General features: G+C 64.7%; 62 protein-coding genes and 1 tRNA gene (2 of these 63 running past the window's edge). 41 read left to right on the top strand and 22 right to left on the bottom strand.

Features of this window, described 5'->3' with window-relative positions; genetic code table 11:
- Together EH240_RS08555 and EH240_RS08550 are read right to left on the bottom strand one after the other, a co-directional pair.
- A protein-coding gene (locus tag EH240_RS08555; RefSeq protein ID WP_124997188.1) for a sugar ABC transporter ATP-binding protein crosses the window boundary here: on the bottom strand, positions 1-119 show its beginning. 1453 nt of this gene lie to the left of the window's left edge; 119 of the gene's 1572 nt are visible here — the first part of the coding sequence; the start codon lies at positions 117-119; its stop codon lies off the left edge, out of view.
- A 195-nt stretch (positions 120-314) separates the two neighbouring features.
- A complete protein-coding gene (locus EH240_RS08550) occupies positions 315-1277 on the bottom strand; it encodes a sugar-binding protein (RefSeq protein WP_124997138.1) in 963 nt (320 codons plus the stop codon).
- 600 nt (positions 1278-1877) lie between these two features.
- Between EH240_RS08550 and EH240_RS08545 the strand changes: the two genes are divergently transcribed.
- From EH240_RS08545 to EH240_RS38785, 5 genes are all read left to right on the top strand, one after another.
- Positions 1878-2993 (top strand): LacI family DNA-binding transcriptional regulator, encoded by a 1116-nt coding sequence (locus tag EH240_RS08545; RefSeq protein ID WP_167483965.1) that lies wholly within the window; start codon positions 1878-1880, stop codon positions 2991-2993.
- Positions 2994-3045: 52 nt separating this feature from the next.
- A complete protein-coding gene (locus EH240_RS08540) occupies positions 3046-4143 on the top strand; it encodes an NAD(P)H-dependent flavin oxidoreductase (protein ID WP_124997136.1) in 1098 nt (365 codons plus the stop codon).
- A 66-nt stretch (positions 4144-4209) separates the two neighbouring features.
- A complete protein-coding gene (locus tag EH240_RS08535; RefSeq protein ID WP_124997134.1) occupies positions 4210-4515 on the top strand; it encodes a type II toxin-antitoxin system TacA family antitoxin in 306 nt (101 codons plus the stop codon).
- On the top strand, positions 4515-4865 hold the full coding sequence (locus tag EH240_RS38790; RefSeq protein WP_245435863.1) for a hypothetical protein: 351 nt from the start codon (positions 4515-4517) through the stop codon (positions 4863-4865). Before EH240_RS08535 ends, EH240_RS38790 begins: the two co-directional genes overlap by 1 nt.
- The gene (locus EH240_RS38785; RefSeq protein ID WP_245435862.1) at positions 4849-5058 is read left to right on the top strand and encodes a hypothetical protein; all 210 of its coding nucleotides are present in this window, start codon (positions 4849-4851) and stop codon (positions 5056-5058) included. Before EH240_RS38790 ends, EH240_RS38785 begins: the two co-directional genes overlap by 17 nt.
- 29 nt (positions 5059-5087) lie before the next feature.
- Here EH240_RS38785 and EH240_RS08525 read toward each other — a convergent pair whose 3' ends face one another.
- The 4 genes from EH240_RS08525 to EH240_RS08510 all read right to left on the bottom strand — a co-directional run bounded on the left by EH240_RS08525 (position 5088) and on the right by EH240_RS08510 (position 9301).
- Positions 5088-5843, bottom strand: a complete 756-nt coding sequence (locus EH240_RS08525) for an ATP-binding cassette domain-containing protein (RefSeq protein ID WP_124997132.1) — start codon at positions 5841-5843, stop codon at positions 5088-5090.
- Complete coding sequence (locus EH240_RS08520) at positions 5836-6897, bottom strand: ABC transporter permease subunit (RefSeq protein WP_124997130.1); 1062 nt, start codon at positions 6895-6897, stop codon at positions 5836-5838. The genes EH240_RS08525 and EH240_RS08520 overlap by 8 nt, the downstream gene beginning before the upstream one ends.
- A 100-nt stretch (positions 6898-6997) precedes the next feature.
- Positions 6998-7975, bottom strand: coding sequence for an ABC transporter substrate-binding protein (locus EH240_RS08515; RefSeq protein ID WP_124997129.1), 978 nt, complete (start codon positions 7973-7975; stop codon positions 6998-7000).
- A gap of 420 nt (positions 7976-8395) precedes the next feature.
- Positions 8396-9301 carry a sugar-binding transcriptional regulator gene (locus EH240_RS08510; RefSeq protein ID WP_124997128.1) on the bottom strand — a complete coding sequence of 302 codons (906 nt, stop codon included), beginning with the start codon at positions 9299-9301 and terminating at the stop codon, positions 8396-8398.
- A gap of 276 nt (positions 9302-9577) precedes the next feature.
- Here EH240_RS08510 and EH240_RS08505 point away from each other — a divergent pair, with 276 nt between their 5' ends.
- From EH240_RS08505 to EH240_RS08495, 3 genes are all read left to right on the top strand, one after another.
- Entirely contained in the window at positions 9578-10510 is a 933-nt protein-coding gene (locus EH240_RS08505) for a tagatose-bisphosphate aldolase (RefSeq protein WP_124997126.1), read from the top strand.
- A gap of 555 nt (positions 10511-11065) precedes the next feature.
- Positions 11066-12484, top strand: coding sequence for an ROK family protein (locus tag EH240_RS08500; protein WP_124997124.1), 1419 nt, complete (start codon positions 11066-11068; stop codon positions 12482-12484).
- Between the two features lie 83 nt (positions 12485-12567).
- Positions 12568-13368: a class I SAM-dependent methyltransferase gene (locus tag EH240_RS08495; protein ID WP_124997122.1), complete on the top strand. Its 801-nt coding sequence runs from the start codon at positions 12568-12570 to the stop codon at positions 13366-13368.
- Between the two features lie 207 nt (positions 13369-13575).
- Here the strand turns inward: EH240_RS08495 and EH240_RS08490 are convergent, their stop codons facing one another.
- From EH240_RS08490 to EH240_RS08475, 4 genes are all read right to left on the bottom strand, one after another.
- Positions 13576-14061, bottom strand: coding sequence for an SRPBCC family protein (locus EH240_RS08490; protein ID WP_124997120.1), 486 nt, complete (start codon positions 14059-14061; stop codon positions 13576-13578).
- A gap of 2 nt (positions 14062-14063) precedes the next feature.
- Entirely contained in the window at positions 14064-14375 is a 312-nt protein-coding gene (locus tag EH240_RS08485) for an ArsR/SmtB family transcription factor (protein ID WP_124997118.1), read from the bottom strand.
- Positions 14376-14472: 97 nt separating this feature from the next.
- Positions 14473-14549, bottom strand: a tRNA-Arg gene (locus EH240_RS08480).
- 245 nt (positions 14550-14794) lie between these two features.
- Positions 14795-15715 carry a DUF1003 domain-containing protein gene (locus EH240_RS08475; protein ID WP_124997116.1) on the bottom strand — a complete coding sequence of 307 codons (921 nt, stop codon included), beginning with the start codon at positions 15713-15715 and terminating at the stop codon, positions 14795-14797.
- A 161-nt stretch (positions 15716-15876) separates the two neighbouring features.
- Here EH240_RS08475 and EH240_RS37855 point away from each other — a divergent pair, with 161 nt between their 5' ends.
- Positions 15877-16248, top strand: a complete 372-nt coding sequence (locus tag EH240_RS37855; RefSeq protein ID WP_167483964.1) for a hypothetical protein — start codon at positions 15877-15879, stop codon at positions 16246-16248.
- A 48-nt stretch (positions 16249-16296) separates the two neighbouring features.
- On the top strand, positions 16297-16692 hold the full coding sequence (locus tag EH240_RS08465; protein ID WP_342634075.1) for a universal stress protein: 396 nt from the start codon (positions 16297-16299) through the stop codon (positions 16690-16692).
- Positions 16693-16836: 144 nt separating this feature from the next.
- On the opposite strand, the gene EH240_RS08455 is transcribed toward EH240_RS08465, so the two are convergent.
- Positions 16837-17784, bottom strand: coding sequence for a D-alanyl-D-alanine carboxypeptidase family protein (locus tag EH240_RS08455; RefSeq protein WP_124997108.1), 948 nt, complete (start codon positions 17782-17784; stop codon positions 16837-16839).
- A gap of 434 nt (positions 17785-18218) precedes the next feature.
- On the opposite strand from EH240_RS08455, the gene EH240_RS08445 reads away from it, so the two are divergent.
- From EH240_RS08445 to EH240_RS08435, 3 genes are all read left to right on the top strand, one after another.
- On the top strand, positions 18219-19325 hold the full coding sequence (locus EH240_RS08445) for a hypothetical protein (protein WP_124997106.1): 1107 nt from the start codon (positions 18219-18221) through the stop codon (positions 19323-19325).
- Positions 19326-19671: 346 nt separating this feature from the next.
- A complete protein-coding gene (locus EH240_RS08440; protein ID WP_124997104.1) occupies positions 19672-20283 on the top strand; it encodes a nucleoside triphosphate hydrolase in 612 nt (203 codons plus the stop codon).
- 155 nt (positions 20284-20438) lie between these two features.
- Positions 20439-20744, top strand: coding sequence for a hypothetical protein (locus EH240_RS08435; RefSeq protein ID WP_124997102.1), 306 nt, complete (start codon positions 20439-20441; stop codon positions 20742-20744).
- A 5-nt stretch (positions 20745-20749) separates the two neighbouring features.
- Here the strand turns inward: EH240_RS08435 and EH240_RS08430 are convergent, their stop codons facing one another.
- From EH240_RS08430 to EH240_RS08420, 3 genes are all read right to left on the bottom strand, one after another.
- Positions 20750-21454 (bottom strand): glutathione S-transferase family protein, encoded by a 705-nt coding sequence (locus EH240_RS08430; protein ID WP_124997100.1) that lies wholly within the window; start codon positions 21452-21454, stop codon positions 20750-20752.
- A gap of 158 nt (positions 21455-21612) precedes the next feature.
- Positions 21613-22821 carry a beta-ketoacyl-[acyl-carrier-protein] synthase family protein gene (locus EH240_RS08425; protein ID WP_124997098.1) on the bottom strand — a complete coding sequence of 403 codons (1209 nt, stop codon included), beginning with the start codon at positions 22819-22821 and terminating at the stop codon, positions 21613-21615.
- Between the two features lie 4 nt (positions 22822-22825).
- Entirely contained in the window at positions 22826-23080 is a 255-nt protein-coding gene (locus EH240_RS08420) for an acyl carrier protein (protein WP_124997096.1), read from the bottom strand.
- A 195-nt stretch (positions 23081-23275) separates the two neighbouring features.
- Between EH240_RS08420 and EH240_RS08415 the strand changes: the two genes are divergently transcribed.
- The 5 genes from EH240_RS08415 to EH240_RS08395 all read left to right on the top strand — a co-directional run bounded on the left by EH240_RS08415 (position 23276) and on the right by EH240_RS08395 (position 25714).
- The gene (locus tag EH240_RS08415) at positions 23276-24118 is read left to right on the top strand and encodes an urease accessory protein UreD (protein WP_124997184.1); all 843 of its coding nucleotides are present in this window, start codon (positions 23276-23278) and stop codon (positions 24116-24118) included.
- Between the two features lie 36 nt (positions 24119-24154).
- Positions 24155-24457 carry an urease subunit gamma gene (locus EH240_RS08410; protein ID WP_124997094.1) on the top strand — a complete coding sequence of 101 codons (303 nt, stop codon included), beginning with the start codon at positions 24155-24157 and terminating at the stop codon, positions 24455-24457.
- Between the two features lie 10 nt (positions 24458-24467).
- Positions 24468-24722, top strand: coding sequence for a DUF1272 domain-containing protein (locus tag EH240_RS08405; protein ID WP_124997092.1), 255 nt, complete (start codon positions 24468-24470; stop codon positions 24720-24722).
- 85 nt (positions 24723-24807) lie between these two features.
- Positions 24808-25401, top strand: coding sequence for a HupE/UreJ family protein (locus tag EH240_RS08400; protein ID WP_124997090.1), 594 nt, complete (start codon positions 24808-24810; stop codon positions 25399-25401).
- Between the two features lie 7 nt (positions 25402-25408).
- Positions 25409-25714 carry an urease subunit beta gene (locus tag EH240_RS08395; protein WP_124997088.1) on the top strand — a complete coding sequence of 102 codons (306 nt, stop codon included), beginning with the start codon at positions 25409-25411 and terminating at the stop codon, positions 25712-25714.
- Between the two features lie 34 nt (positions 25715-25748).
- Here the strand turns inward: EH240_RS08395 and EH240_RS08390 are convergent, their stop codons facing one another.
- Together EH240_RS08390 and EH240_RS08385 are read right to left on the bottom strand one after the other, a co-directional pair.
- Entirely contained in the window at positions 25749-26234 is a 486-nt protein-coding gene (locus EH240_RS08390) for a hypothetical protein (RefSeq protein WP_425374776.1), read from the bottom strand.
- Between the two features lie 117 nt (positions 26235-26351).
- The gene (locus EH240_RS08385; protein ID WP_124997086.1) at positions 26352-26729 is read right to left on the bottom strand and encodes a hypothetical protein; all 378 of its coding nucleotides are present in this window, start codon (positions 26727-26729) and stop codon (positions 26352-26354) included.
- A gap of 182 nt (positions 26730-26911) precedes the next feature.
- Here EH240_RS08385 and ureC point away from each other — a divergent pair, with 182 nt between their 5' ends.
- The 9 genes from ureC (at position 26912) to EH240_RS08340 (ending at position 33555) form a co-directional block, all read left to right on the top strand.
- Positions 26912-28624 (top strand): urease subunit alpha, encoded by a 1713-nt coding sequence (gene ureC / locus EH240_RS08380; protein WP_124997084.1) that lies wholly within the window; start codon positions 26912-26914, stop codon positions 28622-28624.
- Positions 28625-28655: 31 nt separating this feature from the next.
- Positions 28656-29090: a hypothetical protein gene (locus tag EH240_RS08375; RefSeq protein ID WP_124997082.1), complete on the top strand. Its 435-nt coding sequence runs from the start codon at positions 28656-28658 to the stop codon at positions 29088-29090.
- A 14-nt stretch (positions 29091-29104) separates the two neighbouring features.
- Entirely contained in the window at positions 29105-29698 is a 594-nt protein-coding gene (locus EH240_RS08370; RefSeq protein WP_124997080.1) for a hypothetical protein, read from the top strand.
- Positions 29699-29854: 156 nt separating this feature from the next.
- Positions 29855-30460, top strand: a complete 606-nt coding sequence (locus tag EH240_RS08365) for a glutathione S-transferase family protein (RefSeq protein ID WP_124997078.1) — start codon at positions 29855-29857, stop codon at positions 30458-30460.
- Positions 30457-30972: an urease accessory protein UreE gene (gene ureE, locus EH240_RS08360; RefSeq protein ID WP_124997076.1), complete on the top strand. Its 516-nt coding sequence runs from the start codon at positions 30457-30459 to the stop codon at positions 30970-30972. Before EH240_RS08365 ends, ureE begins: the two co-directional genes overlap by 4 nt.
- Positions 30923-31636 carry an urease accessory protein UreF gene (locus tag EH240_RS08355; protein WP_483466604.1) on the top strand — a complete coding sequence of 238 codons (714 nt, stop codon included), beginning with the start codon at positions 30923-30925 and terminating at the stop codon, positions 31634-31636. The genes ureE and EH240_RS08355 overlap by 50 nt, the downstream gene beginning before the upstream one ends.
- Positions 31633-32073 (top strand): DUF3995 domain-containing protein, encoded by a 441-nt coding sequence (locus tag EH240_RS08350; protein ID WP_124997074.1) that lies wholly within the window; start codon positions 31633-31635, stop codon positions 32071-32073. The genes EH240_RS08355 and EH240_RS08350 overlap by 4 nt, the downstream gene beginning before the upstream one ends.
- On the top strand, positions 32070-32702 hold the full coding sequence (gene ureG / locus EH240_RS08345) for an urease accessory protein UreG (RefSeq protein ID WP_124997072.1): 633 nt from the start codon (positions 32070-32072) through the stop codon (positions 32700-32702). The genes EH240_RS08350 and ureG overlap by 4 nt, the downstream gene beginning before the upstream one ends.
- 85 nt (positions 32703-32787) lie before the next feature.
- Entirely contained in the window at positions 32788-33555 is a 768-nt protein-coding gene (locus EH240_RS08340) for a class II aldolase and adducin N-terminal domain-containing protein (RefSeq protein WP_124997070.1), read from the top strand.
- Positions 33556-33585: 30 nt separating this feature from the next.
- On the opposite strand, the gene EH240_RS08335 is transcribed toward EH240_RS08340, so the two are convergent.
- Complete coding sequence (locus EH240_RS08335; RefSeq protein ID WP_124997068.1) at positions 33586-34218, bottom strand: HAD family hydrolase; 633 nt, start codon at positions 34216-34218, stop codon at positions 33586-33588.
- 203 nt (positions 34219-34421) lie between these two features.
- On the opposite strand from EH240_RS08335, the gene EH240_RS08330 reads away from it, so the two are divergent.
- Positions 34422-35381: a sugar-binding transcriptional regulator gene (locus EH240_RS08330; RefSeq protein ID WP_124997066.1), complete on the top strand. Its 960-nt coding sequence runs from the start codon at positions 34422-34424 to the stop codon at positions 35379-35381.
- A gap of 69 nt (positions 35382-35450) precedes the next feature.
- On the opposite strand, the gene EH240_RS08325 is transcribed toward EH240_RS08330, so the two are convergent.
- Positions 35451-35636, bottom strand: a complete 186-nt coding sequence (locus EH240_RS08325) for a hypothetical protein (protein ID WP_124997064.1) — start codon at positions 35634-35636, stop codon at positions 35451-35453.
- A 110-nt stretch (positions 35637-35746) separates the two neighbouring features.
- Here EH240_RS08325 and gcvA (EH240_RS08320) point away from each other — a divergent pair, with 110 nt between their 5' ends.
- The 10 genes from gcvA (EH240_RS08320) to EH240_RS08275 all read left to right on the top strand — a co-directional run bounded on the left by gcvA (EH240_RS08320) (position 35747) and on the right by EH240_RS08275 (position 47316).
- Positions 35747-36655: a transcriptional regulator GcvA gene (gcvA, locus tag EH240_RS08320; protein WP_124997062.1), complete on the top strand. Its 909-nt coding sequence runs from the start codon at positions 35747-35749 to the stop codon at positions 36653-36655.
- A gap of 173 nt (positions 36656-36828) precedes the next feature.
- Positions 36829-38139, top strand: a complete 1311-nt coding sequence (locus EH240_RS08315) for an ABC transporter substrate-binding protein (RefSeq protein WP_124997060.1) — start codon at positions 36829-36831, stop codon at positions 38137-38139.
- 140 nt (positions 38140-38279) lie between these two features.
- A complete protein-coding gene (locus EH240_RS08310) occupies positions 38280-39152 on the top strand; it encodes a carbohydrate ABC transporter permease (protein WP_124997058.1) in 873 nt (290 codons plus the stop codon).
- 11 nt (positions 39153-39163) lie between these two features.
- Complete coding sequence (locus tag EH240_RS08305) at positions 39164-39988, top strand: carbohydrate ABC transporter permease (protein ID WP_124997056.1); 825 nt, start codon at positions 39164-39166, stop codon at positions 39986-39988.
- Between the two features lie 68 nt (positions 39989-40056).
- Positions 40057-41061 (top strand): ABC transporter ATP-binding protein, encoded by a 1005-nt coding sequence (locus EH240_RS08300; RefSeq protein WP_124997054.1) that lies wholly within the window; start codon positions 40057-40059, stop codon positions 41059-41061.
- Complete coding sequence (locus EH240_RS08295) at positions 41058-41828, top strand: L-iditol 2-dehydrogenase (RefSeq protein WP_124997052.1); 771 nt, start codon at positions 41058-41060, stop codon at positions 41826-41828. The genes EH240_RS08300 and EH240_RS08295 overlap by 4 nt, the downstream gene beginning before the upstream one ends.
- Before the next feature lie 152 nt (positions 41829-41980).
- Positions 41981-43459: a mannitol dehydrogenase family protein gene (locus EH240_RS08290; protein ID WP_124997050.1), complete on the top strand. Its 1479-nt coding sequence runs from the start codon at positions 41981-41983 to the stop codon at positions 43457-43459.
- Between the two features lie 20 nt (positions 43460-43479).
- The gene (locus EH240_RS08285; RefSeq protein ID WP_124997048.1) at positions 43480-44163 is read left to right on the top strand and encodes an HAD family hydrolase; all 684 of its coding nucleotides are present in this window, start codon (positions 43480-43482) and stop codon (positions 44161-44163) included.
- A complete protein-coding gene (locus EH240_RS08280) occupies positions 44160-45746 on the top strand; it encodes an FGGY-family carbohydrate kinase (protein ID WP_124997046.1) in 1587 nt (528 codons plus the stop codon). The genes EH240_RS08285 and EH240_RS08280 overlap by 4 nt, the downstream gene beginning before the upstream one ends.
- A gap of 166 nt (positions 45747-45912) precedes the next feature.
- Entirely contained in the window at positions 45913-47316 is a 1404-nt protein-coding gene (locus EH240_RS08275) for an MATE family efflux transporter (protein ID WP_124997044.1), read from the top strand.
- Between the two features lie 38 nt (positions 47317-47354).
- Here the strand turns inward: EH240_RS08275 and EH240_RS08270 are convergent, their stop codons facing one another.
- The 4 genes from EH240_RS08270 to speB form a co-directional block, all read right to left on the bottom strand.
- A complete protein-coding gene (locus EH240_RS08270; protein WP_124997042.1) occupies positions 47355-47999 on the bottom strand; it encodes an amino acid ABC transporter permease in 645 nt (214 codons plus the stop codon).
- The gene (locus tag EH240_RS08265) at positions 47996-48664 is read right to left on the bottom strand and encodes an amino acid ABC transporter permease (protein ID WP_124997040.1); all 669 of its coding nucleotides are present in this window, start codon (positions 48662-48664) and stop codon (positions 47996-47998) included. The genes EH240_RS08270 and EH240_RS08265 overlap by 4 nt, the downstream gene beginning before the upstream one ends.
- A gap of 84 nt (positions 48665-48748) precedes the next feature.
- Positions 48749-49558, bottom strand: a complete 810-nt coding sequence (locus EH240_RS08260; RefSeq protein ID WP_124997038.1) for a transporter substrate-binding domain-containing protein — start codon at positions 49556-49558, stop codon at positions 48749-48751.
- 77 nt (positions 49559-49635) lie between these two features.
- Positions 49636-50691 carry an agmatinase gene (gene speB, locus EH240_RS08255; protein ID WP_124997036.1) on the bottom strand — a complete coding sequence of 352 codons (1056 nt, stop codon included), beginning with the start codon at positions 50689-50691 and terminating at the stop codon, positions 49636-49638.
- 228 nt (positions 50692-50919) lie between these two features.
- Between speB and gcvA (EH240_RS08250) the strand changes: the two genes are divergently transcribed.
- The 3 genes from gcvA (EH240_RS08250) to EH240_RS08240 form a co-directional block, all read left to right on the top strand.
- Positions 50920-51894, top strand: coding sequence for a transcriptional regulator GcvA (gcvA, locus tag EH240_RS08250; RefSeq protein ID WP_124997034.1), 975 nt, complete (start codon positions 50920-50922; stop codon positions 51892-51894).
- Positions 51895-52060: 166 nt separating this feature from the next.
- Positions 52061-53365, top strand: a complete 1305-nt coding sequence (gene pncB / locus EH240_RS08245; protein ID WP_124997032.1) for a nicotinate phosphoribosyltransferase — start codon at positions 52061-52063, stop codon at positions 53363-53365.
- A gap of 201 nt (positions 53366-53566) precedes the next feature.
- A protein-coding gene (locus tag EH240_RS08240; RefSeq protein ID WP_124997030.1) for a hypothetical protein crosses the window boundary here: on the top strand, positions 53567-53679 show its beginning. The gene runs 1327 nt beyond the window's last position; the window shows 113 of its 1440 coding nt (coding positions 1-113); its start codon is at positions 53567-53569; the stop codon falls past the right edge of the window.

Genomic DNA, 53679 nt, shown 5'->3' with positions numbered 1-53679 from the left:
CTGACCTCCATGGAAAACCCGTCCAGCGCCACGACGCCGGGATAGGTCTTGCGCACGGCCTCGAGGCTCAGGAACGGAGCGGTCGTCGATTGGGCGAAGGATGTGTCGGAATAGTTCATCGCGCCATAATTCATCGCGCTTGCCAGCCGGTGGGCCACAGACTGACGGGCCTCGCGAGGCCCGTCAACAACAAGAAAGGCGTCGGCCTTGAATTGCCCCTCACCCTAATCCTCTCCCCCTGAATGGGGCAGAGCCGCCGCAGGCGGATGAGGGGCAGCTCCAGCACCGACAATCGGTTGCCACCTTTGCCCAGTTCAGTTTCCGGACATCGCCTTCAAATTGGCGGCGTACGCGTCGACATCATCCTTGCCGATGATCTTGGTCGGGATGATGATCAGGCCCTTCTCCGGAATGCCCGATTTGTCGCCCTTGAGGTAGGACGCCATCAGCTTCATGCCCTGATAGGCCCACTCGAAGGGCTGCTGCACGACGGTCGCGGCGACAGTGCCTTCCTTGACGCCGCCCAGCGTGATCGGATCGTCGTCGAAGCCGACGACGGTGATCTGGCCGAGCTTGCCGGCGTCGCGCAGCGCTTCATAGATGCGCGGCGTGTTGTAGGAGTAGAAGCCGACCATGCAGGTAATGTCGGGGCTGGCGACCAGCGCGTCCTCGACATTCTTCTTGGCGCGCGCCTGGTCGATGTCGTCGCCGCGCACGTCGACCAGCTCGATCTTGCTGCCGGCGAGACCGTCCTTCATGCCCTGGATGCGCTCCTTGGCGTTGTCGGCGCCGAGCAGGCCGACGAAGCCCAGGCACTTGCCGCCGTCCGGCATCGCCTTCTTGGCGATCTCGGCCGCCTGCTTGCCGGCGTCGACGTTGGACGAGCCGATATAGGCAACGCGCTTGGTCTGCGGAGCGTCGCTATCGGTGGTGAACAGCGCCGTCTCGGACGCGATCTTGTTCAGCCCGTCGGTCGAGGTCTTCGGGTCGACGGCGGAGACCATGATGCCCTTGACGCCGGCCGTCACCAGGTCGTCCATCAGCCGCTGCTGGATGGCGACAGACGACTGCTCCGGATATTTGAGCTCGAGATTGTAGTCGGGCAGCTCCCCTTGCGCCTTCTTCACGCCGGCTTCCGCCGCCTTCCAGAAGTCTGACGCGCCGTTGACGACGAAGGCCAGCGTCGGCTTGTCGTCGGCGCGCACGGCTGCGCTCGCCGACAGGCCTAGCGCCAAGGCCGCCGCGGCGACCGATGCATTACGGATCATGGATTTCATGGTTCAACCTCCCTTTTGAAACTCATCGCTGATGTCTCGGCTGCGGCCCGGACGCCCTCCTCCTCAAGGGGCTTGCCCAAGGTCTGGCAACTTGAGAACGGCGCCAACCCGGCCGCGACCAAAACACTAGACACAGATTTGCCGTTCGTAAATAGTCCGATTTGTCTGACATTTTCGTGATAACGAGACGTCCCTTCCGGCGACATTCCCCTCCGTGTGAGACACGCTCGCTCCCACTTGCCGCTATCGGCCGGGAGGCCCCGGCCAAGTCGCGACGAGTTGACAGTAGAACGCTTAGAGCTATTAGTAAAGAGTATTAGTCATAGAGCCAAAGGCGCGCATTTTTCGGTGGAGTAGAGACAAGCCGCTAGCGCGCGAACGGAGGAGCAGCAGCGACCGCCATCGCTGTCAAATTCGGCGAAATCATCAGCCTCTCTGACCTTTTCAACTTGTTCGTCGGCAGGCGATGTGGCTGGCATCGAAGGCACCGCGTATGTTAATAATTATAATCATGGCGCGACTCCATAAATACGCCGTGCCAGGGTATCTTGCCGTTGCCGCTGGCCTTTGCTTAACAGCCGGCAGGTTTGGGAAACGACCATGAGCGAACCGACGGAACTGCGCGATCCCCCGGAAACCTCCAGGCGCCGTAAGCCGCCCGTCAGGCCCAAGGGTCGCGTTACCATGACCGATATCGCTCGGGCCGCCGGCTGCTCGCAGGCGACGGTCTCCTTCGTGCTCAACAATTCGCCGGGCATCCGCCTGTCGCAGCAGACGCGCGATCGGGTGATTGAGGCCGCGCGATCGCTGGGTTACTCGCCGCCGGTCTTCTCGGCGCTCCGCCCGGCCGTGACGCCGTTCGAAGGATTGGACGGCGTGATCGGCTTCGCCGTCGACCAGCTTGCCACCAGCCCCGAGGCGGTGGTTGCCATCGAGGGCGCGCGCCAGGCCTCGTGGAATGCCGGCAATGTGCTCTTGGTGGCCCAAACCATGGGCGATGCGGTGATGGAGCCGCGTGCCATACAGGCGCTGACGCGACGCGGCATCTCGGCGCTGATCTACATGACCATCTTCACCCGCGAGATCACGGCGCCCGATTTCCTCTACGGCCTCGACATCCCGGTCATCCTGCTCAACTGCTACACCGCCGACTATGCCTTCCCGGCCGTCGTGCCCTCCGAGATCGCCGGCGGCCAGAGCGCGACAAGGCACCTGATCGGCCACGGCCACCGCCGCATCGCCACCATCACCGGCGAGCCCTGGATGCAGGCCGCGCAGGACCGGCTGAAGGGTTATCGCCGCGCTTTAGCCACCGCCGACATCCCTTTCGATCCGGAGCTGGTGGTCGAGGGCGACTGGTCGGCCAGCGCCGGCTATGCCGCGACCGTCAAGCTTCTCGCGCTGAAAGACCGCCCGACCGCCATCTTCTGCCAGAACGACCGCACGGCGATCGGCTGCTACGAGGCGCTGAAGGAGGCAGGCCTGCATATCCCGCAGGACATTTCCGTGGTCGGCTATGACGACGAGGAGATCGCCCGCCACCTGTTCCCGCCGCTGACCACATCGATCCTGCCGCATCTGGCGATGGGCCAATGGGCGATCGAGCAGTTGGAGACGCCACTGACGCCCGGCCACGGCCGCTATCCCATCACCAAGCTGGAGTGCCCGCTGGTGGAGAGGGAGAGTGTGGGGAAGGTGCCCGCACAATCCCGGTGACCCGAGCCTGACGCAGGCCTATGATCGGATGGCATACACCGGAAATACGCTCATGTGGCCGAACCGTCGTCTATGCGATCTCCTGAAGATCGAGCATCCGATCATCCAGGCTCCGATGGCCGGCTCGGCAACGCCGGATCTCGCCGCTGCGGTGAGCAATGCCGGCGGGCTGGGATCGCTCGGCTGCGCATCGATGCTGCCGGATGGCCTGCGCCACGTTGCGCGCCAGATGCGCGCCTCGACCGAGCGTCCGTTCAACCTCAATTTCTTTGTTTTTCCCAAACCCGACACCAGCGACGCCGTGCTGACCCGGGCCATCGACAGGTTGCGACCCTACTACGAGGAGCTGTCGCTCGGCGAACCCTCGCAGACGCTTCCACCGATGGGACCGGGTTTCGACGATGAAAAGCTTGATCTGGTGCTCGAGATCCGCCCGCCGGTCGTAAGTTTCCACTTCGGCATACCGGACGCGGCCACTGTCGCCAAGTTGAAGCAGTCCGGCATCGTAGTCATCAGCACCGCGACGAATGTCGCCGAGGCGCGCAAGCTCGCCGACGGTGGAGCCGACGCGGTTATAGCGCAAGGCTGGGAGGCGGGAGGCCACCGTGGTTCGCACGCTCCCAATGGTCCTGGCGACGGCGTTGGGACAATGGCGCTGGTTCCCCAGGTCGTCGATGCCGTCGAGCTCCCGGTAATTGCTGCGGGAGGCATCGGCGACGGTCGAGGCATAGCGGCCGCTTTTGCGCTTGGCGCCAGCGGCGTGCAGATCGGCACCGGCTTCCTGTCCTGCGACGAAGCCGGCACGGACGGACCGCGCCGCGCCTTGATCCGCTCCGCGACGGACATGGACACGATGGTCACCGATGCCTTCACGGGCCGCGCGGCGCGGGCGAGACGCACACGCTACGCCCTGGAGATGGAGGAGAGCCGTACGCGCCTTCCGGACTTCCCGCAAATGATCGCGCTCAGCGCTCCGCTCAGCGACGTCGGTGCAAAAGGAGATTTCGCCTTTCATCTCTACGGGCAGGCGGCGGCGCTGAACAGGGAGCTTCCGGCAGGACAACTGGTGCGAACGCTTGTCGCTGAAACAGGCGAGATATTCGACGCCCTCTCGGCCGCGCGGCGATCGGCTGCCCTATCGGATCCTTAATTGGAGTTGTATTGACATTGTCGTGACGGCTAGTAGATGTCCGATCCTGACGTAAGGAGGATTCCGATGGCGCCATCCAGTCATGCGGGCCGCGACCATGACGCGGCGCGAAAGGATGATGTGATTCAGATCCGCGCTTCGGCGGGGACGAAGGCGATGCTTAGCCGCGCCGCGCGTCTGCGCGGGCAAAAACTGTCGGAGTTCATGCTGGACAGCGCCCGCAGGCAGGCGGAGGAGACCATTCTGGATCAGCGTATCTTCTTTCTCGATGCCAACGCGCATGAGAAATTTCTTGAGCTGCTTGACGCCCCGAACAAACCCACCGAGGAACTTCGCGCGCGCATGACGCGCAAGCCCGCCTGGCAGCGCTGATGCCTGCCGGCGGAGGGCTGTCGCAGGGATTGCGTGTCAACCCTCCGGAACGACTGACCGTCGGCCACGACGTCTCCGAGTTTCGCAACGGCAGGCATCCCTCCCTCGATGACTGGTTGCGCAATCGTGCCCTTGCCGGCGAAGGTTTGTCTGCCCGGACCTATGTCGTATGCAACGCCGACGCGAAGGATCGCGTCATCGGCTACTATGCGATCTCGACGGCGATGGAAGAGCGGATCGCGCTGCCGAGCGCCAGGCTCCGGCGGGGCATGCCTGAGCAGGTCCCCCCTGCTGCTGATCGGCCGCCTGGCGGTCGATCAGGCATGCCGGGGAGTGGGCCTTGGCGGTGACCTGCTTTCCGATGCGCTGCGGCGCTGTCTGGCGGTCTCGGAAATCGCCGGAGTCCGCGCCGTGGTGGCGCATGCGATCGATGATGACGCTGTCGGCTTCTATCAGCGGCGCGGCTTTATTCCGTCGCCGCTGGGCGAGCGGGTCATGCTGATGCCGATCGAGATGGTTCAGGCGCTGTTTTCGAAAGCCTGAGGCAAGTCCACGCCGGCGGATCTTCCGCCCTATCCGCCGACCATCAGCTTGACGACCTCGTCATGATTGGTCTCCGAGATCTTGCGCTCGCCGGCCTGGACGCCGCGCCTGAGCACCACGATACGGTCGGAGACTGCGAAGATGTCCTGCAGATTGTGCGAGATGAAGATCACGCCTCGCCCCTGCGCTTTGAGCTGGTGGATCAGCGAGATCACCTTGCGCTGCTCCGGCACGCCGAGGGCCGCCGTCGGTTCGTCCATGATCAGGATCTGGGCGTCCCAGTAGACAGCGCGGCCGATCGCGACTGCCTGGCGCTGGCCGCCGGAGAAATTGCTGACCGGGGCCTCCAGTCGGCTGACATGGAAGTCCAGCCGGCTCATCGTCTCCTTGGCCGCCGCCGCCATCGCCTTGCGGTCGAGCACCGGCAGGAAGCCGAAAGCCTTGCGCATCGGCTCGCGGCCCAGGAAGATGTTGCCGCCGATCGTCAGATTGTCGGCGAGCGCGAGGTCCTGGTAGATCGTCTCGATGCCTTTGTCCCGCGCTTCCTGCGGTGTTGCGAACGCCACCGGCTGCCCCCTGAGCAGGATCTCGCCGGCGGTCGGATGGTAGACCCCCGATATCGCCTTGATCAGGGTCGTCTTGCCGGCGCCGTTGTCGCCGGCCAGCGCCACCACTTCGCCCGGGCGCACGACCATGGAGAAATCGCTGAGCGCGCGCACGGCGCCGAAATGCTTGGAAAGGTTCCTGACCTCGAGGAGGGGCACGGTCTGCTCGGCGCTAGTCATCCTGACGGGCTCCACTGAACCGGCGCTGAGCCTGGTCGATGAGGACGGAGATGATGATGACGACGCCGACGGCGATGAACTGCCAGAACGGCTCGACATTGACGAAGACCAGCCCGTACTGGATGACTGCGATCACTAGCGCGCCGGCCACGGTGCCGAGGATGGTGCCGGAGCCGCCGAACAGGCTGGCGCCGCCGATGACCACGGCCGCGACGCTGTCGAGCAGCAAGGGCTCGCCGGCCTGGGCAGCACCGGCGGTGAAGCGCGCCGCATAAAGCGCGCCGCCCAGCCCGGCGCACATCGCCGACAGCACGTAGAGGCGCAGTATGTGATCCTTGATGTCGATGCCGGCGCGACGCGCCGCCTGCACATTGGCGCCGATGGCGTAGTTGTGCTGGCCGAACCGTGTCTGGCCGAGCAGGTAGTGCATCACGATGACGAAGACGGCGGTGATGATGACGAGATAGGGCACGCCGTAGAGCCTGCCGTTGCCGAGCAGCGCGAACCAGGAGTTCTGCACCGGCACCGTGGTGCCGCCGGCAAGCAGGAAAGCCGCGCCCCGCGCCACCCCGAACATGCCGAGCGTGCCGATGAACGGCGGGACCCTGAGACGCGAGATCAAGAGGCCATTGATGACGCCAGGCACGCCGGCAACGATCACCGCGGCGAGAATTCCCGCCAGCATGGCCAGCGGCAAGGGGATGGCGGCTCCGGCCATGTTAGTCGCATGCGCCGCGACGACGGCGGCCAGCCCCATGATGAAGCCGAGCGAGAGATCGATGCCGCCCGAAATGATGACGAATGTCTGCCCGGTCGCCAGCAGCAGCGGCGCCACGGCGAAGATGGCGATCGACTGCACGTTGAAAGGGTTGAGGACAAAGGTGGTGCCGAAGGCGAACCGCGACCACGCCTCGAAGCAGATGATCAGGCCGGCAAGGAACAGCCAGGCGCGCCCTTCGGCGATGCGTCGGACCCAGCTCCTGGCCGCATCGCTGTGGTCGGCCTGGGGAGCGACATGCTTTTCGGCCTGCTGGGCTGGTGATGTTGAGGTCATGAATGCTCCGCGACGGGCTTCCTTCGAACAGGATCCGATTTGCAGCCGGATCCGGCGCAAATCTCCTCCCGGCGAGCCGGGAGGAGATCAAGCGCCTGCGTTATTCGGAGTAAAGATACTTCGAGATGTTCGGATCGGCGATGTTGGACTTGTCCATGATCGTGAAGCCGGTGCCGATCGAAACCGGGATCGAATGGCCGGTCAGGTGGGCATAGGCCGAAACGACGCCGAAATAGCCGATCTCGGCCGGATGCTGGGCGATGGCCACGTCCACCAGCCCGGTGTTGATAGTGTCGACGATGCTGGTCGGAGCGTCGAAGGCGACGACCTTGACGGTGCCTGTCTGCCCGGCCTGCTTGACGCCGTTCGCTGCGCCCAGCGCCGAGAACAGGTTGGCGCCGAACACGCCGACGAGATCGGGGTTGCGCGCGAACACCGCCTGCAGCTGCGAGGCCGCCTTGTTGGCGTCGTCGTCGTTGAACTGCGTCTCCAGCACGGTGATGTTGGGGTGCTTGGCCATTTCCGTCTTGAAGCCTTCCTCGCGCTGGTCGGTGGTCGAGATGCCGGGCTTCACGTTCGAGACGTAGACCTTGCCTTTGTCGCCGATCGAGGTGGCGAGCGCCCGCGCGGCGATTTCGCCGCCCAGCACGTTGTCCGAGGCAATGTAGGACAGCGGGAAGTCGGCTTCGCCGGCGCCGGTCTGATAGGTGCCGGTGCCGATGAAGGTATCGACGGTGATCACCGGAATGCCGGCATCATTGGCCTTGCGCAGCGGTTCGACCAGCTGGACCTTGTCGGTCGGCGCGATCAGGATCGCGTCCGGCTTCTTGGCGATGACCGCGTCGAGCACGGGAACCTGCGTCACCGGGTTGAAGTCCGGCGCGCCCTGGAACACCAGGTTCACGCCGAGCGCATCGGCCGCCGCCTGCGCGCCCTTGCGCATGGTAATGTAGAAACCATCCGTGGTCAGGCCGGGAACGAGCGCGATGGTGAATTTCTTGTCTTGCGCCGAGGCGGGCGCCATCAGCGCCGATGCCGAGATGGTAAGCGCCGCGAGCGCGGCAACGATCTTCTTCATGAACTCCTCCTCAAGATGTTCGCAGATGTACGGTTGGCATTGAATGGCCGTGAACCCGCTCAGGAACAGTGCTGACGGCCGGGAAAGTGGTTCGTGTGCTTGCCGGTACGGGCGGCCTTCCTCCCAAGCGCCCCGGTCGTTAGCTCAGCCGGCCGAAACCGGCCGTTTTGGTGCCGGCGGCCTCGTCCCCTGCCTCCGCAGGGTCGGGAAAGCCGCGCCGCTCGGCGCGCACTCCGCGCCAAGCCGGTGAAGTTGTAACACTTTGCTGAAATAAATTGCAAGCGGGCGTTTGGCGGCTCGAATCGCCACGATCCTGCGACCGGAAAACGCATCGTCTGCTCCGCTGACCCCGGCATGACTAGCGCCCCCAATGACTATCGCGCCAAGCCGGCGCCGGCATAACGGCTGATTTCCGAAGCCCTACCGGGCCGCCAGCGTTTCGAGGATCGCCTGCGCCGTCTTGGTGTCCGTGACCAGCGCATTGATCAGCCTGGCGCGCGCGGCGCCGATGATGGCGCTCGCCTTCTCCGCTCCGGCAGCGACGCCGATCGCCAGCGGAACGGCGCGGAGCTGGTCCGGCGACATGGCGATCATCCGGCTCTCGCCCTCCCAGGAGATGAGGGCGCCGTTGACATCGAAATAATGGCGGATGACGTCGCCGGCGGCCTGCACCAGGGCCTGCTCGCTCAGCGTCGCCGCGCTTGCCTCCGGCGCGTTGACGGCATGCGGCAGGCCGACCCCGACGATTGCCGCCCTGGCCCGCCCCCAGAGCGCGACGGCGTCGCGTATGGCCGCATCGCCGAGGAAGACCTCGCGCAACTCTTTGGACGGCAGATAGGGTGCGTGGATGAAATGCGGCGTTCCGCCGAATTCCTCCGCCGCCAGCCGCACGAATTCGTTGATTTGGAAATGCGGCGCCTGCTGCTGCATGCCGCCCGTGGCGGCAACCGTCAGCACGCCGGGAATGCGCGGCAGGCCGGCGCGGATCACCTCGCGGATGGCTCTGCCCCAGCCGATCGCCACCACCGAGCCGGGCGACAGTTCCGCCTGCTTGAGCAAACCGCCGAGCGGCGCCGAAAGCGCCGTCAGAACGCCCGTCGCCGGCGTCTCGATCACGGCGGCGTCGCGCAGTCCAAGCCCCTCGATCAACTGCGTGGTGACCGCCTCGGGGGTGACGATATCGAGCACCTCGATACGCACGATCCCTTCCGCCCGCGCCCGCTGCAAAAGCCTGGAAATGGTGGCGGTGGAGACACCCAGCCGCCGCGCGATATCGACCTGCGACATCTCCGCCTGGTAGTGCAGCTTGGCGACCATATGCAGCATCGTGCGCGATGCGGTCGCATCCTGTATGGGAGGAACAGACAGCTTGCAATTCCTTTCAGCAACGTGTTACAGACCTGCCGACCGATGGGAGTTATCGCCCAAATTCGGCAAACCCGCAACTTGGGGGCCGCTCTCTCGGCACACCGCTCTTCCCGCGACGGCAGGCGTGTCGGAGCGGTGGAACTTGCGGCCTCGAGCGCGCAGAACGGCGTTTCCAGTTTTCACGGACAGCGCGCCCCTTCACGCATGGGGCGCGCCAGGATCGGACCAAAAACCATGACCAAGATGACGACCGCGGAACTGCGCGGCTACCACCAGATTTGCGGCAAGGACGGCGCCATGATGGCCATCGCCTGCGACCAGCGCGGCGGCATGCGCACGCTTCTGGCCTCCGATCCCGCCGAGCAGGCCAGGATCACCGACGACATGCTCGGCGACACCAAGTCCGACATCACCAGATACCTCGCCAGCGAGGCGTCCTGCGTGTTGCTCGACCCGCTCTGCGCGGTGCCGCGCGTCGTCGCCGAGGGCGTGCTGAGCCGCGACACCGCGCTGCTCATCGGCCTTGATGCTTCCGGCTATGATGTCTCGCCGGACGGTTACCGCCTGTCGCGCCTGGTTCCCGGCATCGACGCGCGCCGCGTGCGCAAGCTCGGCGGCACCGGCGGCAAGATCATGGTCTATCTCAGGGCCGACCGGCCCGAGGCGAACGGGCACAACGTCGCCATCCTCGAACAATGCATCGCCGACTTCGCCAGGGAGGATCTTCTGCTCGTCGTCGAGTTCCTGACCTACCAGCTCGAGGGTGAAAGCGCGCAAGACTACGGCGCGAGAATCCCGTCACTGGTCGAGGAAGGCACACGGATTTCGCTGGACTGCGGCGCCAAGGTGCTGAAGCTCCCTTATCCTGGAACGCCGGAAGCCTGCGCCACCATCACCAGGATCGCCGGCGACGTGCCGTGGGCGGTGCTGTCGGCCGGCGTCGATCATGCGACCTTCCTTGGCCAGGTCGAGATCGCCATGAGCAACGGCGCCTCGGGCGTGATCGCCGGCCGCTCGCTGTGGAAGGATTGCATCTCGCTCGACCGCGACATCCAGCGCGAAAGGCTGAAGACCATCGCCGTGTCGCGGCTGCGCGAGATCCAGGCGGTGATCGGCAACCACCGTCGCAAAGCCGCCTGTGCTGATATTCAGGTGAGGCCGGCCTGACCTGAGTCTCAACACCCTTGGCGCCAGACGAGCACGGGACGTCATGCCGCTAGCTCATCGACACAGTGACTTTGAGGTTGGCGCCTGTTGGCAGCCAAGATTTCACCTTGGTTTCCGTGAACCATCACAACCGTTCGGGATTGGCCGAGGCCTCCCCAACCTCGTCATCCCAGGACGAAGCACGAAGCTCCGTCGCGGAGACCCTGGGATCGATGCCGTAACCTTAGCCGAAGAGCGCGGCGGAGCAGAATTCTGGACCGCAGCGGCGCGTCGAAGTCACGGCATGGATCCTATGGTCTGCGCCGCGTCGCTTCGCTCCTTGCTCCGCCATAGGACGACTCGGCGAGCGTTTCGGCTAATCTCCAAAGGCATGCGATCCGCCAACGCAAGCACTGTCCGATCTGTCAAGGCTTCTGCGCCAAGGAACGAGACTATGATCCCGAACCGAAGGTCAGCGAAGCAAAAGTGGGAACCGGTTTTCGGAAAAAGATCATGGTCGAACAAAAAGACAGAGCCCCATTTCGAGCTACTCGAAATGGAACAGGCTCTAGCTCGATGGCCATAGGGATCGATATCGGCGGCACCAATTTGCGTGCCGCCCTTGTCTCCGGCTCCGGCGAGATCCTCAGGCGCGTCTCCGAGAAGAGCGCCCCCGATCCGGAGTTGGTGGTCGGCCGTATCGCCGACATGGTGCGCCGGCTCGATGGGCCTCAGGTTGCGGCCATCGGCGTCGGCGTTCCCGGCCGCGTCGACGCCCGGCGTGGCGCGGTGCTTTCGGGCGGCTATGTCGACCTCGCCTCGGTCGCCTTGGCGCATCGGCTGGAAAGCATGGCCGGCAAGCCCGTCGTCATCGACAATGACTGCAACATGGCGCTGGTCGCCGAAATGGCCGTGGGCGCGGCAACCGGCCACGAAAACGTCGTCATGTTCACCATCGGCACCGGCATCGGCGGCGCGGTGGCGGAGGGGCGGCGCATCGTGCGCGGCAAGGCGACGGCGGGTCAGCTCGGCCACATCGCAATCGATCTCGACGGTGAGCTCTGCAAATGCGGCCGGCGCGGCTGCGTCGAAACCACGAGTTCGGGAACCGCGCTCGGCCGCCACATCGCCCGCGCCGGTCTCGGTCCGGATGTCGGGATCGATGCGCTCTTTGCCCGCGCCGCCTCCGGCGACGCGCCGGCACGCGGCATACTGAATGCCTGGGCGAAGCCGCTGCGCGCCGCGATCGACACGGCGGTGGCCATGTTCAGCCCGGACCTTGTGCTGCTCGGCGGCGGACTTGGCGAGGCCGCGCACAGAGCGCTCGCCGATGCTCCGGCGCTGGCGGCCTGGTACCAAGCCCCGGTGCTACCGGCAAAGCTCGGCGACGATGCCGGCGTCATCGGCGCCGGCCTGCAGGCGCTCGCCGCGCCGGCTTCCGCGGCTTCGGCCCGGCCGGCCGGCGCCATCCGGCGCGCCGTGCTGGTCAATGGCATTCCCGCCTCCGGCAAAAGCACGGTCTCGCGCGGCATTTCGGAGCGCATGGGCTGGCCGCTGCTGGCGCTCGACACCATCAAGAACCCATTCCTCGAAGTGCTCGGCGGGGCCGACCGCGAATTCAACCGCAGCCTCGGCCGCGCCAGCTACCAGGCCATCTGGTCGGTGGTCGGCGAGGCCCCGGCCGGCGCCACTTTCGTCGTCGACGCCTGGTTCGGCTTCCAGCCGCGCGAGTTGCTGGAGGATCACCTGCGCCGCGCCGGGGTCGGACAGACCGTCGAGATCTGGTGCCACGCGCCGGGCGAGGTGCTGGCCGAACGCTACCGCGCCCGCCTCGACCGGCGTCCCGCCGGACATCCGGGCGCCGCCTACATCCCCGAGCTGGTCGAACTGGCCAAGCGCGCCGAACCGCTCCGGCGCGGTCCCTTGTTCGACGTCTACACGACCAGGCCGGTCGATTTCGATGCGATCACCGCGTGGCTGCGCGCCGTGATGTGAGGGTGGGCGCGAGTCGGCCGCGAAGATCGTCGCTTGGCATGGCTCCCGCAGAGGTCTAGCCTGCACCAGCGAGGGAGAGCGGGATGACATCAAGCTTCACCGTGCATGCGGCGTCCGGCTATGAGCAGCTCATGGGGCGATGGAGCCGCAGGCTGGCGCCGCTGTTCATCGATTTCGCCGGTCTGGCCGGCGGCGAGAAGATCCTCGACGTCGGCTGCGGCACCGGCAGCCTGACCTTCGAGCTGGCGAAATCTGCCGGTCTCGCCGAAATCCAGGCCATCGACTTCTCGCCGGTCTTCGTCGAGGCTGCGAAGCAGCGCAACACCGATCCGCGCATGACCTTCCAGCAAGCGGACGCCACTGCGCTGCCTTTCGCGGACAATACGTTCGACCGTGCGCTGGCCCTGCTTGTGCTGCACTTCGTGCCGGAGGCCGGCAAGGCGGTGGCCGAGATGCGCCGCGTGGTGCGGCCGGGCGGGGTGGTCGCGGCCGTGGTCTGGGACCATTACGGCGGCATGCCGGGCATGCGCATGATGATCGACACGATAGCGGCGCTGAGCGAGGCCGGCCGCCAGATGCGCAGCCGCTATTGCTTCCAGCCGATGATGCAGCCCGGCGAGATGAAACGGACCTTTGTCGAGCAGGGCCTGGCCGACGTCACCGAAACCGAGCTGATGATCCGCATGGATTATGAGAATTTCGACGACTACTGGGCGCCGATCGGCGCCGGCGAAGGCCCGCTCGGCAAATTTATGACCACGCTCGACGCAACCGAGCGGGAGCGCGTCGAGGCGGCGGTTCGCGATGCCTATCAGGCCGGCCGCCCCGACGGCCCGAGGTCGTTCGCCAACATCGCCTGGGCCTGCCGGGGCATTGTGCCCTGAGCTGCCAATCTCCCTCCAAGTGGGGGAGATGTCCGGTCCACCCTCCGCAGCTGCAGCGCAGTTGCTGCGGAGGACGGGCAGGACAGAGGGGGGCGCGAAGGAACTCGACCGTGCAAACCCAAGCCTGCTCGCCCCATGGAATTGGGGAGAGGTGGCTCGGCGAAGCCGAGACGGAGAGCGCCCTACGCGATTGCTCGACAACCAGCCTCAGCCCTGCCGCGCAACCACCTCGGCATACCCCTGCAAATACAGCGGCCAGCCCTGATCGCCGCCGACGCCGTCGCGCACGCCTTCCCAGCCCTGGCCGTGGCGCTCAAGATTCCGGTGCTCGATCTCGACGCGGGTGCGCCCTGCCGTTTCGGCGGTGAACCGCACCTCCCATTCGCTGGTCTTGGCCGGGTCGGACTCGATCCGCCATTGCGGGCTGATGTCCCAGCTGAGCAGCACGCGGTTGGGCGGCTCATAGGCCAGCACGCGTGCCCAGCGGCATTCGCTGCCGTCGACGCCGCGGTCATAGACATGGCCGCCGACCCGGGGCTCGAACACCGTCTCGGCGATCTTGACCGCCAGCAGATTGTGCTCGGCCGGTTTGAAGCTGCCGAAATCTTGCGTGAAAACCTTGAAGGCGCGCTCGATCGGCGCCTCGACCACGACGGACTGCTTCACCGACGCAATGGGTACTTGGGTATTCATGGTCACTCCTCTGGTGGGGTCTCGACGGCCAGCTTGTAGGCCGCCAGCGTCTTGCTCCAGAACCGGTCGAGCCAGGCGCGCATCTGGCCAAGCCCGTGCGGGTCGATGTGGTAGACGTTGCTGGCGCCCTTCGCCTCCGCCCGCACCAGCCGCGAATCCTTGAGCACCTTCAGATGCTGCGACACCGCCGACTGCGACACGGCGACCTGCCGCGTGATCTCCGCCACCGAGCGCGGACGCTCCGCGACCAGCTCGAAAATCTGCCTGCGGGTGGTGTCGCCAAGGGCCGCGAGTTGAGCGCTATCAACAGTCATTACTTATGATTAGTGTAGACTGATGATGAAGTCAAGGGGCGGAGGTTTAGGCGGGTGCCCGGCGATCCCAGTCAGGAAGCGAGAAAATTTTGAAGATTGGCGCACCCGACAGGATTCGAACCTGTGACCTCTGCCTTCGGAGGGCAGCGCTCTATCCAGCTGAGCTACGGGTGCTTCCCGGGAAAACGAACCGGCCGGTGAACCGGCCAGCCACGGCTTCTTAGCGGAAGCGCGTTCCGGCTTCAACGGTCAAATGGAATGGCAGGATATTCGCGGTCGCGAGGCAGGATTTCGCATCCCTCCGGGAATACGCCGGCGTCGGGGGCCGAGCGAACTCGCTGATATCTCGTTTCGAGACTGCGGTTTCCGTCCCGGGCAATGGCGTCGTGACTTCCCAGCGCCGTGCGCAAGCTCGCGCCTCACCCCTCCACCTCGCTCTTCGCCACCCTCCTCCGCACCCCCCTTGTCGCCCGCTTCTGCTTCTTCGCGGTCAGCTCGTGCATCGCGTCGAGCTGCATCTGCTGCATTTCGGCCAGCCGCTGCCATTGGCGCGAGATCAGGTAGTCGAGCTTTTCGTGCAGGTGCCGCACTTCCAGCTCGGCCTTCAGGTTCACCCGGTAGTCGTTGAAGGAGCGCAGCCGGTCCTTCGCTTCCTGCCGCTTCTGGCTCATCATGATCACCGGCGCCTGGATGGCGGCGATGCAGGAGAGCAGAAGGTTGAGCAGGATGAACGGGTAGGGGTCGAAGGCGTGCGCCAGGCCCGCGGCGAGGTTGATGCCGATCCAGATCAGCAGCACGGCAGCAAACGAGATCAGGAACCACCAGCTGCCGCCGAACTCGGCCATGTTGTCGGAGACGCGGTCGGCGAAGGAGCGGTGCTCCTCGAACTCCTCTTCCGAGTTTTCCGATATCGTGTCCTGCCTGGCGATCGATTCCACCACCTGGCGGTCGAGCTCGGAGAATTCGCCGTGCTCCTGCTGCAGCAACTCCTCCATGTAGCGCATGCGGTAGCGGGAGAGCTCCTCGCGGCTGATGCGGGCGCCGCGCGGCAGGTCGGGATGGTCGGCGCGGATGCGGTCGGCAAGGCTCGGCCTGAGATCGTCGATGCGCACCAGGTCGCGCTTGCGGAATTTTCGGCCGCTGATCGCCGAGGGTTTCTTCTTCGGCTTTATCCGCGGCGCGCCGGGCGGGGTTGGCTCGGAATCCGGCACCTCCGGCGCTTCGAGGATCTCGTCCGCCTTATGCGCGTCCTCCGGCACGGTGGCCGCCTCGAGATACTCGCCGCCGCTCTCGTCGTCGTCTGGCTTCATCTGCGCGGATGCCTTCGGGTCGCCGGCCATGCTCAATGCTCCTGTCTTGCGATACGATACGCCAAGCCGGCGCGGCATATCCATCGTCACTGTGAAGGTCGTGTGACCGAACAAGTTCTTGTGATCTCTGGTGCTTGGTTCGCTGTCCTCAGCCTTGGCGCCAGAACGGTTCCGGCAATATCGGAGAAGGGATGTTGAAGAGCGACGGCCAATCTCCAGAGTCAGCGCTGCCCGTCATCGCCCTGCCGGGTATCCGGTTCAAAGTGTTACCCATCTATCGGCTGGACACCGGCCGCAACCTCAGCACTCATTTTGCAATGCTGGCGATTGGCGAAACCGGCGATGGCAGCGCCCCTCTCCCCGTCACTATACGGGGAGAGGATGCCGGCAGGCAGGTGAGGGGCAGCGCTATCCTGGAAAGCTTGGGTTCCCCGCCCTATCTCGCCGGAAGTGGCCTTCGCGATGCCGCCTGGCGCAATCATCCTGGCCGGCTGGCCTTGATCCAGATCAAGCTTCCCCCTGTGGGTGGCCTGATAGCGAAACTATATCGAGGCCAGGCCTGATCGCTCAGGCTCCCGCCACCAGGGGCGCGTCGCCCCGCAAGAACAGGGATCGCCGCCATCTACAAGCACATCCTGATCGCCACCGATGGGTCGGAACTCGCCGGCAAGGGCGTCGCCCACAGCCTGGAACTGGCCAGGGGCCTCAGCGCCACCGTCACCTTCGTCACCGTCTCCGAGCCGTTCCCGACGCTTGCCTGGGGCGGCGCCATGGCCGGCTATGTGGTCGCCGACGAGCTCACCAATTACGAGGAAAGCGCGCGCAAATATTCCCGCGAGGTGCTGGAGAAGTGCAAGGCCGAGGCCGATAAGCTCGGCGTGCGCGCGAAGTCCGTGCATATCGAGAACAAGGCGCCCGCCGAGGCGATCCTCGACACCGCCCGCGCGCAAGCCTGCGACCTCATCGTCATGGCCTCGCACGGCCGCCGCGGCCTCGGCCGGCCGTGAGGCCGGCGCACTCATTTTAAACTTGTGTGATTGGCGAAGGCTGGCGTGACATCTGATCTCCCCCCTTGCGGGGGAGATGTCCGGCAGGACAGAGGGGGGTGCTGTCCCGCCGGCGTCTCAGATCTGCTCCACCGCCGCGAGAATCTATTGCGCCGGCAAACCAGGCGCCGGCATACCGGGTAGTGCCAAACCGGCCGGCTCCTGCCCGGCATACATCAGCCGCGTCTTGGCGTCCGCCGTCATCGGCCCCAAGCTCCGCTGGATCAGCGCCTCGACATGGTCGTTGCGCTGGCGCGCGCTTTGGGCGCCCATCACCACCACGATCAGATGCCTGCCGTCGGCATTGTAGGAGGTGACGATGTTGTAGCCGGAGGCGCGGATATAGCCGGTCTTGATGCCGTCGACGCCGCGCACCCGTCCCAGCATGTCGTTGTGGCCGCGCACCAGCCGGCCGCGGAACATGAAGTCGCTTTCGGAGAAATAGTGGAAATGCTGCGGGAAGCGGTGCTCGAGCGCCAGCCCCAGCACCGCCATGTCGCGCGCGCTCGTCACCTGGCCGCCGTCGGGCAGGCCGCAGGCGTTGCGGAAGGTCGTGCTGGTCATGCCGAGCTGGCGCGCCTTGGCGGTCATCATGGCGGCGAACTGGTCCTCGCTGCCGCCACCGAGATATTCGCCCACCGCCACCGCCACGTCGTTCGCCGACTTCACCACCATGGCGCGGATGGCGGAATCGACGTCGATCGTCTCGCCGCGCCTGAAACGCAGCTTCGTCGGCGGCTGCGAGGCGGCATGGTCGGAGACCGGGATCTGCGTCTCCTTGGTCACGCGGCCGCTCTCCAGCGCCTCGAACAGCATATAGAGCGTCATCATCTTGGTCAGCGAGGCCGGATAGCGCTGCGCCGTCGAGTTCACCTCGAACAGCGTCTTGCCGCTCGAAGCGTCGACCACGATCGCCGCATATTTCTGCGGCTGCGCCGGAACCGCGAGCACGCTTTCCGGCGGCGCGGCCGTGGTGCAGCCGGCAACCAGCAGCAGCAGGGCCAACGCGGCGATCAATTTCGCGATGAGGGGAAGGGGACGCAGGTGGGGCAAGGGCTGTTCTGAACGCGGCTGTTGCTAAGTTGCGGCGAAGCTAACGTACCGCATATGCCGCGTCCAACTGGTTAATGGGGGTAAGAAGGCATTTGCCCAGGTTTTCGCAGGGTTCGCAGGGTCTTTGCTTTCGACGTTGGCGCCGCCCCTCACCTGCCTGCCGGCATCCTCTCCCCGTAAACGGGGCGAGGGGCGCTCTCGCCGCCGCTTTCGCCAATCGCCAACGCTGCAAGAGAGGGGCCGACATCGCGGCGAGCCCCTTTCTCCCCGTCACTATACGGGGAGAAATGCCCGGCAGGGCAAGGGGCAGCGCCGACAGTCGACGCCCTGCGCCACCGCTTCTGACAAGCAGTGATGCAAATTGCCTGTCGCCCCGCTTGCGCATGATGCCTTCGCCAGCTTTTCTGACGCTCTGAGAGATTCGGCGAGGCAGCATGGACACGGTCACAATCGGCGCAACAGGCATCTCGGTTTCGCTCGATCTCGCCGTCGGCCATATCGCCGCCATGGAGGTCGAGGCCGGCGGCCGCGTCCTGAAACCGCTGCACCGCGCGCCCTGGGTCGGCTCGCCGCGCGAGAAATTGCCGGAAAACCTGCCCGAAGGCACAGTGCGCCTCTCCGGCGATTTTCTCTGCGCGCCGTTCTCCACCAGCGATGTCGAGGCCGCGCCCCTGCATGGCTGGACGGCCAACGGTGAGTGGGATGTCGTCGAGAACAGCGCCATCGCCGGCGGCTGGCGCACCGTCTTTCGGCTGCGCCGCAAGGTCATGGGCGCGGCCGTCGACAAGGTCTTCACGCTCCGCGACGGCCATCCCTTCCTCTACCAGGAGCATATCTTTTCCGGCGGCTCCGGCGCGATTTCCGTCACCCATCATCCGATGACGGCGATGCAGGACGGCGGGCGTCTGGCCTTCTCGCCGAAGCGCATGGCGGTCACCCCGGCGACTCCCCTGGAACCCGATCCGGCGCGCGGCCGGTTTCGCCTGGCCTATCCGGCCCGCGCCACCGATCTGACGCATTTCCCGCTCGCGGCCGGCGGCACCGCCGATCTCACCGACTACCGTATGGAAGACCGGCGCGAGGATTTCATCACCCTGGTCGAGGCCGATCATGGCGGACCGGGCTGGACGGCGCTTGCGCGGCGCGCCGAGCAGGATCTGGTGCTGGTGCTGAAGAACCCGGCCGAGCTGCCGGTCACCATGCTGTGGTTCAGCAACGGCGGCCGCGACTACGCGCCCTGGAGCGGCCGTCACATCGGCGTGCTCGGCATCGAGGACGGCCGCGCCGCGGTCGGCCACGCCGCCTCGCTCGGCGACAACTGGCTGAAGCAAGAAGGCGTGGCGACGGCCTTGGCGCTTGCCGAGGGGCGCAGCGTCTCGTTCCGCCATGTCATCGGCGCGGTTCCGTTCGCCGAGGGCGAGCCGCCAACCGGCATCGAACCGGAGGGTGGGCGCGTGCGTCTTGTGGCGGCAGACGGTTCGGCAAGGGACATCGCCTTTGACAGCGAATTCCTGCGTATCGGCCGCTCTGTTCCGGCCTGAGTGTTCGGGACAGAGCTTTGAGCTCGTCATTCCAGGGCGAAGCAGGAGCGAAGCTCCGTAGCGGAGACCCTGGAATCCATGCCGTTACCTCAGCCGAGGAGCGCATCGGAGCAGAATTCTGAACCGCGGCAGCGCTCAGACGTCACGGCATGGATCCTATGGTCTGCGCTGCGTCGCTTCGCTCCTTGCTCCGCCATAGGATGACGACGGGATGGGCGTCTCGGCTAATCTCGAAGGCACGCACTTGCCAACGACCGTCGAAAGGTCGGCATCAACGAACCCCAATTTGAAATTTCCGCCGACAGCCGCCAAGATGCGGCCCGGAATCGCTAGCGAAGAGGCGCTGATGTCTGACTTGGCCCATATCACTGCCGACATCTTCAAGCGCGCCGGCAAAGCCAGGCGTTTCGTCGTTGCCATTGCCGGCCCGCCGGGGTCCGGCAAGTCGACCATATCGGGCAGGCTGCATGAGCTGCTCCCGGAGGGCACGTCCGAAGTCGTGCCGATGGACGGCTTCCACTATGACGACATCGTGCTCAACCGGCGCGGCCTGCGCTCGCGCAAGGGCGCGCCGGAGACCTTCGACTTCGCCGGCTTCGAGACGCTCTTGAAGCGCATCCGCTCCGGCGAGCCGGACATCGCCATTCCGGTCTTCGACCGCAGCATGGAATTGTCGCGCGCGGCGGCCGAGATCGTTTCCGCGGACACGAAGTTCATCCTGGTCGAGGGCAACTATCTGCTGCTCGACGAGGAGCCGTGGTCGCGGCTGGCGCCGTTGTTCGATTTCACCATCTTCGTCGACGTGCCGCGCAACGAGCTCGAGCGCCGGCTGATGGAGCGCTGGCGGGGCCACGGCAAGTCCGACGAGGAGGCCCGCGCCTGGATCGCCTCCAACGACATGCCGAACATCGAGCGTGTGCTAGCGCGCCGCCGCGAGGCCGATCTGGTGATTGGTTAACCTGCTCAATTTTCAATATTTTTGGGCGGGAACCTTAAGACTTACAGGTCGTTATGCCCCTATCCCGAATTGTCCGGCGCTGAAGCAATTCCAGGAAAAGTGCGTAGCGGTTTTCCGTCAGGAATTGCGCAAAAGCAAATAGCAGGAACCGTCTGATGGCAACCAAGACCAGAAAACCCGCGCCCGCGAGAAGCAGGGCCAATCAATCCAGGACGGCGCAATCGACGACTGCCGAGCGGTCGAAAGACGCCAAGCCGGCCTTCGGCAAGGCGCCGCCTAAGAAAGTCGTGCCTGGCGCATCGCACAAGGTCGCCGCGAAGGCGGCGAAACCGCATAAGCCGGCGGCGAAGTCAGGCCCGATCCGCACCGTGGCGAGCGTCGCGACGGGGGCAGTGGTGGCCACCGCGCGGCTTGCCGCGTCCGTGCTCGGCCGAGGCCGCGCCAAAACCGGGACGAAATAGGCCTTTCAACTCCTCGCCGGAATGGTGAGGCCGCTCTGCACGGCCGGTCGCGCAAGGCCGCGCTCCAGCCACGCCGCGACGGTCGGAAAATCATCGAAGCCGACGAGGTCCCGCGCCTCGTAGAAGCCGATCAGGTTGCGCACCCAGCCGAGCGTGGAAACATCGGCGATGGTGTAGTCGTCGTCCATGATCCATTGCCTGCCCTTGAGCCGTGTTTCCAAAACGCCGATGAGGCGCCTCGACTCGTCGCGATAGCGCTCCAGCGGCCGCTTGTCGGCGATCTCGCGCCCGGCGAATTTGTTGAAGAAACCGACCTGGCCGAAGATCGGGCCGATCGCGGCCATCTGGAAGAACACCCACTGGATCGTCTCGTAGCGGCGGATCGGATCGGCCGGGATGAGCTTGCCGGTCTTGTCCGCGAGGTAGAGCAGGATGGCGCCGGATTCGAACAGCCCGATAGGTTTTCCGCCGGGCCCGTTCGGGTCGATGATCGCCGGTATCTTGCCGTTCGGGTTGAGCGACAGGAATTCCGGCGTCCAGCTTTCATTCCTGCCGATGTCGACATAGTGCGGCTCGTAGGGCAGACCGATCTCCTCCAGGGCGATCGAGATCTTCACACCGTTGGGTGTCGGAGAGGAGTAGAGCTGCAGAAGGTCGGGGTGCTTGGCTGGCCAGCGCTTGGCGATCGGAAAGGCGGACAGATCGGTCATCGGGGCTCCGGATGCGGATTGGCGCCGGGCGGCGCGCGTGGCGGGTGGGCAAGAATTAGGATCCCGGCCCTTCGGGATCAATATGCCGGCAGCCAGCCCGCCGTGCACGCACAAGCGCGTTCCGGTGGATGGCGGGCGTTCGTGTCAGATCGCCCGTGTCAGATCGACTTGAAGGCCAGCACCGCATTGGTGCCGCCGAAGGCAAAACTGTTGCTCAGCGCGGCGCGCACCTTGCGCTCGCGCGCTACGTTCGGCGTCACGTCGAGATCGCATTCTGGGTCGGGCTCGCGGAAATTCGCCGTCGGCGGCACGATGCCGTCGCGAATCGCCATCACGCAGGCGATCATCTCCAGCCCGCCCGATGCGCCGAGGCAATGCGCGTGCATCGACTTGGTCGCGGAGACCGAGAGCGCGCTAGCATGCTCGCCGAAGACGCGCTTGATCGCCGCAGTCTCGATCTGGTCGTTGGCCTTGGTGCCGGTGCCATGCGCGTTGAGATAGTCGACGTCTTCGGGATTGAGCCCGGCATCCACCAGGCAGAAGCGCATCGCCGCCTCCGGTCCCTCGATCGTCGGGGCGACAATGTCGGAGGCGTCGGCCGAGAAACCCGCGCCCGCGATCTCGGCAAGGATGGTGGCGCCGCGCGCCATGGCGTGGTCGTAGCTTTCCAGCACCGCCATGCCGGCGCCCTCGCCGAGCGACAGGCCCTGGCGGTCGGCGGAGAACGGCCGGCAAGTGTCGGGCGCAAGCACCCTCAGCGCTTCCCAGCCCTTGAGCACGCCCCAGACCAGCGGCGCTTCAGTACCGCCGGCGACCATGACGTCGGCGCGGCCGAGCCGGATCTGGTCGACCGCCGAGGCGATGGCGTGGTTGGCCGAAGAACAGGCCGAGGTGACGCCGAACACCGGCCCGCGCAGGCCGAGATTCATGCTGACCTGGCCGGCAGCCGCGCCCGGCATCACCTTCGGCACGGTGAAGATGGCGGCACGGTTGCGTCCTTCGAGCAGGATGGCGCGGTAATTTTCCTCGATCGTCTCGAAGCCGGCGACGCCGACGCCGACAATGGCGCCCATCCGGTAGGTGTTGTCGGCATGCGCGACCAGTCCGGACTGCCGCATCGCCTCTCGCGCCGCGATCACCGCCAGCAGGCTGAAACGGTCCATCGACACCACTTGCTTGCGGTCGATGCCGTGATCGGGCAACGCCTTGATTTCGCAGCCGACCTTGACCTTCAGGTCATGCAGCGAAGGGTTGTCGATCGGGCCGATTGCCGAGCGGCCGGCGCGCATCGCGTCCCAGATCGCGGCTACATCGTTGCCGAGCCCGCATATTCCGCCAATGCCGGTGATGACGACGCGCTTCAGCATGCAGTCAGGCTTTTTTCGCGATCAGCTCGCGAACCGCCTCGACCATGTCGCCGACGTTCTTGAGGTTGCTCCAGGCGTCGACCGTGTTCATCTCGATCTCGATGCCGTACTTCTCCTCGAGATCGAAGATGATCTCGGTCAGCTCCAGCGAATGGATCCCCAGCGCGTTGAGATCGGTGCTGGTGGTGATTTCCTCGCCGCCGGTCTCGGCATGGGCCTTGATCTTTTCGATGATTTCGGTCGTCAGCTGATCAGCCATTCGGTTCCTTCCCCTGTCGTTTTCCGACGCCAACTGATCAGCGCCCCTTCGTGCCTGGAGTCACTAACGTCGTCGCCCCTACCTCGCCAGGCATCGCGTGACCGCTCCAAGGTGGCTCCCTCTATAGAAACCGAAACGATGTCAAGCAACAAGCTATATATCGACAATGCCGCCGGAGTGCTTAACGTTGGGGTCATGGACGTGATCGACGATACCCTGGTTTCCCCGCCTGCCGCCCAACGTGTTGCCGGGCGAGGCAGGCTTTTCTGCGGCAGAAGCGGCGGCCGGACCCGCCTCCGGCGCCTCTACCAGGACGGATCGGCCAAGATCCGCATGCCGGCGGTGCAAGGCGACCCGCTCGAGGCCGTGCTGATCAACACGGCCGGCGGATTGACCGGCGGCGACCGGCTTGGCTGGTCGATCGAGGTTGGCGAGGGGGCCTCGGCCTCCATCACCACCCAGGCCTGCGAGAAGGTCTATCGCGCCGCATCCGATCGCGTCGAGACGACGATCAGCCTGGATGTCGGCGCCGGCGGCCAGATTGCCTGGCTGCCGCAGGAAACGATCGTTTTCGACCGGGCGGCCTTTGCAAGGACGCTCGATGTGACGCTTGCGGGGAGCGCCGAAGCGCTGCTGCTGGAGGCGACGTTGTTCGGCCGACTAGCGATGGGCGAACAGACGGTCCTGGGCAATTTCCATGACCGCTGGCGGGTTTGGCAGGATGGCAGGCTCGTCCATGCCGAGGATTTTCGCATCGGGCCGGATATCGCAGCAGGCCTCCAGCTGCGGGCCGTAGCCGGCGGCGCGTGCGCGATCGCAACGATGCTTCTCGTCTCCCCGCGTGCGGAAACCCTGCTGGAGCCGGCGCGCGCCGTCATCGGCGATCAGGGCGGCGCCAGCCTCTGGAACGTTGGGCAATCTGGCAAGCTTCTTGCGAGGCTCATCGCCGGCGACGGCTACCAGCTCCGCAAGCGGCTGGTTCCGCTTGTCGAACTGCTCAACGGGCAGGCGGGCCTGCCCAAATTATGGTCACTCTGATCTCGAATGCGTTGATCTTGAATACTGGGAAGTCGCATGAACCTGACGCCGCGTGAAAAGGACAAGCTGCTCATCGCCATGGCGGCGATTGTCGCGCGCAAGCGGCTGGAACGCGGCGTCAAGCTCAATCACCCCGAGGCGATCGCGCTGATCACCGACTTCGTCGTCGAGGGCGCCCGCGACGGCCGCTCGGTGGCCGATCTGATGGAGGCCGGTGCCCATGTCGTCACCCGCGCCCAGGTCATGGACGGCATTGCCGAGATGATCCACGACGTCCAGGTCGAGGCGACGTTTCCCGACGGCACCAAGCTGGTGACCGTGCACGAACCGATACGGTGAGGAGAGACCGATGCTGGAGCTCAGGCCCAATTGCGAATGCTGCGACAAGGATCTGCCGCCGGAGGCTGTCGATGCGCTGATCTGCACCTTCGAATGCACCTTCTGCGCCAGTTGCGTGGAAAACATTCTCGGTGGCGTGTGCCCGAACTGCGGCGGCAATTTTGCGCCGCGCCCGATCCGGCCTGCGGCGATGCTGAAGAAATATCCGGCCTCGACCAAGCGTGTGCTCAAGGCGGAGGGCTGCGGCCCCCGCCAGGCCGCATGATCATTTCCCGATGCATGTCGCCCAAAAGTGTGCAGCGGTTTTGGGTAGCGACATGCATGAAAATATTAAATGGAAGGCAGACCCCATGATTTCCGCTTCGACGAAACGAACCACGCTTGCCGCCCTCCTGCTCTTGGCGGCCGCGATGCCGGCTTACGCCCATGTCGGCATCGGCACGACCTCCTCCTTCGCCGCCGGCTTCGCGCATCCGCTGTCCGGCCTCGACCATATGACCGTGATGATCGCGGTCGGCCTGTGGGCGGCGATCAAGGGCGGCAGGGCGGTGTGGGCATGGCCGCTCGCCTTCGCCGGCGTGATGCTGGTTGGCGCAGCGCTTGGCATGCTGCATGTGCCGGTGCCCTTCGTCGAGCCGGGTATCCTCGCTTCGGTCGTGGCGCTCGGGTTGCTGGTGGCGCTGGCGGTCGACCTGCCGGTCTCGGCGGGCGTGGCCGTCATCGGCCTGTTCGCCCTGTTCCACGGCCATGCGCATGGCACCGAAGTGCCGGAGAATGCCGGCGGCCTCGAATACATGGCGGGCTTCGCCGTAGCGACGGTGCTTCTTCATGCCATCGGCATCGCGGCCGCGCTCGGCCTTGGGCTGCGCTTCCGCGCCTTGGCGCGTGTTGCCGGCGCCGCCTGCGCGGCGGTCGGCGCTGGCCTTGCCTTCTGCATGCTGTGAGGCGGCGATGATCCCGGGCGAAGTCATCACAGCAAAGGGCGATATCGAGCTGAACAAGGGTCTGCCGACGGTAACGCTGAAGGTCGCCAACAGCGGCGACCGTCCGATCCAGGTCGGCAGCCACTATCATTTCTTCGAGACCAACGAGGGGCTGAAATTCGACCGCGAACAAGCCCGCGGCATGCGGCTTGACATCGCCGCCGGCACGGCCATGCGCTTCGAGCCCGGCCAGGAACGCGACGTCACGCTGGTGCCGCTCGGCGGCAAGCGCGAGGTCTATGGTTTCCAGCAGAAGGTGATGGGCAAGCTGTGAGGTCCGGCAAGCTGTGAGGTCTGGGGCGCTCAACTCACTTTGGAGGCTTGGCGGCCGCGTAGATGACGATCTTGCCGGGATTGTCGAACTCGACGGCAAGCACGTCCTCGGCAAGCACGCGCCGCGAATCGATGGCGTTGAAGAGCAGCGCGTTAGCCTCGATCTCCTGGCGCAGTTCCGCGACGTCGTCCTGATGCTGCTTCACCTTGTTCTCGATCGCCGGCGGCGGCCCGCCCTCGCTGCGCGCCGCATCCGTCAGGAAGACGATATCGACGGTGGCGAGCTTGGTCGTCTTGCGCACCGTGCCGATGTTCTCGCGTGTGCGGTCTATCGCGGTGATGACTTTGCCGGCTTCCGTCTTCGACAGCGCCTCTTCCTGCCGGATGTCGGAATCGACGATCGCCTCGCCCGCCTTGTTGCTGTCCAGCGGCTGCGCCGGGAACGCCGGGGCGGTGGCCACCAGAAGCATGGCCACGACAAGGGCTGGAAATCCTGTTCCGAGACATTGGGCGCTCGCCATCGCTCGCTCCTGATTGAACTTGTGGCGGGGCGAAAAAGGCGAAACGCGCCTTGTCGTCGGGAGGTTCCCGTGGCGATGCTGCTGACGGGCCAGCAACCGGCCCGTCAGCATGGGTGGTCAGCTCGCCTTCTTGGTGATCAGGGTCAGCGCACCGTTGGGCTGCAAGCTGGCCGCGATCACCTGCGCCGAGCTTATCCCCTTGGCTTCGAGCGCGGACTTCACCTTCGGCGTCGCGTCGATCGATTTGCGCAGAGTCTGCAGGCCGGCGTCGCCGCGTTGCGCCACGATCTGGTTGACCTGCGTTTGCGTGTCCTTCGGCAATTCCGTGATATCGACGATGTTGACGCTCTCGATCGTCGGCGTCTGAGCCTTCGGCGCGGCGGGAGCAGGCGCGGCCGGTGCAGGGCTTGGCTGCGGCGCGGGCTGCTGCTGGGCACCGGCCGCACCCGCCATCATCAAGCTGGCGGCTGCCGCGAAAAATATCGTCTTGCGCATGGATATTCCTTCCATCGGTTTGGCAAACGGTCGTTTTGGGCTGACGCGGCCACCTCAACCGCCAAATGGGATCGGAAAGTGTCGCCGAGCGGGTCATTGCGTGACCATTGGATGGCGACAATGTGCGTGCCACGCGCAAATAATGTCACTTTCGGCAACCTCACTTTCGGGAGCAATCGCTGATGGCCAGAGTAACCCGTGCCGCCTATGCCCAAATGTATGGCCCGACGGTCGGCGACAAGGTGCGGCTGGCCGACACCGAGCTCTTCATCGAGGTCCAGAAGGATTTCACCGTCCATGGCGAGGAGGTGAAGTTCGGCGGCGGCAAGGTCATTCGCGACGGCATGGGCCAGAGCCAGGTGCCGCGAGCCGGCGGGGCCGCCGACACCGTCATCACCAATGCGCTGGTCGTCGATGCGCTGACCGGCGTCGTCAAGGCCGATATCGGCCTGAAGGACGGCCGCATCGCGGCCATCGGCAAGGCCGGCAATCCCGATACCCAAGACGGCGTCACCATCATCATAGGGCCGGGAACCGAGATCATCGCCGGTGAGGGCAAGATCCTCACTGCCGGCGGCTTTGACGCGCATATCCACTTCATCTGCCCGCAGCAGATCGAGGAAGCGCTGATGAGCGGCATCACCACCATGCTCGGCGGCGGCACCGGTCCGGCGCATGGCACTTTGGCCACCACCTGCACGCCCGGGCCATGGCACATGGCGCGCATGATCCAGTCCTTCGACGCCTTCCCGATGAATATCGGCCTGTCCGGCAAGGGCAATGCGTCGCGGCCGGCAGCGCTCGAGGAGATGGTGCTTGCCGGCGCCTGCTCGCTGAAACTGCATGAGGACTGGGGCACGACACCGGCCGCGATCGACTGCTGCCTGTCGGTGGCCGACGCCTACGACGTGCAGGTAATGATCCACACCGACACGCTGAACGAGTCTGGCTTCGTCGAGAACACCGTGGCGGCGATAAAGGGCCGCACCATTCATGCCTTCCACACCGAGGGCGCCGGCGGCGGCCATGCGCCCGACATCATCAAGGTCTGCGGCCTGCCCAACGTCATCCCGTCCTCGACCAACCCGACGCGGCCTTACACGGTCAACACCTTGGCCGAGCATCTCGACATGCTGATGGTCTGCCATCATTTGTCGCCGTCGATCCCCGAGGACATCGCTTTCGCCGAAAGCCGCATCCGCAAGGAGACGATTGCGGCCGAGGACATCCTGCACGACATCGGCGCCTTCTCGATCATCTCTTCCGACAGCCAGGCCATGGGCCGCGTCGGCGAGGTCGCGATCCGCTGCTGGCAGACCGCCGACAAGATGAAGCGCCAGCGCGGTGCATTGCCTGAGGAAACCGGTGACAGCGACAATTTCCGCGTCCGCCGCTACATAGCAAAATACACGATCAACCCGGCGATAGCGCACGGCCTGTCCAAGGAGATCGGTTCCATCACAGTCGGCAAACGCGCCGATCTCGTGCTGTGGAACCCAGCCTTCTTCGGCGTCAAGCCGGAGATGGTGCTGATCGGCGGCACGATCGCGGCGGCTCCCATGGGCGATCCCAACGCCTCGATCCCGACGCCGCAGCCGATGCATTACCGGCCGATGTTCGGCGCCTATGGCAAGGCGCTGACCAACTCCTCGGTGACCTTCGTTTCGAAGGCGGCACTCGATACGGGCCTGCAGGAAAGACTAGGTGTCGACAAGGCGATGGTCGCGGTCGAGAACACGCGCGGCGGCATCGGCAAGCATTCGATGGTGCTGAACGATGCCACGCCGCATGTCGAGGTCGATCCGGAAACCTACGAGGTCCGCGCCGATGGTGAGCTCTTGACCTGCGAGCCGGCGACCGTGCTGCCGATGGCGCAACGGTACTTTCTGTTTTAGGGTCGTGCCTAGCAACGCACCTGGACCCGCCATGAACGAACAGAAGAAAGCAGCCCTGATTTCGAGAATGGGGCCGTTGGAAAAATACAATGGGGGTGTTACCCCGATTGTCATGCCGCTGGTTACGCTGGAGCAATATTTCGACGGAGCCGAGGGGGAAGCTGGCCTCTTGTGCAATAGTCACGTTGCGCCCAACAACGACGCGATCCTGGCGACGTTCAAGTCGATACGAGACCGACCTGAGGTCCAAGACATTAGGATAGCGATTACCCAGTGCGACACCGGAAAATGGCCGTTCTCCTACAAGATCGTCGTAGTAACACGCGCCAGCGAAGCCGAGGTGCTCGGCTGGCTGCCGCCTGGTTTCGAGCCCGACGAGACCTGGGAAGGAGACGTAGATCATCTGCCAGCCGAGAAGATCGAGATCCCGCCAGGCTTTCGAAAGCTATGGCTCTGGTACGATTGACGTAAAGCCGACCTATGCCCACCGAAATCGCCTCTCCCCACGACATCTTCCCGCATATTCGCATCGTCATGGGCATGGTGATCGGCCTCGGCGTGACGCGGCTTCTGTCGGGGTTTGCCCGCATCGTTCAGCATCCCGGCCAATACAAGCTCTATCCTGTGCATCTCGCTTGGGTTGGCTCGGTGCTTCTGATGCTGGTGCATTTCTGGTGGTGGGAGTTCGGGCTTTACGCCATCCAGTCATGGACCTTCGGCAAGTACCTTTTCATCATCTTCTACGCCATCACGCTCTTCCTGCTCTGCGCGCTGCTGTTTCCGGACTCGATGCTCGATTACACCAGCTATGAGGATTACTTCTATTCACGGCGCGCCTGGTTCTTCGGCCTGCTTGGCGCGACCTACCTGCTCGATATCATCGACACGCTGCTCAAGGGCCCGGAGCATTTCGCGCGCTTCGGCAACGAATATCTGATCCGCACGCCGGTGTTCGTCGCGCTTTGCCTGGTCGCGATCCTGGTGCGCGACCGCCGCTTCCACATCGCCTTCGTCGCGGCCGCCCTCATCTACCAGATATCGTTCATCCTGCGGCTCTTCGACACCATCGTCTGACTACAGTTGGGCGGCTGCTCGGAAATGGTCTAAAGCGCGTCGCGCTGAAACGGCGACACGCTTTAGGTCTTTGTTTTTATGCATGTCGTTTTCGCAAAACCGCTGCACACTTTTGCGCGACATGCATTAGGGTCCGGGAAAAGACAGGGTTCAACCATGTACAAGGCCGTCGGATCGCGAGGTTCCCGGGTCAGCCGCGTGCTCTGGATGCTCGAGGAGCTGGGGCAGCCCTATGAGTTCGTCGAGGTCAAGCTGCGCTCGCCGGAGGCCTATGCTCTCAATCCGTCCGGCAAGGTGCCGATCCTGATCGAGGGCGATCTGAAGATCACGGATTCGGCGGCGATCTGCGTCTATCTGGCGGACAAGCATGCCGATAAGGGCATGGGCGCAAATCCCGGTCTTGCCGGCCGCGCCGAGATCGATTCCTGGATGCATTTCGCCCAGAGCGAGCTCGAAGCGCCGCTGTGGAACAAGCTGCGCCACCGCTTCCTCTTGCCCAAGGAGGTGCGCGTCGACGTCGGCCCGGCCGCGGCCTATGATTTCGCTTCCGAAGTGACGGCGCTGGACCGCCGGCTCGGCGACAGACCCTTTGCGCTGGGCGACCGATTCTCCGCTGTCGATGTCATCCTGGGCGACATCGGCGGCTGGGCGCGTGGCGGCCGATTCCCGATCGAATCCGAGCGTGTCGACGCCTATTTCGAGCGAGTGCTCACACGCCCTGCCCGTGCCCGTGCGCAGGCGAATGGAGGATCTTTCAAATGAAGCTCGATATTCGCACCGATTTCACCAAATTTCCGCGCGCCGTCTCGGTGCTCCCCGCCGCCGAGGCGGGAGCCGCGACGGCCTATGACAAAGCGGTGCTTGCCCATGACGAGCGGCATCTGCGCCGCCGCGCCGTCGAGACGGCGGGCGGCGGCAAGGTTCTGGTCGACCTGCCCGAGCCGGTGGCGTTGAACAATGGCGACCGGCTGGTACTGGAAGATGGCCGTCAACTCGAAATCGTCGCAGCACCGGAGGAGGTCTACGACATCCGCGCCCGCGACGCCGTGCATCTCGCCGAGCTTGCCTGGCATATCGGCAACCGCCATCTCGCGGCAGCGATCGAGGCAGGCCGCATCCTCATCCTGCGCGACCATGTCATCAAGGCGATGCTGGAAGGGCTCGGCGCCACGGTGAGCGAGGTTTTGCTGCCGTTCAGCCCTGTGCGCGGCGCATATTCCGGACATGGGCATGGCCATGATCATCAGGGTCATGATCACCACCACCATGACTGAGCCGGCTTCGAATGTCGCTCTATTGCGCCTGATGGCCTGGTTGTCGCCGTCCTTTCCGGTCGGCGGCTTCTCCTATAGCCATGGGCTGGAACGCGCCGTGCATGACGGACTGATCGCCGATCGCCGGGATCTCGCCGGCTGGCTGGAGACGCTGGTCGAGATGGGCTCGGGTTGGAACGATGCGGTACTGTTTGCCGAAAGCTGGCGGCGCGCGGGCGAAGGCGGCGATCTGGCGGAAGTCGCCGCGCTTGCCGAGGCGCTTGCCGGTTCGCGGGAGCGCCACATGGAAACCATGCTGCAGGGCGCGGCCTTCCTTAAGGCGGCGTCCGCCTGGCAGTGCCGCGCGCTGGAGCGCCTGCCTGCCGATTGCCCCTATTGCGTCGCCGTCGGCGCGGTCGCCGGCAGCCACGGCATCGGCCTTGGCGATGCGCTGTCCGCCTTCCTGCAGGCGTTCTTCTCCAACCTCGTGCAGGCCGCGATCCGGCTCGGTGTGGTCGGGCAGGTCGACGCGACGGCATTGTTAGCCGGCTTTGAGCCTTTTGCGCTTGCGACGGCGGCCCGTGCTGTGAATTCCTCGCTCGAGGATATCGGCGGCGCAGCCTTGATGTCCGACATCACGGCGATGAAGCACGAAACCCAGTATTCGCGTCTGTTCCGCTCATGATCATGCTTGCCTTCGTCCTCTCCTTCGTCCTGCTTCTGATCACCACGCTGCATGTGTATTGGGGCATCGGCGGCATCTGGCCGGGAACGGACGCAAGATCCTGCGCTCGCGCCGTCGTCGGCTTTCGCGGCGTGGACGAGATGCCGTCGCCTGTCGCGAGCTTTGCCGTCGCCGCTTGCCTCGCGCTGGCGACGTTGTGGCCGCTGGCGCTCGAAGGCGTCTTCGCGGCACCGTTTCCAAAGCAAGGGCTGGCAGCCACCGCGCTGTTCATCGGCCTGGTCTTTCTCGGCCGCGGCATCGCTGGCTTCACGCCCTGGTGGCGCCGGCTGACCCCGGAGCAGCCCTTCGCCCGGCTCGACCAGCGCCTCTATTCGCCGCTCTGCCTGTTGATCGGGCTGAGCTTCGCCATTCTCGCCATCACGGAGTTTCCGGCATGACCCAACCCAACGGTCCCCTTCGCATCGGCATCGGCGGCCCCGTCGGTTCAGGCAAGACGACGCTCACCGAAAAGCTCTGCAAGGCGCTGCGCGACCAGTTCTCGATCGCCGTCGTCACCAACGACATCTACACCAAGGAAGACGCCATGATGCTGGCCCGCCTGCAGGCGCTGCCCGAGGAGCGCATCGTCGGCGTCGAGACCGGCGGCTGCCCGCACACCGCCATCCGCGAAGACGCTTCGATCAACCTGCGGGCGATTGCCGAGCTGAACAAGAAGTTCCCCGATCTCGACATCGTCTTCATCGAATCCGGCGGCGACAACCTCGCAGCCACCTTCTCGCCCGACCTTGCCGACTTGACGCTCTATGTCATCTCGGTCTGCCAGGGCGAGGAGATCCCTCGCAAGGGGGGTCCGGCCATCACCCGCTCTGATTTCCTCATCATCAACAAGAGCGATCTGGCGCCCTATGTGAACGTCAATCTCGACGTCATGGAAGCGGATGCCGCCCGCATGCGCGGCAAGCGGCCTTTCGGCTTCACCGATCTGTCGCGCGGCAAGGGCCTCAACGAGGTGATCGATTTCATCGTCGAGCAGGGCGGGCTGCAGTCGGCGCGTCCCGCTGCCTGATCTAGCTGGAGCCGGCTGACCTACCAGTTATTAGTTGCTGGCTACCACCATGCGCGGCATTCTCCAGCAAACCGGAGGATTTTCGATGAGCCTTGCCCGCCTGCAGAAGGAACCGCTGAGCAACCTGCCCTACTATGAAGAGCGTGTCGATCTCGCCGCAGCCTTCCGCTGGACGGCGCGGCTTAACATGCATGAGGCGGTCGCCAACCACTTTTCGCTGTCGGTCAACGAGGACGGCACGAAATTCCTGATGAACCCCAACCAGGTGCATTTCTCGCGCATCAAGGCGAGCGACCTGCTCGTGATCGACGCCAACGATCCCGACACGCTGTCGGGTCTCAATGCGCCCGACCCCACGGCCTGGGGCCTGCACGGCGCCATCCACCGCAACGTGCCGCATGCGCGCTGCGCCATGCATGTGCATTCGATCCATGCCACCGTGCTTGCCTCGCTGGCCGATTCCACCTTGCCACCGATCGATCAGAACTCTGCCATGTTCTTCAACCGCCATGTCGTCGACGCCCACTATGGCGGGCTCGCCTTCGAGGAGGAGGGCGAGCGCTGCTCGAAACTGCTCGTCGACCCCAAGGTCAAGGTGATGGTCATGGGCAATCACGGCGTGATGGTCGTCGGCGACACTGTCGCCGACACCTTCAACCGCATGTTCTATTTCGAGCGCGCCGCCGAGACCTACATCAAGGCGCTGTGGACCGGCCGGCCGCTGCGCACGCTCTCCGACGCCATCGCCGAGAAGACGGCAAGCGAGATGGACAACTATCCCAGCCAGGCCGAGCGTCATCTCGCCGAGTTGAAGGCGATCCTCGACGAGGAAGAGCCGGTTTACAGGAACTGAGGATCAGAGCCTCGGGCGGTCAACCGATGGTCAAAGCCCCAACTGGGCCCGCAACTCCTCGGCGCTGCTGATCACGATGGCGCCGGACGGTCCTTCCATCGGCGCTTCTGGCCAGAAGATCGTCCGCATTCCCGCCGCCAAGCCGGCCGTGGCGCCGGTCACACTGTCGTCGACCGCCACGGCGTCGGCCGGATCGACGCCGGCAAGATAGGCGGCGCGCAGGAACGGCTCCGCATGCGGCTTGCCTTGGCGCACGTCGTTGCGGCTCACCGTGTGCATGCCGGGATAGACGAGGCCGACCGCGCCGAGATTGGCGTCGACGATCAGCCGATCGGAATTCGACACAACCGCCTGCTCGACCCCCAGCGCCCGCAATTCGTTGAACACCTCGATCGCGCCGGGGCGCGGCTTCAGCGTCTCGGCCATCGGCAAATAGTGGTTGTATTTGCGCACGATCCAGTCGTCGAACGGCAGTTCGAGGCCGAACTCGCCGCGCAGCATCTCGTAGACCGGCCATGCCGCGACGCCGAGCACCCGTTCGTGCAGATTGGTCGGCGGCGCGATGCCGACGCTGCGCAGCGCCGCCACAAGCGCCGCCTCGTGCAGCGGCTCGCTGTCGACCAGCGTGCCGTCCATATCCCAGAAAACCGCTTTCGGCGTCATGCGAGGCTCCTTTGCCGATCCCCTTAATGGGTTTCCCGGCCGAGATAAACCGTCCCGCCGGCAAATGGTCGGTGCAAGGGATAATTGGTCCGTTCGTGGCGTTTGCTCGACGCAAGCAATTGCTCTTTCAATTGACAATTGCGCATAGCCGCTTTCGCTGTAATCTAGAGCGCCCGCCAATGCGCGGGCTGGGGAGGCAGGATGTGAACTCGCGACAGGAAACCGGCAACACCAGGTTGGACGACGCCGCGCGCGCCGGCTGGCTCTATTATGTCGCCGGCAACACGCAGGACCAGATCGCCGCCAAGCTCGGCATTTCCAGGCAGACCGCGCAGCGGCTCGTGTCGCTGGCGATGTCGGAAGGCCTGATCAAGGTGCGGGTCGACCATCCGATCGCCAATTGCCTCGACCTTGCCGCGCGGCTGAAGTCGCGCTTCGCGCTCGATCTGGTCGAAGTGGTGCCTAGCGATCCGACCTCGTCCTCGACGACGATCGGGATCGCCGAGGCGGCCGCAGGCGAGATCGAGCGGCGGCTGCGCTCGACCACGCCCATCGTCATGGCGATCGGCACCGGCCGCACGCTGAAGGCGGCGATCGAGCTGTTGCCGCCGATGGAATGCCCGCAGCACAAGGTCGTGTCCTTGACCGGCAACATCTCGCCCGACGGCTCGGCCGCCTTCTACAATGTCATCTTCACCATGGCCGACAGGGTCAAGGCGCGCTCCTTCCCGATGCCGCTACCGGTCATCGCCTCGTCGCCGGAAGAGCGCGACATGCTGCTCAGCCAGCCGATGATCCAGCCGACGCTGGCGCTCGCCGCTGAGGCCGACGTCACCTTCGTCGGTATCGGCGACCTCGGTCCGAAGGCGCCGCTCTATGAGGACGGCTTCATTTCGGAAGGGGAATTGAAGGCGCTGCAGAAGGCGGGCGGCGTCGCCGAGATCGTCGGCTGGGTGTTCGACCGCGAGGGCCGCATGATCGACGGCATCACCAACGACCGCGTGTCGTCCGCTGCATTGCCGTCGCGCGAGAAATCGCTGGTCATCGCGCTTGCCATGGGCGAGCGCAAGCTGCCGGGCATCCTCGCCGCCGTGAACCGGCGGCTGGTCAACGGCCTCATCACCGATGAGCGGACGGCCGCTGCACTGCTTGCCGGCGCATAGCCCTGAGCCGGCCGCCCGGAAAGATCATGTGCCATGATTAGTGCCGCGCTTTGATAAAAAAAGAGCCGGCTATCTGTAACGTCCATGCGGATCGTTGCCATCGAGGAAACCCATGTCCCGCTGCAGATGCGGCGACAGTTCCCGGACATCGACATAACCGCGCCTGCGGCCGGCGAACCATGAAAATTCCCGCGCCAGCAGCGAAATCCAACTGCGTGCCGGGGTAGAAACGACTTTTTCCTGCATCGTGGTCATGATCGTCAGCCTTCGCTATGCTTGAACTGGATTGATCCTCGACCCCAAATATCGGGTTGATCGGCAGGTGCTTCCAATCAAACGTCGATCATGACCCATAAAGAGGCCTTATGCCCGAGCTGAGCTCCCGACAGTTTGCCCAACTCCCGCCGCTGCAGGCGATCCGGGTGTTCGAGGCCGTTGCCCGGCATCTCTCCTTCACCAAGGCCGCCGAGGAGCTTGGCATGACGCAGGCGGCCGCGAGCTACCAGATCAAGCTTCTCGAGGAGCGCATCGGCGCGCCGCTATTTTTACGCCGGCCGAGGCAGATCGAGCTGACCGAATCTGGCCAGCGCCTGGCGCCTGCCGTCAGTGAGGCCTTTGCGCTGCTGAGCGGCGCCTACTCGGCCGCTCGAGCCGGCGCGGATGGCGTGCTTTGCGTTTCCACCTTGCTCACCTTCGCCTCCAATTGGCTGGCGCAGCATCTGGGCTCCTTCCAGGTCGCGCATCCCTCGCTTGCCGTGCGCGTCGACACCTCGAACCGTGTCGTCGATTTCGCCCGCGAGGACATCGACATCGCCATCCGTTCCGGCGGCGGCAAATGGCCGGGCGTGGAAACCCACATGCTGTTCAAGGCCGACTTCACTCCGGTGCTCAGCGCTAGGCTTGCGGCGAGCATCGGCGGCGTCAAGGAGCCGGCCGACCTGCTTAAGCTGCCGATCCTCGATCCGGGCGACATCTGGTGGCAGGAATGGTTCGCGCTCGCGGGTCTGCCGGCGAAAGAGCTCGCCAGCCGCCCCGGCACCAGCATGGGCGCGCAGGCCTATGAGGCCAATGCCGCGATGGCCGGGCAGGGCGTGGCGATCGTTACCAAGGCCCTGTTCAAGAACGAGATCGCCGACGGCCGGCTGATCCAGCCCTTCGATCTGGTCGGCGACGACGGTCATGCCTATTGGCTGGTCTATCCGACGGCCCGGCGCAACGTGCCGAAGATTCGCGCCTTCCGCGACTGGATCCTCGCCGAGATCGCTTGCCAGTAGGCCGGACGCGACAACCAGCCACCCGAATTGGACTTTCTTCCGCGCCGCCCAGGCGGGCGCGACGCAGATTTGTGCTGCGCTGCAGCATCGATTCCGGCTTGACATAGTTCATTCTTGGTGAGTAATTGCCCACAGCCAAGGCAAATGCTCATCTTGGTTTTAGGGAGGAATTGATGAAACTTCGCACGCTCACCCTGGGCCTGTTGTCGGCCAGCGCCCTTGCGTTCGCCGCGCATGCCGAATCCATCACCATCGCCACCGTCAACAATGGCGACATGGTCCGCATGCAGAAGCTGACGGACGACTTCACCAAGGCTAACCCCGACATCCAGCTCAACTGGGTCACGCTCGAAGAGAACGTGCTGCGCGAGCGCGTCACCACCGACATCGCCACCAAGGGCGGCCAGTACGATGTCATGACCATCGGTACCTACGAGGTTCCGATCTGGGCCAAGCAGAGCTGGCTGCTGCCGCTCGACAAGCTCGGCGACGACTACGACGCCAAGGACATCATCCCGGCCATCGCCGGTGGCCTTTCGGTCGACGGCAAGCTCTATGCCGCGCCCTTCTACGGCGAGAGCTCCTTCGTCATGTACCGCAAGGACCTGATGGAGAAGGCGGGCTTGAAGATGCCCGACGCGCCGACCTGGGACTTCATCAAGCAGGCCGCCGACAAGATGACCGACCGCGCCAACGGCGTGAACGGCGTCTGCCTGCGCGGCAAGGCCGGCTGGGGCGAGAACATGGCCTTCCTCACCGCCATGTCGAACTCGTTCGGCGCGCGCTGGTTCGACGAGAACTGGAAGCCGCAGTTCGACCAGCCGGAATGGAAGAACACGCTGCAGTTCTATGTCGACCTGATGAAGGCCGACGGCCCCGAGGGCGCTTCGTCCAACGGCTTCAACGAGAACCTGGCTCTGTTCCAGCAGGGCAAGTGCGGCATGTGGATCGACGCCACCGTCGCCGCGTCATTCGTCTCCGATCCGAAGGCTTCGCAGGTGGCCGACAAGGTCGGCTATGCGCTGGCGCCCGATAACGGCCTCGGCAAGCGCGGCAACTGGTTGTGGGCTTGGTCGCTGGCGATCCCCGCCGGCACGCAGAAGGCCGATGCGGCCGAGAAGTTCGTCTCCTGGGCGACCTCGAAGCACTATCTCGAGCTGGTCGCTTCGAAGGAAGGCTGGGCCAACGTTCCGCCCGGAACACGCACCTCGCTCTACGCCAATCCGGAGTACCAGAAGGCGGCGCCCTTCGCCAAGATGACGCTGGACTCCATCAACGCCGCGGACCCGACGCATCCGACCGTCAAGCCGGTGCCTTATGTCGGCGTGCAGTTCGTCGCCATCCCTGAATTCCAGGGTCTCGGCACCACCGTCGGCCAGCTCTTTTCGGCTGCTCTTGCCGGCCAGTCGAGCGTCGACGATGCGCTGAAGCAAGCCCAGGACGCGGCGACCGCGGCGATGACCGAAGGCGGCTACATCAAGTAAGGCTCCTCCCGGTGCCGAACGCCGGTAGCGCATCATGACCGGCAATGGCCGCCCGAAACCCAGTTCGGGCGGCCACCTTCACAATCAGGAAAGTTGTGGCACAACTCTAAGATCCGGCTGACATTTGGAGGGTGACCGTCATGGCTACTCAGCAGACCCATTCGCTTGCCCGTTTCATGATGGCGCCATCGGTGATCCTACTGTTCATCTGGATGATCGTGCCGCTGGTCTTCACGATCTGGTTTTCGTTCCTCCAGTACAACCCACTCAATCCGATCCGGGACGGGTTTGTCTGGTTCTCCAATTACAAGCTCTTCTACTCCAATCCGGCCTTCCTGCAGTCGATCCTCAACACGCTCACCATCGTCGTCAGCGTGCTGGCCATCACCGTGGTCGGCGGCATCCTTCTTGCGCTGCTCCTCGACCAGCCGATCTGGGGTCAGGGGATCGTGCGCATCCTCGTCATCTCGCCGTTCTTCGTCATGCCGCCTGTCGCGGCTCTGGTCTGGAAGAACATGATCATGCACCCGCAATACGGCGTCTTCGCCGATATTGCCCGCTTCTTCGGCGCCAACCCGATCGACTGGTTCGGCCAGCACCCGCTGACGGCGGTCATCCTCATCGTCGCCTGGCAGTGGCTGCCCTTCGCGACGCTGATCCTGCTCACCTCGCTGCAATCGCTGGATGAGGAACAGAAGGAGGCGGCCGAGATGGACGGCGCCGGCTTCATTAGCCGGTTCATCTATTTGACGCTGCCGCACATGTCACGCGCCATCACCGTCGTCATCCTGATCCAGACAATCTTCCTGCTCTCGGTCTATGCCGAGATCCTGGTCACCACCAATGGCGGCCCGGGCTATGCCTCCACCAACCTGCCCTTCCTCGTCTATCAGAAGGCGCTGCTGGAGTTCAAAATCGGCCAGGCGTCCGCCGGCGGCGTCATCGCGGTCATTCTCGCCAACATCGTCGCCTTCTTCGTCATGCGCGCCGTCGGCAAGAACCTGGACAAATAAGGGAGGATAAAATGGCACGCGCAGTCACCACCCGGCACAAGACGATCGCCACGGCCGCGGCCTGGATCGTCGCCCTGCTGATCTTCTTCCCGATCCTTTACACGATCATCACCTCGTTCAAGTCGGAGCAGGAGGCGATCCAGGGCTTCAGCCTGCTACCGTCCGGAACCATGGAAAGCTATACCGAGGTCGAGGCGCAGCGGGGCTATTTCAAGTTCTTCCTGAACTCGGTGGTCCTGTCGGTTGGCTCGACCGTTCTGGCGCTCGTGATCGCGATCCCGGCGGCATGGTCGATGGCCTTCTCGCCGACCAAGCGGACCAAGGACATCCTGATGTGGATGCTCTCCACCAAGATGATGCCGGCCGTCGCGGTTCTGTTCCCGATCTACCTGATCTTCCGCGACACCGGCCTGCTCGACAGCCGCGTCGGCCTGACAGTGATGCTGATGCTGATCAACCTGCCGATCGTGGTCTGGATGCTCTACACCTATTTCCGCGAGATCCCGGGCGAGATCCTCGAAGCGGCGCGCATGGACGGCGCCTCGCTGTGGAACGAGATCATCTATGTGCTGACGCCGATGGCGGTGCCGGGCATTGCCTCGACGATGCTCTTGAACATCATCCTGGCCTGGAACGAGGCGTTCTGGACGATCCGGCTGACCACCACGAACGCAGCGCCGCTGACCGCCTTCATCAGCTCCTTCTCAAGCCCGCAAGGGTTGTTCTGGGCCAAGCTCTCTGCGGCCTCGACGCTGGCGATCGCGCCGATCCTGATCATGGGCTGGTTCAGTCAGAAGCAGCTGGTGCGCGGCCTGACCTTCGGTGCGGTGAAGTAGGGGCGGCGCCGTGAAGTAGCCGCGCACGGCAGGCGGCGGACGACGAAGAATATCCCCGGGAGGAAACCATGGGAAACATCACGCTCAAGAACGTCTCCAAGTCCTTCGGGTCGACGACGATCATTCCGAACATCGACCTCGTCATCGAGGACGGCGAGTTCGTCGTGTTCGTCGGCCCGTCGGGCTGCGGCAAGTCCACGCTGCTCAGGCTGATCGCCGGGCTGGAGGACACCAGCGGCGGCACCATCAGCATCGATGGCCGCGACGTCACCGGCGAGGCGCCGGCCAAGCGCAAGCTTGCCATGGTCTTCCAGTCCTACGCGCTTTATCCGCACATGACGGTCGCCAAGAACATCGCCTTCCCGCTGAAGATGGCCGGCGAGGACCAGGCGACCATCGACAAGAAGGTGAAGGACGCCGCGCGTATCTTGAACCTCACCAACTATCTCGAGCGCCGTCCGGGCCAGCTCTCCGGCGGCCAGCGCCAGCGCGTCGCCATCGGTCGCGCCATCGTGCGCCAGCCTTCGGCCTTCCTTTTCGACGAGCCGCTGTCGAACCTAGACGCAGCGCTTCGCGGCACCATGCGGTTGGAGATCAGCGAGCTGCACCATCAGCTGAAGACGACGATGATCTACGTCACCCACGACCAGGTCGAGGCCATGACCATGGCCGACAAGATCGTCGTGCTTAATGCCGGCAATGTCGAGCAGGTCGGCTCGCCGATGGAGCTCTACAAGACGCCGAAGAACCTGTTCGTCGCCGGCTTCATCGGCTCGCCCAAGATGAACCTGATCGAAGGTGCGCCGGCCGACAAATACGGCGCCAAGACCATCGGCATCCGGCCCGAGCATATCAACATCTCGACCACGGCCGGTGACTGGAAGGCGACGGTGGGCGTTGCCGAGCATCTCGGTTCCGACACCTTCCTGCATGTCCAGACGGACGGCATCGGCACGATCAATGTGCGCGCCGACGGCGAGGTCGCCGTGAAGCATGGCGACACCATTTATCTGACGCCCGACAAGACCAAGCTCCATCGCTTCGGCGCCGACGGCAAGGCGCTGGCGCAATGAGGCTGAAAGGCAAATCGGCGCTGATCACCGGATCGGCGCGCGGCATCGGCAGGGCTTTCGCCGAAGCCTATGTGCGCGAAGGCGCCACGGTGGCGATTGCCGACATCAACCTGGAGGCGGCCGAGAAGACTGCTTCCGAGATCGGCAACAACGCTTATGCCGTCCGGCTCAACGTCACCGACCAGTCCTCGATCGAGGCCGCCGTAAAGGCGGTCGAGGCCAAGGCCGGCGGCTTGGACATCCTGATCAACAACGCCGCCCTGTTCGACCTGGCGCCCATCGTGGAGATCAGCCGGGCGAGCTACGACAGGCTGTTTTCGGTCAATGTCGCCGGAACCCTGTTCATGCTGCAGGCAGCGGCGCGCTCGATGATCGCCGCTGGCCGGGGCGGCAAGATCATCAACATGGCGAGCCAGGCCGGGCGCCGTGGCGAGCCGCTGGTCGCGGTCTACTGCGCCACCAAGGCCGCCGTCATCTCGCTGACCCAGTCGGCCGGGCTCGACCTGATCAAGCATCGCATCAACGTCAACGCCATCTCGCCGGGTGTCGTCGACGGCGAGCATTGGGAGCATGTCGACGCTCTGTTCGCCAAATATGAGAACCGGCCGAAGGGCGAGAAGAAGAGACTGGTGGGCGAGGCGGTGCCATACGGCCGCATGGGCCGCACGGAAGATCTAACCGGCATGGCGGTTTTCCTCGCCAGCGACGAGGCAGAATACATTGTCGCCCAGACCTACAATGTCGACGGCGGCCAATGGATGAGTTGAAGTGGATGGGTTGAGGGGGAGCGCGCGTCTCCCTTCCTCCGGGGAGGACGCGCCGCGGGGCAGGTGAGGGGCAGCATGCCGGCAAACCGGATGCCGCCCCTCACCGCTCGCCCCGGATTGTCGGGCTGCATATCGGCCAAAGGGTAAGCAAGATGACCGTGAAACTCTCTTCCTCGAACCTCGCGAAGCTTCCTCCGAAGGTTTCCGGTCCGAAATACGATCGCGCCGCGCTGAAAGCCGGCATCGTGCATTTCGGCGTCGGCAACTTCCACCGCTCGCACCAGGCCGTCTATCTCGACGATCTGTTCAATTCCGGCCTCGGCCATGACTGGGCGCTGATCGGCGCCGGCGTGTTCGAGGGCGAGAAGGCAGGCCGCGCCAGGCTCGAGGCGCAGGACTGGCTGACCACCGTGGTCGAGCAGGACCAGGGCCATATGAGCGCCCGCGTCACCGGCGCCATGGTCGATTTCCTGATGCCCGGCGATGCGGCCGCGATCGTCGAGCAACTCGCCGACCCGGCGATCAAAATCGTTTCGCTGACCATAACCGAAGGCGGCTATTTCATCGATCCGGCCTCCGGCAAGTTCAACCCTGCCCATCCCGACATCGTCGCCGACGCTCAGCCAAGCGCCGTCCCGAAGACCGTTTTCGGCATCATCCTTGCCGGACTGGTGCGTCGGCGCGCCGATGGCATCGTTCCGTTCACCGTCATGTCCTGCGACAACATCCCCCACAACGGCCACGTCACCTCCGACGGCGTTATCGGCCTTGCCCGGCTGATCGACGAGGATCTGGCCAAATGGGTGAGGGACAATGTCGCCTTCCCGAACGGCATGGTCGACCGCATCACGCCGGCCACCACCGATCGCGAGCGCGGCATCCTGGCCAACGATTTCGGGCTGGAAGACAACTGGCCGGTCTTTTGCGAACCGTTCAAGCAATGGGTTCTGGAGGATCATTTCACCGCCGGCCGCCCGCCGCTGGAAAAGGCCGGCGTGCAGTTCGTCAAGGATGTCTCGCCCTACGAGTTGATGAAGATCCGCATCCTCAACGGCGGCCACGCGACCATTGCCTATCCGGCCGGGCTGATGGATATCCATTTCGTCCACGAGGCGATGCAGGAGCCTCTGGTGCGCGGCTTCCTGGCCAAGCTGGAGCGCGACGAGATCATTCCGACCGTGCCGCCGGTGCCCGACACCGTGCTTGAGGATTATTACCAGCTCATCGAGCGCCGTTTCTCCAATCCGAAGATCGGCGACACCATCCGCAGGCTTTGCCTCGACGGCTCCAACCGGCAGCCGAAATTCATCATCCCGACCATCGCCGACCGGCTGAAGGCGGGCAAGGGCGTCACAGGTCTCGCGCTGGAATCGGCGCTCTGGTGCCGCTACTGCTTCGGCACCACCGACAGCGGCGCCGTCATCGAGCCGAACGATCCGAGCTGGGACCGGATGCAGGCGACCGCCAAGGCGGCGAAAGACGCGCCCGGCGTCTGGCTTGCCATGGACGACATTTATGGCGATGTCGGCCGCTCGCCCGTTTTCACGCAAGCCTTTGCCCATGCGCTCAACGTGCTGTGGGAGAACGGCGCTCGCGAAACCTTGACGCGCTATCTCGCCGGCAAGCTCTGAAGGCGCTGGAAGCCGATTGAATGACGCCCGAACTGGTCATCTTCGACTGCGACGGCGTCTTGGTCGACAGCGAGGCGCTCTCGGTCGCAGCGCTGCTCGGCATGATCGAGCTTGCCGGCGGCACGGTCTCGGAGGATGCCGCCTACGAGCATTTCCTAGGCAAGAGCATGAAGAGCGTGCGCGAGATCCTCGGCCGCGATTTCGGGATCGAGATCAGCGACCGGCATCTCACCGCCATGCGCGTCGACCTGATGCGCAAGTTCCGCGAGGAGCTGAGGCCGATCCCCGGCATCAAGGAGATCCTGCCAAGGCTCGGCCTGCCCTATTGCGTGGCCTCTTCGGGCACGCTGGAGCGCATCCGTTACGCGCTCGACGTCACCGGCCTCCTCGGGCTTATGGACCCGCATCTATTCAGCGCCGCCATGGTGAAGCGCGGCAAGCCGGCGCCCGACCTGTTCCTCCATGCCGCCGCCGCCATGCGGGCCAAGCCGCGCAAATGCCTGGTCATCGAGGACAGCCCGGCCGGCATCGCCGCGGCCCGGGCCGCGGGCATGCGCGTCTTTGCCTTCACCGGCGGATCGCATGCGAACAACCCCGCGCTCAAAGCGCGGCTTGCGTCGACCGAGCCGGACTTTATATTCGCTGACATGCTGCAATTGCCCGATCTGATTGCAGGCCTGGGAGCGAGAGTAAAAGCATCTTGAGGACGAGTTTCGTTTGCGCGGTCGATGTCGGCACCGGGAGCGCCCGCGCGGGCATTCTCGACTCGAACGGCAATCTGTTAGGCCGCGCCGAACGGCCGATCGCCATGCACCAGCCGAAGGCCGATCACGCCGAGCATGATTCGGAAAATATCTGGTCGGCCGTCTGCGCCGCCGTGCGCGCCGCGCGCGAGAGGGCGAACGTCGCCGCATCGGATATTGCCGGCATCTCCTTCGACGCCACCTGCTCATTGGTGGTGCGCGACAGGCAGGGCGATCAGCTCGGTGTCTCGGTCACCGGCGAGAAGCGCTGGGACACCATCGTCTGGCTCGATCATCGCGCCATCGCGGAAGCCGACGAATGCAGCAGAAGCGGCCATGCCGTGCTCGACTATATCGGCGGCGTGATGTCGCCGGAAATGGAAACGCCGAAGCTGATGTGGCTGAAGCGCAACCTGCCAAAGACATGGAACCAAGCCGGCTATCTGTTCGACCTCGCCGATTTCCTGACCTGGAAGGCGACCGGCTCGCTCGCCCGCTCGCAATGCACGCTGACGGCCAAATGGACCTATCTGGCGCATGAGAAGACGGGCTGGCGGCGTGATTTCTTCGAACTTGTCGGGCTCGGCGATCTCTTCGAGCACGGCAATCTCCCGGAAAAGGCGAGCCCCGTCGGCGCCGACATCGGTCCGCTGACGATGCAAGCCGCCGCCGAGCTCGGCCTGACCGAAAAATGCCGCGTCGGCGCCGGCGTCATCGATGCCTATGCCGGCGCGCTCGGCGTGCTCGGCGGCTTTGCCGGCGACGAGAAAGATATCAGCCGCCATCTTGCGCTGATTGCCGGCACGTCGTCCTGTGTGATGGCGATGTCGCAGGATCCGCAGCCTTTCGCCGGCGTCTGGGGCCCTTACTACGGCGCGGCGTTGCCAAAACTCTGGCTGTCGGAAGGCGGCCAGTCGGCAACCGGCGCCTTGCTCGACCACATCATTCGCTGGCACGGCGCCGGCGGCGAGCCGGATGCGGCGATGCATGCCAGAATCGCAAAGCGCGTCGCCGAGCTGCGCGCCGCCGAGGGCGATGCTCTGGCGGCGCGGCTGCATGTCCTGCCGGATTTCCACGGCAACCGCTCGCCGCTCGCCGACCCGCACGCCGTCGGCGTCGTCAGCGGACTGACGCTGGACTCCTCCTTCGACAGCCTGTGCAAGCTCTACTGGCGCACCGCCGTCGGCATCGCGCTGGGCGTCCGCCATGTGCTGGAGGCGCTGAACGAGAACGGCTACCTGATCGACACGCTGCACGTCACCGGCGGCCACACCAAGAACCCGCTTTTAATGGAGCTCTATGCCGACGCCACCGGCTGCACGGTCGTCGAGCCGCTGGCCGATGAGGCGGTGCTGCTCGGCACCGGCATGGTGGCGGCGACCGCCGCCGGGCTCTATCCCGGTCTGAACGCTGCCTGTGTCGCCATGCAGCAGGGTGGCAAGACGCGACCCTCGAACCCTGCCGCCGGCGCCCGCTTCGACCGCGACTACCGCATTTTCCTCGAAATGCACCGCCAGCGGCAGGCGCTCGACGCGATAGGGTAGGCAGGTTCCGACCTGCTGGATCAATCGCTCGCCGCTCCTCCTCCCTTGCCAACATGTCGCATTTCGTTCAATAGACGGCGCAAACGGCGCCAAACCGAAGGTTGCGTCGTTTGCCGTGCGGCTTCCGGATTTGGTCCCGACGCGCCGCGATCTGAAAGTGCGAAAAATGTCTGCGATCGAAGCCGGCGCTCGCGCGCCGGAAAATCTTTGGCGTCAGGAAATCAGGGCGACGCTGGCGCTCGCCTGGCCGATGGTGCTCACCAATCTCGGCCAGACCGCCATGACCGCGACCGACGTCATGATGATGGGGCGGCTCGGAGCCGACATGCTGGCCGCCGGCGCGCTCGGCTCCAACCTCTATTTCATGCCGCTGATCTTCGGGCTTGGCCTGATGCTGGCGACCTCGCCGATGATGGCGACCGAGCTCGGACGTCGCCGCCATTCGGTGCGCGACCTGCGCCGCACCGTGCGCCAGGGCCTGTGGCTGGCGGTCATCGTCTCGGTCCCGATCTGGCTCTTCCTCTGGCATGGTGAAGCGGTGCTTTTGGCCATGGGCCAAAGGCCGGAGCTTGCGCATCAGGCAGGCATCTACCTGCACTGGCTGCAATGGGCGGTGCTGCCCTTCTATGGCTATATCGTGCTGCGCTCCTTCATCTCGGCGCTGGAGCGGCCGGGCTGGGCGCTGATCATCGTGTTCGTCGCTGTCGCCTGCAACGCCTTCTTCAACTGGGTGTTCATGTTCGGCAATCTCGGCGTTCGATCGATGGGCATTGCCGGTTCGGGCCTCGCCACCTCGCTTTCCAGCACGCTGATGTTCATTGGCCTGGCGGCCGTGGTGGTGCTGGAGAAAAAGTTCCGCCGCTATCGCCTGTTCGGCCGCTTCTGGCGCTCCGACTGGCCGCGCTTTCGCGGCCTGCTCAGGCTCGGCCTGCCGATCGCCGGCATCCTCGCCTTCGAGGTGACGATCTTCAATGCGGCGGCGCTGCTGATGGGTCTGATCGACTCGGATTCGCTTGCCGCCCATGCCATCGCCATCCAGATCGCGTCGATCAGCTTCATGGTGCCGCTCGGCCTCAACCAGGCGGTCACCGTGCGCGTCGGCCTTGCCCATGGCGCCGGCAATCCGGAAGGCGTGTCGCGCGCCGGCTGGACCGCCTATGTCATCGGCGTCTCCTTCATGGCGCTGATGGGGCTGGTGATGATCCTGTGGCCGCATCTTTTGATCAGCGCCTTCATCGATCTCGCCGATCCGGGCAATGCCAGGGTGATCGCGCTCGCCGTGTCGTTCCTGGTGTTTGCAGCACTTTTCCAGATCTTCGACGGCGCCCAGGCGGTGGCTTCGGGCATGCTGCGCGGCCTGCACGACACCAAGGTGCCGATGATCTATGCCGCGATCGGCTATTGGGGCGTCGGCCTGCCGCTCGGCGTGCTGCTTGCCTTCCATTTCGGATTCAATGGTGTCGGCATCTGGATCGGCCTGTCTTCAGGCCTCGCCGTGGTGGCGGCGCTGCTGCTGGTGCGGTGGCTCAGGCGTGACCGCATCGCGCCGGCGCTGTCCTTCGGGCATTGAAAGATCGACGGTCGCCACCCGGCGATCGAACTTTCCGCTCAGCGGGTCGCCGCGCGCTCGAGCCTGCGCGCGTATTGCGTCAGCGGGAAGCACATGACGAAGAAGATCAGCGCCACCATCCCGTAGACGGTGAACGGTTCGAAGGTCGCGTTGTTGATGGCGTTGGAGGTCCTCACCAGCTCCTCGAAGCCGATGATCGAGGTCAGCGCCGTCGACTTGATCAGCTGCACCAGGAAGCCGACCGTCGGCGCACGTGTGATCGCGAACGCCTGCGGCAGGATGATCAGCCGCAATTCCTGCAGGTAGTGCAGCCCCAGGCTGGCGCCGGCATCCCACTGGCCGCGCGGCAGCGCATCGACGCCGCTGCGCCAGATCTCGGCGAGATAGGCGCTGGCGAAGAAGGTGAGGCCGAGCATCGCCGCCGTCCACGGCTCGATGCGCAGCCCGAGCATCGGCAGGCCGAAGAACATCAGGAAGAGCTGCATCAAGAGCGGCGTTCCCTGGAACAGCGCGATGTAGCCCGAGGCAACCCGCTTGATCCATTTGTTCTTGGCGATGCGAAAGAACAGCACCGCCAGCCCGACCAGCGCGCCGCCGACGAAGGCGGCGAGCGACAAAAGCACCGTCCAGCGGGCGGCGAGCAGAAGGTTGCGCACTATGTCCCAGAAAGTGAATTCGATCATGACACGCCGGCTCCGAGAACGCGGCGCCCGCCGCCGACCAGCAGCCGGCGCAGTCCCATCGACAGGCCGAGATAGACCAGGGTCACCACCAGATAAGTCTCGAAGGCGCGGAAGGTGCGAGCCTGCAGCATGTCGGCCTCGTAGGTCAATTCGCGTACCGCGATCTGGGACACGACGGCCGATTCCAGCATCATGATGACGATCTGGCTGGTCAGCGCCGGATAGATCACCTTCAGCGCCTGCGGCAGCACGATCTTGACGAACACTTGGCGCGGCCTCAGCCCAAGCGCAAGCGCCGCCTCCGTCTGACCGCGCGGCACGGCGTCGAGCCCGGCGCCGACAATCTCGATCGTATAGGCCGCCATGTTGAGCGTCATCGCCAGCATGGCGGCCAATATCGGATCGAGCCTGATGCCGAGGCTGGGCAGCCCGAAGAAGATGAAGAAGAGCTGCACCAGAAACGGCGTGTTGCGCATCACCTCGACATAGACGCCGATCGCCCGCTTGAGCAGCAAGGGGCCATTCCGCCGCCCTGCCGCTCCGAGGATGCTGAGGAAGGTTCCCGCCAGTGTGGTCATGGCGATCAGCAGGACCGTCGTCGCCGCGCCGCGCGCGATCGCGCCTGCTGCACCTGCAAGCCAGCCGAAGTCGAGGCTGTAGCCCATGGCGATTGGCCCTGTTGGAAAGCGCGTGGCGCAAGAAACAAGTGTGGGAGCAGCGCTTGCTGCGGCGCTGAACCGCTCCGGGGATCAATCCTTGAGGTTGTCGGGATTGAGCGGCGTCTTCAGCCAGGCCTTCGAGCTCTCGTCCAGCTTGCCGTCGGCCAGCATCCTGGTGACCGCGTCGTTCACCGCCTGCTTCAGCCGGTCCTCGTTCTTGTTGAGGCCGATATGCGAGGGCGAGGTGAGTAGCTGGAACTTCTGCTCCGGCTTCAGCGCATCCTGCTTGGCCAGCACCTGCGCGCCGACGTCGTTGCCGACCACCATCAGCTGCGTCTGGCCGGAGATGAAGGCCTGGATGACGGAATTGTAGTTGTCGAAGCGGCGGATGGCGGCCGAAGCGGGTGCCGCCTCGGAGAGCGATGTGTCTTCCAGCGTGCCGCGATTGACGGCGATCGACTTGTCGCCAAGGTCCTCCTTGCCTTTGACCGCGAGCGCGGCCGGACCGATGACGGCGATGTAATAGGGCGCATAGGCGGCGGCGAAGTCGATCACCTGCTCGCGCTCCTTCGAGTAGCCGACGCTCATCAGGATATCGACCCGCTTGTCGGTGAGATACGGGATGCGGTTCTGGCCGGTGACGCTGACCAGGTTGAGCTTGACCTTCAAGGAATCGGCGATCGCCTGCGCGACGTCGATATCGTAGCCCTTGATGCTCATGTCGGCGCTGGCCGAGGAGAAGGGCGGGAAGTCGGAGAAGATGCCGACATTGATGGCGCCGGCCTTGGCGATGTCGTCGACGGCGTCGGCCTTCGCGGCTTGAGTGGCGAGGCCGAAGGCTGCCGTGGCGAGCATGATCGCCGCGGCTATGGATGACTTGAGCTTGGCATGAATTGTCATTGTGGTTCCCCTGCTGGAAGCTTGTTTGTTGAAACCGGCCGCCGGCTCCAGCGCGACGGCCGTATTGGTTTGGGGCGTCAGCCCTTCTTGATCGCCGGGCTGAACACCATCAGGCTCAGGATCTCGAACAGGACCTGGGCGCCGGCATGGGCGGTGTTGGTGGTCGCGTCATATTGCGGCGCCACCTCGACGACGTCGCCGCCGACGATGTTGAGGCCCTTGAGACCACGCAGCAGCTCGAGCACCTCGCGCGTCGTCAACCCGCCGACTTCCGGCGTGCCGGTGCCCGGCGCGAAGGCCGGATCGATGCTGTCGATGTCGAAGGAGATGTAGGTCGGGCCGTCGCCGACGATTTTACGGGCCTTCTCGATGATGGCGGGAATGCCGAGGCTGGTCACCTCCTCGGCATGCACCACGGTCATGCCGGACTCGTAGGTGAACTCCCACAGATATTCGGCCGAGCCGCGGATACCGATCTGGATCGTGCGCGAGGGGTCGAGCACGCCGTCGAGCACCGCGTTGCGGAACGGTCCGCCATGGTGGAACTTGGTCATGTCGAACAGGCCGCTGGTATCGCAGTGGGCGTCGATATGGATCAGCCCCACCGGCGCCTTTTTGCCGACCGCCTTCAGGATCGGATGGGTGATCGAGTGATCGCCGCCGACCGAGAGCGGCAGCACTCCGGCATCGACGATCTGGTTGGTGCGGCGCTCGATGTCCTCATGGCTGATCTCCAGCCGGTAGCGGCTGCGGAACGGCGTGTCGCCGATGTCAGCGACGCGCAGCTCGTGCGTCGGCGCGCATTCCAGCACATGGTTGTAGGGGCCGATGCGCTCGATCGTGCGCAACGCGCGTGGCCCGAAGCGCGAGCCCGGCCGGTTGGTGACGCCGAGATCCATCGGCACGCCGATCATCGCCACCTGCAGGTCGCCGAAATCCGGATTGTCGGCCGATATTTCGCGGTAGGGCGCGGCGAGGAAGGTCGGGATGCCGGAATAGGGCGCCAGCCGTGTGCCTGACTTGTTGAAAATCTTGTCGGCGACCTTGCGGAATTTCGGGTCGAACATCTCGCCGCCATGGCTCTCGCCATATTTGCGGCGCAACGCTTCGAGCTTGCCGCGATCGTAACCCATGTCCGGTCCTCCTTGTGACTGCTTGCAGCGCGCCGGCGTGGACGGTTGCCAAGCCGGCCCCCTTGTCCAACCCGCTGTCCGGCTGGACTGTTGCCCGCCGGCTGCCCTGCGGATTTCACGTCTCTTGAAGCTGTTCCGGGCAAAAGTGTCGGGCAGCCGCTTTGAAAAATCAATTGATATTGTTAGGGTCTTTGCTGTGAGAAAATCTCACAAAGTTGGGAGCTGCCCGTGGCCAGGCGTCTGCCGCCCTTGAACCCCCTCCGCGCCTTCGAGGCGACGGCGCGGCACGCCTCGCTGACCAAGGCGGCGGGCGAGCTCAACGTCACTCATGGCGCCGTCAGCCATCAGATCAAGGCGCTCGAGCAGTCGCTCGGCGTAAAACTCTTCGAGCGCACTGGTCAGCGTGTGAAACTGACGCCACATGGCGCCGAGTTCCTGCCGGCGGTTTCGGCTGCCTTCGACGGCATCGCCGCCGCCACCCAGCGCATGACGCGACCCGCGAGCGCCGGCGCGCTGTCGGTCTCCTGCGTGCCGGCGCTGCTCTTGTTGTGGATGACGCCGCGATTGGGCTCCTTCACCGCGCAATATCCCGACATCCAGCTCACCCTGATCCCCTCCAACGATGCCAGGGACATTCGCGCGCCGCATATCGACGTCTGCGTTCACTATGGCGACGGCAGCTGGAGCGACTGCTGGATACGCAAATGGTCGGGTCTCGAGCTGTTTCCGGTGGTCAGCCCGACGCTGATCAACAACCGGCCGATCCGCAGCGTCCGCGACCTCGCCGATCACGTCTTCCTGCATGGCGACGACGGCCGCGAGTGGCACACCTGGCTGGCCGCCGCCGACGCGCTCGACCTGGAGCGCGGCCGCCGCCATCACCTCGGCGACGCGCGCATGGCGACGGAAGCCGCCGTCCATGGCCACGGCGTGGCGTTGGGCGATTCCGTGACCGCGCGCGCCTTGCTGGCCAGGGGCATGCTCGTCGCGCCCTTTACTCTGTCGGTGCCGGCGATAGACGATTTCTACGTCGTCTGCCGCAACGAGATGCGTTCGGCGCCGATCGTCCAGCTTTTCATCGACTGGCTGTTCGCCGAAAAGGAGCGGGACGAAGGCCGTGCCGACGCGCCCGTGGCGGGCCGTGTCCCGAGCCGCAGGAAACGCCCCACGCTCAAGGTGATCGGCGCCAGAACAGCGTCCTGACCGCTGGACTTGCATAGCTGCTTTTTGTCGGGCCAGCTTGCAAAGCAGGAAGCGCTTTCAAAAATACAATGCTAAGAGGCGATTGGCTTAAAGCGAGGACTGAAGCAAGTCGCGAACCCGTCAAGGCGCGAGGCGCTTTGGGAGCGAGCAGCGAAGGCGGCACGATATGACAAAGACCGATATAGCGCGGCGTGTCTACAACCACACCTGGAAGCTCGACCCGATCGTCCGCAGCCTGCTCGATACCGATTTCTACAAACTGCTGATGCTGCAGATGATCTGGGGCATGTACCCCAAGGTCGACGCCACCTTCTCGCTGATCAATCGCACGACGTCGGTGCGCCTTGCCGACGAGATCGACGAAGGGGAACTGCGCGAGCAGCTCGACCATGCCCGCACGCTACGCTTCTCCAAGAAGGAGATGATCTGGCTGGGCGGCAATACTTTCTATGGCCGCAAGCAGATCTTCGAGCCGGAGTTCCTTGCCTGGCTGGAAGATTTCCAGCTGCCCCAATATGAGCTTACCCGGCGCGGCGGCCAGTACGAGCTCTCCTTCAGCGGCCCCTGGATGTACACGACGCTGTGGGAAATCCCGGCGCTCGCCATCATCAACGAATTGCGCTCGCGCGCCGCCCTGCGCTCCTTCGGTCCCTTTGCGCTCGACGTGCTCTATGCTCGCGCCAAGGCCAAGATGTGGGCCAAGACGGAGCGGCTGAAGGCCTTGCCCGGCATCCGCATCTCCGACTTCGGCACGCGCCGCCGTCACTCGTTCCTGTGGCAGCGATGGTGCGTCGAGGCGCTGAAGGAAGGCATCGGCGACGCCTTCACCGGCACCTCCAACGTGCTGCTCGCGATGGACAACGACCTCGAGGCGCTGGGCACCAACGCGCATGAATTGCCGATGGTCTTTGCGGCGCTCGCCAATTCCGAAAAGGAGTTGCGAGAGGCGCCCTACAAGGTGCTGCAGGACTGGCAGCGCTACTATGGCGGCAATCTGCTGATCGTCCTGCCCGACACTTTCGGCACGGCCGCCTTCCTGCGTGACGCGCCGGACTGGATCGCCGACTGGACGGGCTTCCGCCCCGACAGCGCGCCGCCGATCGAGGGCGGCGAGAAGATCCTGTCCTGGTGGCGCGAGAAGGGCAAGGACCCCAAGCAGAAGCTGCTGATCTTCTCCGACGGGCTGGAAGTCGAGACCATCGAAGAAACCTACAAGCATTTCCGCGGCAAGGTGCGCATGTCCTTCGGCTGGGGCACCAACCTCACCAATGATTTCGAGGGCTGCGCGCCGACCGAAACCAGCCGGCTCGACGCCATCTCGCTGGTCTGCAAGGTCAGCGAAGCCAACGGAAGGTCGGCGGTGAAGCTCTCCGACAATCCGGCCAAGGCGACGGGGGACGAGAAGGAGATCAAGCGCTACCTCAAGATTTTTGGCGAGAAGGACCGGGTGAGGCAACTGGTCAAGGTGTGAGGGCAGCTTAGTCTCGCCTCGGCGGGCAAATGGAATTTCGGATAATCGGATAACTTGAGTTCCCGCCCACCCCCCTCTGTCCTGCCGGACATCTCCCCCGCAAGGGGGGAGATTGGCAGCTTCGGGCATCCTGCCCCCTTCTTCGACGTTGAAAATTGGCGAAAGCCGACGCGGCATCCGATCTCCCCCCTTGCGGGGGAGATGTCCGGCAGGACAGAGGCGGGTGTGAAGGATCACGGCGGCGAAGCAAAAACAGCCCTTACCTGCGTCTTCGCCCTCCTCCCCACCCCCGCTTTCGCCCACGCCTCCGACCG

It is taken from the genome of Mesorhizobium tamadayense (genome assembly GCF_003863365.1).
Lineage (GTDB): Bacteria > Pseudomonadota > Alphaproteobacteria > Rhizobiales > Rhizobiaceae > Mesorhizobium > Mesorhizobium tamadayense.
Note: the sequence above shows the minus strand (reverse complement) of the source record. Positions and strands in the feature narration are given on the sequence as shown.

What these genes read in the sequence shown, in the direction of transcription:
- EH240_RS08475 (WP_124997116.1), bottom strand. Translation starts at nt 15,715, where the DNA reads ATGGCCGGCGACCCGAAGGCATCCGCGCAGATGAAGCCAGACGACGAC.
- EH240_RS08405 (WP_124997092.1), top strand. Translation starts at nt 24,468, where the DNA reads ATGCTGGAGCTCAGGCCCAATTGCGAATGCTGCGACAAGGATCTGCCG.
- EH240_RS08495 (WP_124997122.1), top strand. Translation starts at nt 12,568, where the DNA reads ATGACATCAAGCTTCACCGTGCATGCGGCGTCCGGCTATGAGCAGCTC.
- EH240_RS08440 (WP_124997104.1), top strand. Translation starts at nt 19,672, where the DNA reads ATGTCTGACTTGGCCCATATCACTGCCGACATCTTCAAGCGCGCCGGC.
- EH240_RS08505 (WP_124997126.1), top strand. Translation starts at nt 9,578, where the DNA reads ATGACCAAGATGACGACCGCGGAACTGCGCGGCTACCACCAGATTTGC.
- EH240_RS08550 (WP_124997138.1), bottom strand. Translation starts at nt 1,277, where the DNA reads ATGAAATCCATGATCCGTAATGCATCGGTCGCCGCGGCGGCCTTGGCG.
- EH240_RS08385 (WP_124997086.1), bottom strand. Translation starts at nt 26,729, where the DNA reads ATGCGCAAGACGATATTTTTCGCGGCAGCCGCCAGCTTGATGATGGCG.
- EH240_RS08335 (WP_124997068.1), bottom strand. Translation starts at nt 34,218, where the DNA reads ATGACGCCGAAAGCGGTTTTCTGGGATATGGACGGCACGCTGGTCGAC.
- EH240_RS08305 (WP_124997056.1), top strand. Translation starts at nt 39,164, where the DNA reads ATGGCACGCGCAGTCACCACCCGGCACAAGACGATCGCCACGGCCGCG.
- EH240_RS08350 (WP_124997074.1), top strand. Translation starts at nt 31,633, where the DNA reads ATGATCATGCTTGCCTTCGTCCTCTCCTTCGTCCTGCTTCTGATCACC.
- EH240_RS37855 (WP_167483964.1), top strand. Translation starts at nt 15,877, where the DNA reads ATGTTGAAGAGCGACGGCCAATCTCCAGAGTCAGCGCTGCCCGTCATC.
- EH240_RS08325 (WP_124997064.1), bottom strand. Translation starts at nt 35,636, where the DNA reads ATGACCACGATGCAGGAAAAAGTCGTTTCTACCCCGGCACGCAGTTGG.
- EH240_RS08515 (WP_124997129.1), bottom strand. Translation starts at nt 7,975, where the DNA reads ATGAAGAAGATCGTTGCCGCGCTCGCGGCGCTTACCATCTCGGCATCG.
- EH240_RS08260 (WP_124997038.1), bottom strand. Translation starts at nt 49,558, where the DNA reads ATGACAATTCATGCCAAGCTCAAGTCATCCATAGCCGCGGCGATCATG.
- ureC (WP_124997084.1), top strand. Translation starts at nt 26,912, where the DNA reads ATGGCCAGAGTAACCCGTGCCGCCTATGCCCAAATGTATGGCCCGACG.
- EH240_RS08520 (WP_124997130.1), bottom strand. Translation starts at nt 6,897, where the DNA reads ATGACCTCAACATCACCAGCCCAGCAGGCCGAAAAGCATGTCGCTCCC.
- EH240_RS08425 (WP_124997098.1), bottom strand. Translation starts at nt 22,821, where the DNA reads ATGCTGAAGCGCGTCGTCATCACCGGCATTGGCGGAATATGCGGGCTC.
- EH240_RS08390 (WP_425374776.1), bottom strand. Translation starts at nt 26,234, where the DNA reads ATGGCGAGCGCCCAATGTCTCGGAACAGGATTTCCAGCCCTTGTCGTG.
- EH240_RS08395 (WP_124997088.1), top strand. Translation starts at nt 25,409, where the DNA reads ATGATCCCGGGCGAAGTCATCACAGCAAAGGGCGATATCGAGCTGAAC.
- EH240_RS08340 (WP_124997070.1), top strand. Translation starts at nt 32,788, where the DNA reads ATGAGCCTTGCCCGCCTGCAGAAGGAACCGCTGAGCAACCTGCCCTAC.
- EH240_RS08265 (WP_124997040.1), bottom strand. Translation starts at nt 48,664, where the DNA reads ATGGGCTACAGCCTCGACTTCGGCTGGCTTGCAGGTGCAGCAGGCGCG.
- EH240_RS08270 (WP_124997042.1), bottom strand. Translation starts at nt 47,999, where the DNA reads ATGATCGAATTCACTTTCTGGGACATAGTGCGCAACCTTCTGCTCGCC.
- EH240_RS38790 (WP_245435863.1), top strand. Translation starts at nt 4,515, where the DNA reads ATGCCTGCCGGCGGAGGGCTGTCGCAGGGATTGCGTGTCAACCCTCCG.
- EH240_RS08525 (WP_124997132.1), bottom strand. Translation starts at nt 5,843, where the DNA reads ATGACTAGCGCCGAGCAGACCGTGCCCCTCCTCGAGGTCAGGAACCTT.
- EH240_RS08275 (WP_124997044.1), top strand. Translation starts at nt 45,913, where the DNA reads ATGTCTGCGATCGAAGCCGGCGCTCGCGCGCCGGAAAATCTTTGGCGT.
- EH240_RS08285 (WP_124997048.1), top strand. Translation starts at nt 43,480, where the DNA reads ATGACGCCCGAACTGGTCATCTTCGACTGCGACGGCGTCTTGGTCGAC.
- EH240_RS08535 (WP_124997134.1), top strand. Translation starts at nt 4,210, where the DNA reads ATGGCGCCATCCAGTCATGCGGGCCGCGACCATGACGCGGCGCGAAAG.
- EH240_RS08540 (WP_124997136.1), top strand. Translation starts at nt 3,046, where the DNA reads ATGTGGCCGAACCGTCGTCTATGCGATCTCCTGAAGATCGAGCATCCG.
- EH240_RS08510 (WP_124997128.1), bottom strand. Translation starts at nt 9,301, where the DNA reads ATGCTGCATATGGTCGCCAAGCTGCACTACCAGGCGGAGATGTCGCAG.
- EH240_RS08355 (WP_483466604.1), top strand. Translation starts at nt 30,923, where the DNA reads ATGGGCATGGCCATGATCATCAGGGTCATGATCACCACCACCATGACT.
- EH240_RS08295 (WP_124997052.1), top strand. Translation starts at nt 41,058, where the DNA reads ATGAGGCTGAAAGGCAAATCGGCGCTGATCACCGGATCGGCGCGCGGC.
- gcvA (WP_124997062.1), top strand. Translation starts at nt 35,747, where the DNA reads ATGCCCGAGCTGAGCTCCCGACAGTTTGCCCAACTCCCGCCGCTGCAG.
- EH240_RS08415 (WP_124997184.1), top strand. Translation starts at nt 23,276, where the DNA reads ATGGACGTGATCGACGATACCCTGGTTTCCCCGCCTGCCGCCCAACGT.
- EH240_RS08430 (WP_124997100.1), bottom strand. Translation starts at nt 21,454, where the DNA reads ATGACCGATCTGTCCGCCTTTCCGATCGCCAAGCGCTGGCCAGCCAAG.
- pncB (WP_124997032.1), top strand. Translation starts at nt 52,061, where the DNA reads ATGACAAAGACCGATATAGCGCGGCGTGTCTACAACCACACCTGGAAG.
- EH240_RS08375 (WP_124997082.1), top strand. Translation starts at nt 28,656, where the DNA reads ATGAACGAACAGAAGAAAGCAGCCCTGATTTCGAGAATGGGGCCGTTG.
- EH240_RS08365 (WP_124997078.1), top strand. Translation starts at nt 29,855, where the DNA reads ATGTACAAGGCCGTCGGATCGCGAGGTTCCCGGGTCAGCCGCGTGCTC.
- EH240_RS08400 (WP_124997090.1), top strand. Translation starts at nt 24,808, where the DNA reads ATGATTTCCGCTTCGACGAAACGAACCACGCTTGCCGCCCTCCTGCTC.
- EH240_RS08445 (WP_124997106.1), top strand. Translation starts at nt 18,219, where the DNA reads ATGGACACGGTCACAATCGGCGCAACAGGCATCTCGGTTTCGCTCGAT.
- ureG (WP_124997072.1), top strand. Translation starts at nt 32,070, where the DNA reads ATGACCCAACCCAACGGTCCCCTTCGCATCGGCATCGGCGGCCCCGTC.
- EH240_RS08485 (WP_124997118.1), bottom strand. Translation starts at nt 14,375, where the DNA reads ATGACTGTTGATAGCGCTCAACTCGCGGCCCTTGGCGACACCACCCGC.
- ureE (WP_124997076.1), top strand. Translation starts at nt 30,457, where the DNA reads ATGAAGCTCGATATTCGCACCGATTTCACCAAATTTCCGCGCGCCGTC.
- EH240_RS08300 (WP_124997054.1), top strand. Translation starts at nt 40,057, where the DNA reads ATGGGAAACATCACGCTCAAGAACGTCTCCAAGTCCTTCGGGTCGACG.
- EH240_RS08545 (WP_167483965.1), top strand. Translation starts at nt 1,878, where the DNA reads ATGAGCGAACCGACGGAACTGCGCGATCCCCCGGAAACCTCCAGGCGC.
- EH240_RS08290 (WP_124997050.1), top strand. Translation starts at nt 41,981, where the DNA reads ATGACCGTGAAACTCTCTTCCTCGAACCTCGCGAAGCTTCCTCCGAAG.
- EH240_RS08435 (WP_124997102.1), top strand. Translation starts at nt 20,439, where the DNA reads ATGGCAACCAAGACCAGAAAACCCGCGCCCGCGAGAAGCAGGGCCAAT.
- EH240_RS08420 (WP_124997096.1), bottom strand. Translation starts at nt 23,080, where the DNA reads ATGGCTGATCAGCTGACGACCGAAATCATCGAAAAGATCAAGGCCCAT.
- EH240_RS08500 (WP_124997124.1), top strand. Translation starts at nt 11,066, where the DNA reads ATGGCCATAGGGATCGATATCGGCGGCACCAATTTGCGTGCCGCCCTT.
- EH240_RS08410 (WP_124997094.1), top strand. Translation starts at nt 24,155, where the DNA reads ATGAACCTGACGCCGCGTGAAAAGGACAAGCTGCTCATCGCCATGGCG.
- EH240_RS08310 (WP_124997058.1), top strand. Translation starts at nt 38,280, where the DNA reads ATGGCTACTCAGCAGACCCATTCGCTTGCCCGTTTCATGATGGCGCCA.
- EH240_RS08315 (WP_124997060.1), top strand. Translation starts at nt 36,829, where the DNA reads ATGAAACTTCGCACGCTCACCCTGGGCCTGTTGTCGGCCAGCGCCCTT.
- EH240_RS08490 (WP_124997120.1), bottom strand. Translation starts at nt 14,061, where the DNA reads ATGAATACCCAAGTACCCATTGCGTCGGTGAAGCAGTCCGTCGTGGTC.
- speB (WP_124997036.1), bottom strand. Translation starts at nt 50,691, where the DNA reads ATGGGTTACGATCGCGGCAAGCTCGAAGCGTTGCGCCGCAAATATGGC.
- EH240_RS08370 (WP_124997080.1), top strand. Translation starts at nt 29,105, where the DNA reads ATGCCCACCGAAATCGCCTCTCCCCACGACATCTTCCCGCATATTCGC.